The sequence below is a fragment of the Streptomyces lavendofoliae genome (assembly GCF_014649735.1).
Taxonomy (GTDB): Bacteria; Actinomycetota; Actinomycetes; order Streptomycetales; family Streptomycetaceae; genus Streptomyces; species Streptomyces lavendofoliae.
The window spans coordinates 1-57,671 of record NZ_BMTP01000023.1; the positions used below are offsets into that span (position 1 = coordinate 1).

A 57,671-nucleotide genomic window follows, 5' to 3' on the forward strand; every position below is an offset into this window, starting at 1 on the left:
CGAACAATTATTGTGGGGAAGCCCCGCACCTTATGGTGCGGGGCTTTTCTGCGTTTCAGGGTCTGTGCGACCGATCCGGCCTCCGGACCGGCCTGCCCGGCGCACGCGGCCCCCGGTCAGAGGCGGCCCGCTGCCTTCAGGGCCAGATATGCGTCGGCAAGGGCCGGCGCGAGGTTGCCCGGAGTGGCGTCCACGACGGTGACTCCAAGACGTTGGAGTTGTTCCGCGGTACGGCGACGCTGAGCCTGGGCCTGGGTGCCCGCGGCGGCTTCGTAGACGGAATCGACGGTGCCGCGGCCCTTCGTCATCGAATCCGTGTGGGGGTCCGAGACGGAGGCCAGCAGGACCGTATGGCGCTGGGTGAGCTGAGGAAGCACGGGAAGCAGACCGTCTTCGATGGGGGCGGCTTCCAGGGTTGTCAGGAGAACGATCAGGGAACCCCTGGGGGCGTTCGCCAGGGCTGCCGAGCTGAGGCCGCGGGCATCGGTTTCCACCAGCTCGGGTTCGAGCGGAGCCAGGGCGTTCACGACGGCGGGGAGAAGGTCCTTGGCCGAGCGGCCCTGGACCCGGACACGGATGCGTCGGTCGAAGGCCAGGAGGTCCACGCGGTCGCCGGCTCGGGAGGCGAGCGCGGTGAGCAGGAGTGCGGCGTCCATGGAGGCGTCGAGACGGGGCGCGTCGCCGACCCGGCCCGCGGACGTGCGGCCGGTGTCGAGGACTACGAGGATGTGCCGGTCGCGTTCGGGACGCCATGTACGGACGGCGACAGTGGTGTGGCGGGCGGTCGCACGCCAGTCGATGGAGCGGGTGTCGTCGCCGGGGACGTATTCCCGCAGGCTGTCGAACTCCGTGCCCTGACCGCGGATGAGGACACTGGTGCGGCCGTCCAGCTCGCGGAGGCGGGCCAGCTTGGACGGCAGGTGTTTGCGGCTGGTGAAGGGCGGCAACACGCGGACCGTCCAGGGGACCTGGTGGTTGCCCTGGCGGGCGGCCAGGCCGAGTGGGCCGTAGGAACGGACGGTGACCCGCGCGGCGTGCCGGTCACCGCGCCGAGTCGGGCGCAGCACCGTGGTGACGCGTCGTCGCTCACCGGCGGGGACCGTCAGCGCGTGTCGTGACGCGGCCTGCTCAGTGCCGGCCGGCCAGCTGCTGGGCGGCCAGGCGTCACGAAGTCGGGCGCGCAGACGGCGGCGGGACGGATTGGCAACGGTGAGATGGACCTCGACGCCGTCACCCAGTCGAACGCTTGTATCACCACTTCGGGTGAACCGCAGGGTCCGTACTGGCGCGGCGAGTGCGTAGTCGCACAGAATTGCGAGTGAAAGGGGCGCGTTGACGGCGAGCATCCCCGTCCAACTGGGGGCGAAGATGCCGACGGGCAGGGCGCCGATGGCGGCGAGGAGTGCGCTTCGTCCGGTGAGGGCCATGGGTCCGCGGCCTCAGCGGGGGACGGGGACGTGGGCGAGGATCGCGGTGATGACGGAGTCGGGGGTGACTCCTTCCATCTCTGCCTCGGGGCGCAGTTGGACGCGGTGGCGGAGGGTCGGCAGGGCCAGCGCTTTGACGTCGTCGGGGATGACGTAGTCGCGGCCGGTGAGCCAGGCCCAGGCGCGGGCGGTGGAGAGAAGTGCGGTGGCTCCTCGGGGGGAGACGCCGAGGCTGAGTGAGGGGGACTCACGGGTGGCGCGGCAGATATCGACGACGTAGCCGGCGATGTCGGTGGAGACCGCGGTCTTCGCGACGGCGGCGCGGGCGGCTTCGAGATCGGACGGGCCTGCGACGGGGCGTACTCCGGCGGCCTTGAGGTCCCGGGGGTCGAAGCCTTGGGCATGGCGGGTCAGGACGTCGATCTCGTCCTGGCGATTGGGCAGCGGGACCGTCAGCTTGAGCAGGAAGCGGTCCAGTTGGGCCTCGGGCAGCGGATAGGTGCCCTCGTACTCGACGGGGTTCTGAGTGGCGGCGACGAGGAAGGGCTCGGGAAGCGGGCGAGGCGTGCCGTCGACCGTGACCTGGCGCTCTTCCATCGCTTCCAGGAGCGACGACTGGGTCTTGGGGGGTGTGCGGTTGATCTCGTCGGCCAGCAGCAGGTTGGTGAACACGGGGCCGGGCTGGAAGGAGAATTCGGCGGACCGTGCGTCGTAGACCAGGGAACCGGTGATGTCGCCAGGCATGAGGTCGGGGGTGAACTGGACGCGCTTGGTGTCCAGTTCGAGCGAGGCGGCGAGCGCGCGCACGAGCAGGGTTTTGGCGACACCCGGCACGCCCTCGAGGAGGACGTGACCCCGGCAGAGCAGGGCGACGACGAGCCCGGTGACAGCGGGGTCCTGCCCGACCACGGCCTTCGCGATCTCGGTGCGCAGGGCCTCCAGGGAGGAGCGGGCGCTGTCCGAGGTCTCAGCGTGCTGGGGGGTCGGGGCACTCATGAGGTACGTACCTCTCTTTCGAGGGCGTCGAGTTGGTCTGCGAGAAGAGTGAGCGCGGCGTCGTCGGTAGGGGGTCGTCCGAAGAGGAGGTCTTGGAGGTCCCCGTCCCGGGCCGTGATCCGTGCCGAGATCGCGGGGAGCAGGGCGTCTGGGGAGTGGGCTTCCATGGGCGGGACGCCCAGGAGCGGGGCGAGCCGGGTGCGCGTCGCCGTGCGGAGGACGGTGGCAGCGCGGTCGCGGGCGTTCGTCCGGCGGTAGAGGCGGGCGCGGCCCTCGGTGGTTTCGGAGGCACGGATGGTGACGGGGAGCTGTTCGGTGACGAGGGGACCGAGGCGGCGGGCGCGCCAGATGGCGGCCAGCGCTGCGGCGACCGCGAGTTGGAGGGTGCCCCACAGCCAGCCGGCGGGGATCAGTTCGAGGAACCCGCGTTCGCCGGTGTCCTGCCGGTCGTCACCGTCACCGCTGCTGGGTGTGGCGGAGGGATCGTCGAGGGAGGGGAGGTACCAGACGAGATGAGGCCGGGAGCCCAGGAGCTGGAGTGCGAGCGAGGCGTTGCCCCGCTTGTCCAGGCGCTCGTTGTAGAGGATGTCGGGGGAGCCGAGGAGGACGGTGTCGCCTCCGGCGGGGCCGTTGATCCGCAGGAGCGTGGCCCGGCCGTCGCTGGGGTAACAGGCGTCGCTGCCGGGGAGTTCGGTCGTGTAGCGCTCGCCGCCGAGGTCGACGTCTCCGGCCCGGTCGGCGGCGGGCAGGGAGCACCGGGGGGTGCGTGCGGACACGGGGGCGGAGGTCTCTGTGCTCACTCCCGGTGCCAGGGTGCCGGTGGAGGCTTCTCCGGCGGAGAGCAGCACGGTACGACCGCTCGTGGCGGTCATATCGCTGCGGAGGCTCCTCTGCTGGCGGCCCGTCAGAAGATCGGGGGTGGTGACGAGGAGTGTGGTGCCGGGGCCGGACGCCGCGGTGGCCTCGGCGAGGGTGGTGACCACCTGGGTGGTGACACCGCGTTGTTCCAGGAGCTCGGCGACGGCGCGGCTGCCCCGGGGATCGGCGGAGCGGGGGTCGAGGTGTCCGTGGCGGGCGTCGGAGCGCACGAGGGCCATGACGATGCCGGCCGCGACGAGGACGGCCAGAGCGAGCAGCAGGCCCCTCGTCCGGGTCCAGATCTGCCGGCTGGTGGGGGAGGTGGAGGTGGGGGACGCGGTGGAGGTGGTGGTCATCCGGCCGCTCCCCGGGGAGTGTCGGCGAGGTGCGGTTCGGCGCGTTCGAGGGCGGTGTCCACATCCTTGAGGCGCTGGTACGCGCGCTGGTCGGCGGTGCGGCCACCGTATGTGACGTCGTCGAACGCGCGGGCGGCGGAGCGGAGCTCGTCGGCGTGGGCGGGAAGGCGGCCGCCGGCCTCGGCTGCGGCCTCGTCGGCCGTGCGGCCGGGGCGCGGTTCGAGCACGGTGCGTTCCTCCAGGGAGCGCACAAGGGCTCGCATCCGTTCCTGGACGGCCTCATTCCAGCGCCCGGCCGTGGCGTGGTCCTCGGCGGCGGCGCGGTGGTCGGCCGCGCTGCGGACGCGGTCGGTGAAGAGGGAGTCCGAGGTGGCGGGGTTCCGCTGCGGGGTACCGAGACGCCACCACAACGCGCCCACGAGGGCCAGGACGACGAGGGTGATCGCGACGAAGCCGAGAACGCCTCCGGGCGTGGCTGTCGAGGCGGAGTCGAACAGCCTGCCGACCCAGTCCCAGAAGGCGTCGAGCGCGCGCTGGAGCAGGTTCGGGTCGTTCTCGTGGTACGCGGGGTCGGACAGTTCCCGCTCCGCCGCCTCCCGGGCGGGGACGCGGGGAGTGTCCAGCGGTACGTCGTCGCCGGCGCGGACCGTCGGCCGCGCCGTGGTCACGCCCCCCGTGTTCGGCACCGCATCAGCTCCTGGAGGGGGTGTCGCCGGGCGAGGAGGAGCCGTATCCCGGTACGCCGGCGGCGCGGGCCAGCTCGAGGTCGAGGGCCTCACGCCGGATGCGCTGGTCGACGTAGAGGAGGACCGAGACGCCCGAGGAGATCGGATAGGTGATGGAGGCGGCGATGATCGCTCCGATCCCGGTGATGATCAGAAAGGCCCAGCCGAACTCCGGCGCCGTACCGGTGAGCAGGCCGCCGAGCCCGTCGCCGTCCACCGCGAACGCGATGATGGTGAAGGGGATCGCGATGATCATCGAGATGATGAACATCAACAGCATGGTCAGGGTCAGGATGCCGAAGATCCGCCACCAGGCGCCCTGGACCAGCTTGGCGGAGCGCTTCAGGGAGGCGAACACACCCTGCCGTTCCAGCATCAACGCCGAGTAGGAGAGGCTGAACCGGACGAGGAGCCAGACGATCACGACGAGGGCGGCGATGCCGCCGAGTGCGGTCAGCAGTACGTCCGCCGGGGAGTCGTCGAGGAGCAGGCCCGGGAGCAGGCCGATCGCCATGACGGCGGCGCTCAGCGCCGGCAGCAGGAGGGTCAGGCCGAGGAGCTGGGGGAGCCTGGGGCGGGCCTCGCGCCAGGCGTCGGAGAGCGTCACCGGGCGGCCCAGCACGGCGCGGCTGATCACGATGGTCAGCAGGGCGGTCGTGACGAACGTGCCGATGAGGGTGATGAGCGTGGTGGGGCCCAGGGAGATGAGGCTGCTCTTCAGGGACGCCACCGACTGCTGCAGGGCCTCTTCCGGGGTCGGGTCGGCGCTGAGCCGCGGGGGCGCCGGCACGAGGTAGCGCTGGAAGAGGATGTCGCCGATCTGCGTGATGACCGAGACGGTGAGCGTGATGCCCAGGACGGTCCGCCAATGGGCGCGCAAGGTGGAGACCGCGCCGTCGAGGATTTCGCCCACGCCGAGGGGGCGCAGCGGGATGACCCCCGGCTTGGCGACCGGTGGCCGGCCCCAGCCGTCCTGGTACCGGTCGCCGTTCCATCCGGGCGCCGGGCCGGCCGGCGGGACGGGGCCGGGGGCGGTCGGCGGGGACCACTGGGCGGCCGGCGGCTGGTTCGCGGACCACTTGGAGGGCGCGCCGGGGGCGTCGGTGGGCTCGGCGGGCCGTGGGACGTCGGCGCCCTGGCCGTCGGAGGGCGAGGATCCGGGCGAGGCCCAGCCCGGAGTGTCGTTCACGGTCGTCCACCTCGTGCGTTCGTCGCGGTGCCTACCCGTCGAGCCGGCCCGGTCACGGTGCCGGGCCGCTCGGTGGGGCGGCGGGTTGGCAGCCATGGTGCCACGCGCCATCGGTGGCCGGGCCTGGGGCCGGATCTCCTGGGCACCTTCTTTGTCCGTGCTTCAGCGGGCAGACTGGGCGGATGGCTGATCAGTACGCACAAACTCCCGTCGGCTCCGAATCGTCCATGCTGCCCTCTCTTCGCTGGGAGGAGCCGCCGGAAGGGCCCGTGGTGGTGCTCCTCGACCAGACGCGGCTGCCGGCGGAGGAGGTCGAGCTGGTCTGTACGGATGTGCCGGCGCTGGTCCGGGCGATCCAGACGCTCGCCGTGCGCGGGGCGCCGCTGCTGGGCATCGCCGGTGCCTATGGTGTGGCGCTGGCCGCCGTGCGGGGCTACGACGTGGACGAGGCGGCGGGCCTGCTGGCGGGGGCGCGGCCCACCGCGGTGAACCTGGCGTACGGCGTGCGGCGGGCGGCGGGGGCGTACCGCGTGGCCCTGGAGAAGGGTGAGGGCAGGGAAGGGGCGGCCCGGGCGGCGCTGGCGGAGGCCAGGGAGCTGCACCGGGAGGACGCCGACGCCAGTGCGCTGATGGCGGGGCACGGGCTGGGGCTGCTGGACGAGCTGCTGCCCGGCGGTGGCCACCGGATACTGACGCACTGCAACACCGGGGCGCTGGTCTCGGGCGGCGAGGGGACCGCGTTCGCCGTCGCGCTGGAGGCGCACCGGGCGGGCAGGCTCCGCCGGCTCTGGGTGGACGAGACCCGGCCGCTGTTGCAGGGGGCGCGGCTGACGGCGTACGAGGCGGCCCGCAACGGCATGCCGTACACGCTGCTCACCGACAACGCGGCGGGTTCGCTGTTCGCGGCCGGGGAGGTGGACGCCGTCCTGATCGGGGCGGACCGGATCGCCGCCGACGGTTCGGTGGCGAACAAGGTCGGCAGCTATCCGCTCGCGGTGCTGGCCAGGTACCACCATGTGCCGTTCATCGTGGTGGCGCCCACCACGACGATCGATCCGCGGACGCCGGACGGGGCGTCCATCGAGGTGGAGCAGCGTGCCGGGCACGAGGTGACGGAGCTCACGGCGGCGCCTCAGGTGGTGGCCTCGGGGATGGGACCTGGAGTGGGCGGCGGTCTGCCGGTGGCGCCGCTGGGGACCCAGGCGTACAACCCCGCGTTCGATGTCACGCCCCCGGAACTGGTGACGGCGCTCGTCACCGAACTGGGAGTGTTGTCCCCGGTCACCGGGGCAGGAATTGCCGAGCTGTGTGCCAGGTCACGCCAGGTAACGATTAGCTAATGGGATGATGTCGATTATGAAGGGACGCGTCCTAGTCGTCGACGACGACACCGCACTGGCCGAGATGCTCGGGATTGTGCTGCGTGGTGAAGGTTTCGAGCCGTCGTTCGTAGCGGACGGCGACAAGGCGCTTGCCGCTTTCCGGGAGGCCAAGCCGGACCTGGTGCTGCTGGACCTCATGCTGCCCGGCAGGGACGGCATCGAGGTGTGCCGGCTCATCCGGGCCGAGTCCGGTGTGCCGATCGTGATGCTCACGGCCAAGAGCGACACCGTCGATGTGGTGGTCGGGCTGGAGTCCGGCGCCGACGACTACATCGTCAAGCCGTTCAAGCCGAAGGAGCTGGTCGCCCGCATCCGGGCACGGCTCCGCAGGTCGGAGGAGCCCGCGCCGGAGCAGCTGACCATCGGTGACCTGGTCATCGACGTGGCCGGCCACTCGGTGAAGCGGGACGGGCAGTCCATCGCCCTGACCCCGCTGGAGTTCGACCTGCTGGTCGCGCTGGCCCGCAAGCCGTGGCAGGTGTTCACCCGTGAGGTGCTGCTGGAGCAGGTGTGGGGCTACCGCCACGCCGCGGACACGCGGCTGGTGAACGTCCATGTGCAGCGGCTCCGCTCCAAGGTCGAGAAGGACCCGGAGCGGCCGGAGATCGTCGTCACCGTGCGTGGCGTCGGCTACAAGGCCGGACCGAGCTGACATGTCCCGCGGCAGCGCTGCTCCGAAGCCCGGGAACCCGGGAGTCCGTGCGGGGCGGGCTGCCGGGCCGGGCCGTCAGTCCTGGCGGCCGGGCCGTCTCCTCCAGGACGGGGCGCCGGGTGGACCGGTGTTCCGGCTCCTGGCGCGCTGGGTGCGCCGGCCGGTGCTGCCCGCGCTGCGGCTGTGGCGGCGGAACATCCAGCTGCGGGTGGTCGCCGGCACGCTGCTGATGTCCCTCGGAGTGGTGCTGCTGCTCGGGTTCGTCGTGATCGGCCAGATGCGCAACGGTCTGCTGGACGCCAAGGAGCGGGCCGCCCAGAGCCAGGCGTCGGGCGGCTTCTCGGCGGCCCAGGGCCAGGCCGACGAGCAGCCGGGACCGGGCGGGCCGGACGGCGGGACGGCGGGGGCGTCGCTGAACTGGCGGTCCGATCTGGTCGTGCAGCTGGCGAGCGGCGGCCAGGGCGCGTTCAACGTGGTGGCGCTCAGCTCCGACACGGAGGGCACGGCGCCCAGCAGGGGCGCGCGGGCCTCCGGCGGTGTGGAGCCGGCGCGGAGCATCCCGGATCAGCTGCGGGAGTCGGTCGCGCAGGGGCCGGGGGCGTTCCAGACGTACACCCGGATCAACTACTCGGACGGCAAGCCGTCCGAGGCCGGACTGGTGATCGGCAAGCGTCTCAACGACATCGACGGCAACTCCTACGAGCTGTACTACCTCTTCCCGCTGACGCAGGAGGAGGACTCCCTCGCCCTGGTGAAGACGACCCTGGCGACGGCCGGGCTGTTCGTGGTGGTGCTGCTGGGCGCGATCGCCTGGCTGGTGGTGCGGCAGGTCGTCACACCGGTGCGGATGGCCGCCGGGATCGCCGAGCGGCTGTCGGCGGGCCGGCTCCAGGAACGGATGAAGGTCACCGGTGAGGACGACATCGCGCGTCTCGGTGAGGCCTTCAACAAGATGGCGCAGAACCTCCAGCTCAAGATCCAGCAGCTGGAGGAGCTGTCGAGGATGCAGCGGCGGTTCGTGTCGGACGTCTCGCACGAGCTGCGTACGCCGCTGACCACGGTACGGATGGCGGCCGATGTCATATATGAGGCGCGGGAGGACTTCGACCCGGTGACGGCGCGGTCCGCGGAGCTGCTGGGGGACCAGCTGGACCGGTTCGAGTCGCTGCTGGCGGACCTGCTGGAGATCAGCCGTTTCGACGCGGGCGCGGCGGCGCTGGAGGCGGAGCCGATAGACCTGCGGGAGGTCGTGCGCCGGGTGATCGGCGGGGCCGAGCCGCTGGCCGAGCGCAAGGGCGGCCGGATCCTCGTGGTGGGGGACGAGCAGCCGGTGGTCGCGGAGGCGGACGCGCGGCGCGTCGAGCGGGTGCTGCGGAACCTGGTGGTCAACGCGGTGGAGCACGGCGAGGGCCGGGACGTGGTGGTGCGGATGGCCGCCGCGGGCGGTGCGGTGGCCGTCGCGGTGCGCGACTACGGGGTCGGTCTGAAGCCGGGCGAGGCGACGCGGGTGTTCAACCGCTTCTGGCGGGCGGACCCGGCGCGGGCGCGTACCACCGGTGGTACGGGGCTGGGGCTGTCGATCGCCGTGGAGGACGCGCGGCTGCACGGCGGGTGGTTGCAGGCCTGGGGCGAGCCGGGAGGCGGTTCGCAGTTCCGGCTGACGCTCCCGCGTACGGCGGACGAGCCCTTGCGGGGGTCGCCGATACCGCTGGAGCCGGAGGACTCGCGGCGCAACCGGGAGCGCGCGGCCGCCGATGACGCGTCCCAGGGCGCCGGGCGGCTGCCGATGGTGCCCGGCCAGGCGGGCGGCTCGGCGCGCGCGGGGCTGCCCGCGCCGCCGCGTACGGCGCTCCCGCCGCGGCAGGCGGCGCAGGTGGCCGCCGATCCGACGGCGCTGCCGGGCAGCGGTTCGCGGGTGGTGTCGCGCGGGGCCGGGGAGCGGGCGGGCGAGGACGGCTCGCCCGCGACGCAGGACGTGAAGCGGGAGGGGACGAGTCGTGGGCGCTGAGCGTCGTCACGGCCGGGGACGCACGGTGCGGGCAGCGGTGCTGGCCGCGTGCGGGGTGCTGCTGGCCGGTTGCGGTTCGATGCCCGATTCGGGGGACGTCTCCCAGGTGAAGGCGTCCAACCCGGGGGATTCGCAGGTGCGGGTGTATCCGGTGACACCGCGGGAGAACGCGGAGCCGGACGAGATCGTCAACGGGTTCCTGGAGGCGATGACCGGTGACGACCCCGGCTTCGCCACGGCCCGGACGTACCTGACCAAGAGGGCGGCCCGGGAGTGGAAGCCCGAGGAGGGCACCACCGTGCTGATGGCCGCGCCGGTCAGCCGGCCGGAGCGGAGCGGCATCCGGGAGGCGGAGGACCGCCGCGTCTACTCCCTGCACGGCGCCAAGGTGGCGACGGTGGACGGCCGCCACGCCTACCGGCCGGTACGGACGACGACGTACTCCGGGGCGATCCAGCTGGTGCGGGCGCCCGGTCCGGACGGCAAGGGCAAGGAGTGGCGCATCGACAACCTGCCGCCGGGGCTGTTGCTCGGGGAGTCGGACTTCCAGCGCAATTACCGGGCGGTCAACAAGTACTACTTCGCGTCAGGGCGGCACTGGGTGGTGGCCGACCCGGTGTACATCCGGCAGCGGCAGGATCCGGTGACGCGGATGGACCCGGTGGCGCAGACCGTCAAGGCGCTGCTCGAAGGGCCGACGAACTGGCTGGAGCCGGCGGTGGATTCCAGTTTCCCCACCGGCGTGGCCCTGAAGGACGGCGTCACCTCGCTGACGCCGGACGACCAGAACAAGCTGAAGGTGCCCCTGAATGAAAAGGCCGACAACATAGGTTTCGGCACCTGTCGGCGGATGGCCGCCCAATTGCTGTTCACGCTGGGCGATTTGGCCTCCACGAGGGTGGAGCAGGTCGAGTTGCAGCGTGCGGACGGCGGCACGCTGTGCTTGATGGGGGAGAGCCAGAAGGAGAACTACCGGCCCGATCCGTCGGGCGGCATCCGGGCGGCGAACTCGTATTTCATCGCCGCGTCCGGCCGGGTGTCGAAGCTGGAATCCGGGGCGGAGAACGTCGGCAAGCCGTCGCCCGTGCCGGGCCCGTTCGGGAACGGGTCGGTGAGGGCCTCCAAGGTGGCGGTCGACCGGGACGAGCGTCGCGCGGCGGTGGTGTCGGACGACGACCAGCTCCTGCGGGTGGCCTCCGTGGTCTCCGACGGGGCGGGGGAGCTCCCGCCGCCGGTGGTGCGCAGCAAGGGGGCGAATCCCGCCGACCGGCTGTCCGCCCCCAGCTGGGACGGCCGCGGCGGCCTGTGGGTCGCCGACCGCGACCCGGCGAACCCCCGGCTGCTGTTCCTGCCCGACGGGGCCGAGGAGCCCGTGCAGGTGGCGGCTCCCTGGCTCGCCGACGGGATGCGCATCGAGGCGCTGAGGGTGTCCGAGGACGGCGTGCGCATGGCGCTGCTGCTCAAGGAGGGCGACCGGACGACCCTGCACATCGGGCGGGTCGAGCGGCGGGGGACCGGCGCCAAGCAGACGGTGCAGGTCGTGGACCCGCAGGCGATCGCCCCCCGGATGGAGTCCGTGACGTCGGTCTCCTGGGCGGGGCAGAGCCGGCTGGTGGTGCTGGGCAAGCTGGCAGGCGGCGTGCAGCAGGTGCGGTACATCCAGACGGACGGCTCGACCTCGGCCGCCGCGATTCCGGGGCTGAACCAGGTGAAGGTGGTCGCGGCGTCGAACAACGAGCGCGCGCCGCTGGTCGCGGCCTCCGCCGACGACGGCATCGTGCGGCTCTACGCGGGCGCGAACTGGCAGCCCATGGTCGAGAAGGGCACGTTCCCCGTCTACCCCGGCTGACACCGGTCGCAGCGGCCGACGCGACAGGGCCCGGGCGGGGCGGGCGGGGCGGGCGGGGCGGGTTGTCCACAGGGGTGGAGGGCCGGGCGGCGGCTTGGGACAGTGGGCCATGCGCTGGTGGTGGCGGGAGATGACCGGTTTGGTGCTGCCGGTGGCCTGCGGGGGCTGCGGGCGGCCGCGTACGACGTTGTGCGACGCGTGCGGACGGGCGCTGGCCGGGGCCGCCGGCCGGCGGGTGCGGCCGGTGCCCGAGCCGGCGGGGCTGCCGGTGGTGTGTGCCGCGGCGCCGTACGCGGACGCGGTGCGGGCGGTGCTGCTCGGGCACAAGGAGCGCGGGGCGCTGGGGCTCGCCCGGCCCCTGGGGGTCGCGCTTGCCGGGGCCGTGAGGGCCTCTGTGGCGGCCTCTGCCGGCTCGGGCGGCCTGCCGCTGCTCCTGGTGCCCGTCCCCTCCGCGCGGCGCGTGGTGCGGGCACGTGGGCACGACGCCACGCGGCGGGTCGCCCGGGCGGCGGCGGGGGAGCTGCGGCGGCGGGGGACGGCGGCGCGGGCGCTGCCCGTGCTCCGGCAGCGGCGCCCGGTGGCCGACCAGTCCGGGCTGAGCGCGCGGGAACGGCAGGAGAACCTCGCGGGCGCGCTGGAGGTGGTGCCCGGCGGCGCGCGCCTGCTGGCGGGCGGAAGGCCCGTCCTGGTCGACGATCTCATGACGACGGGCGCTTCGCTGGCCGAGGCGGCGAGGGCGCTGCGCGCCGGTTCCGAGCCGCGAATCGGGGGACCCGTACGGGTGAGCGCCGCGGTGGTCGCGGCACCTCCGCTCTCCTTCGAAATAAACCGGAACTGACGGGGAACGCGCAACGTTGAACGTACTGAGGAAGCGAAAACACCTGATCGGAGGTTCGTGCGGACAGCGGGTGCCGACATCCGCTCCAGCGAGCTATGTTCGGGTGTGAGGAATGGCGAAAGCCGCGCTTCACCGAATGCACTGCTGTGTGTTTCCGGCTGGATTCCGGGCACGGTAGGACATCAGGTGGTGGGGTGGGGATCTTGCCGACGGGGGAGGAGGAGGTCGAGTCGCCAAGTCCGAGGCTCCGGTGGTCACCGGGGTCTGGTGCAAAAGGGAGATGCTCGCCGGCCGGTGGGCCGGTGAAGCGATCCGGGAACGGAGTTCTGCGTGGACATCGTCGTCAAAGGCCGCAAAACCGAGGTGCCCGAGCGGTTCCGAAAGCACGTGGCCGAGAAGCTGAAGCTGGAGAAGATCCAGAAGCTCGACGCCAAGGTGATCAGCCTCGACGTCGAGGTGTCCAAGGAACACAACCCGCGGCAGGCGGACCGGTCCGACCGTGTGGAAATCACCCTCCACTCCCGGGGACCGGTGATCCGGGCGGAGGCAGCGGCAGGCGACCCCTACGCAGCCCTTGACCTCGCGACGGGCAAGCTCGAGGCCCGGCTGCGCAAGCAGCACGACAAGCGTCACACCCGCCGTGGCAGCGGCCGACTCTCGGCAGCCGAGGTCGCCGACGCCGTGCCCGGCGTGGCCCACCTGAACGGCAACGGCTCCGTGGCGGTGGAGGAGCGTGAGACCGTCCCCACGACGCGGATGGGCCCGCTCGAAGTACGCGGCGAAGGCCCCCTGGTGGTGCGCGAGAAGACCCACACGGCCGCGCCCATGTCCCTCGACCAGGCTCTCTACGAGATGGAGCTGGTGGGGCACGACTTCTACCTGTTCGTCGACTCCGAGACGAAGCAGCCGAGCGTCGTCTACCGGCGGCACGCCTACGACTACGGCGTCATCCACCTGGAGAGCGACCCGCTCGCCGGGTCCGAGGCAGGCGGCGCGGGGGGCGCGCTCGGTGGTTGACGACCGCTGAAGCACCCCGGGTGGTGCCCCTGGAGCGCTGTGTGCGCCCCCAGGGGCACCACCGTGCGACCAGAGGATCACCTCTTCACCGTCCGGGCATGAAATCATGACGGGGCACGCCAACCGCTGCTCCGAAGGCCGGGGTTGGCGTACCGCTGAGGAACGTCAGGCAGGCCTGCAGGGGGAGGAACGATGGCGGACAGCTTCGGCCCGGTGCACCACCCGGGCGGCTCCGGCGCCCCGGTGGGCGGAGCGGGGTTCGGAAGCGGTGCCGGCAGCGACACCGAGGGCGGCGCGTCCCGCAAGGAGCCCATCAGGGTCCTGGTGGTGGACGACCACGCGCTCTTCCGCAGGGGTCTGGAGATCGTCCTCGCCCAGGAGGAGGACATCCAGGTGGTCGGCGAGGCGGGCGACGGCGCGGAAGCCGTCGACAAGGCCGCCGACCTGCTGCCCGACATCGTGCTGATGGATGTCCGGATGCCCAAACGCGGCGGTATCGAGGCGTGCACCTCCATCAAGGAGGTGGCCCCCAGCGCGAAGATCATCATGCTGACGATCAGCGACGAGGAGGCGGACCTCTACGACGCGATCAAGGCGGGCGCGACCGGCTACCTCCTCAAGGAGATCTCCACCGACGAGGTGGCCACCGCCATCCGGGCCGTCGCCGACGGGCAGTCCCAGATCAGCCCGTCCATGGCGTCGAAGCTGCTCACCGAGTTCAAGTCGATGATCCAGCGCACCGACGAGCGCCGGCTCGTCCCGGCGCCCCGGCTGACCGACCGGGAGCTGGAGGTCCTGAAGCTGGTCGCCACCGGGATGAACAACCGGGACATCGCCAAGGAGCTCTTCATCTCCGAGAACACGGTGAAGAACCACGTCCGCAACATCCTGGAGAAGCTCCAGCTGCACTCCAGGATGGAAGCGGTCGTCTACGCGATGCGGGAGAAGATCCTCGAGATCAGGTGAGGCCCGCCGGCGCGGCTCAGCCGAGACGGGCCAGGGCGGACGACAGCACGGGCCCGAGCTCGGGACGGTCGACGCGCTCGATCCGTACGGCATCGCAGCCCACCCACTCGGCTGCCTCGCGCAGCGCCTGCGCCATGGGGGCGACGGCCTTCGGCGACACCAGCGAGACCTGCTTGGCCACCAGGGTGCTGCCCTCGCGGGCCGGATCCACCCGGCCCATCAGCTTCCCGCCGGCGAGCAGCGGCATGGCGAAGTAGCCGTGTATCCGCTTCTGCTTGGGGACGTATGCCTCCAGGCGGTGCGTGAAGCCGAAGATCCGCTCCGTCCGGGCGCGCTCCCAGATCAACGAGTCGAACGGCGACAGCAGGGTCGTGCGGTGGCGGCCGCGCGCCGCACTCGCCAGGGCCTCCGGATCCGCCCAGGCCGGCTTGTCCCAGCCCTGCACCCGCACCGGCACCAGCCCCGAGTCGGCGACCACGGCGTCGAACTGCTCGCCCTTCAGCCGGTGGTAGTCGGCGATGTCCGCGCGCGTGCCCACCCCCAGCGCCTGCCCCGCCAGCCGGACCAGCCTCCGCAGGCACTCCGTGTCGTCCAGCTCGTCGTGCAGCAGGTCGGCCGGAATGGCGCGCTCGGCCAGGTCGTACACCCGCTTCCAGCCGCGCCGGTCGGTGCACACCACCTCGCCGTACATCAGCGCCCGCTCGACGGCGACCTTCGACTCGGACCAGTCCCACCACTCCCCGCCGTTCTTGGCGCCGCCGAGCTCCGTCGCCGTCAGCGGACCCTCGGCGCGCAGCTGTTTGATCACCGCGTCATAGGCGCCGTCCGGGAGGTCTTGGTACCACTGCGGACGCGAACGGTAGGCGCGGCGGCGGAAGGCGAAGTGCGGCCACTCCTCGACGGGCAGGACGCACGCCGCGTGCGACCAGTACTCGAAGGCGTGGGGTCGTGCGCGAGACGCCTCGCCCGCGGAAGAGGACCCGCCCCCGGACAGGGACCCGCCCGCGGAGGAGGACGCGCCCGCGGCGGCGGTCGTCCAGTACGCGGCCTCCACGGCCGTGCGGCCGACGGCGCCCAGCCGGGCGTACGGGATCAGCTCGTGGGAGCGGGCGAGCACCGAGATCGTGTCCAGCTGGACGGCGCCGAGCCGGCGCAGCACGCCGCGCACCCCCGCGCGGCGGTCGGGCGCGCCGAGGAAGCCCTGGGCGCGCAGGGCGATACGACGGGCCTCGTCGGCGGAGAGTTCGGCGATGGGGGGCGGCAGGGGCGTCGTGATCCGCGCGGTCGTCATGCTCGGCACGATAGACCGCGGCACTGACAGTCAGGCCGGGTCCGGCCGGGCCGGCAGGTAGGGCAGCCGGGACGCCAGTCCCAGGTCGGACGGGAGCAGGGAGCCGACCCAGCAGTCGCGGACGGTCCCCCGGTGCTCCATGCCCGCGCGCAGGACGCCCTCCACGGTGAACCCGGCCTTCTCGGCGACCGCGCGGGAGGCCGGGTTGCCGACCTGGGCGCGCCACTCCAGCCGGGCGCAGCCGAGGTCGGTGAAGGCCCAGCGGGCCAGGGCCACCACCGCCTCGGCGGCGTACCCGTGGCCCCGGTGGTCCGCGACCGTGTAGTAGCCGACCTCCCAGCAGCCGGAGCGCGGGTGGTGGATGCCGATGGAGGCCAGCAGGGGGCCGCCCTCCCTGGGGCGTACGGAGAAGGCGTACTCCGTGTCGTCGCGCCAGCCCCCGGGGACCTGGCGGCCGACGAAATCCTCCGCGTGCTGCCGCTGGTACGGGGTCGGGACCGGTATCCAGCGCTGGATCGCGGGGTCCTGGCAGGCGGCGAGCACCTCGTCGGTGTCGGCGGGCGTGAAGGGGGTCAGACGCAGGCGCTCTGTGGTGAGGGTGACGGGCTCCATGTCCGGATTCTCCTGCGGTGGGCAGGGGCGGGGCGAACACTTTTCGGGTTCAGCGGCACCTTCGGTACGTCCCGCGCGTTCTTCTTGCGGGCGGCATGTCGGCACGGCAGTCGGCCCAGGTGAGCGCGGACCTCCCGGCGCGGTGGCGTCCTCGCTTACGATGGCCGTTGCGGTGGGGCCCACCTGCCGTGCCCGTGCCAGTGTCCATGACAAGACCTAGTGCCAGGCCCGACCGGCAAGGAGACCAACCTCAGTGTCCGTCTTCAACAAGCTCATGCGTGCAGGCGAAGGCAAGATCCTGCGCAAACTGCACCGCATCGCGGACCAGGTCAACTCCATCGAAGAGGACTTCGTCAACCTCTCCGACGCCGAGTTGCGGGCGCTCACCGAGGAGTACAAGCAGCGGTACGCCGACGGTGAGAGCCTCGACGACCTGATGCCCGAAGCGTTCGCGACGGTCCGCGAGGCCGCGAAGCGCGTGCTCGGCCAGCGCCACTACGACGTCCAGCTGATGGGTGGCGCCGCGCTGCACCTCGGTTACGTCGCCGAGATGAAGACCGGTGAGGGCAAGACCCTCGTCGGTACGCTCCCGGCCTACCTCAACGCGCTGTCCGGCAAGGGCGTGCACCTGATCACGGTCAACGACTACCTGGCCGAGCGCGACTCCGAGATGATGGGCCGGGTCCACAAGTTCCTCGGCCTGACGGTCGGCTGCATCCTGGCGAACATGTCGCCCGCGCAGCGCCGCGAGATGTACAACTGCGACATCACGTACGGCACGAACAACGAGTTCGGCTTCGACTACCTGCGCGACAACATGGCGTGGTCCAAGGACGAGCTGGTCCAGCGCGGCCACAACTTCGCCTGTGTCGACGAGGTCGACTCCATCCTGGTCGACGAGGCCCGTACGCCGCTGATCATCTCCGGCCCGGCCGACCAGGCCACCAAGTGGTACGGCGACTTCGCCAAGCTGGTCACCCGCCTCACGAAGGGCGAGCCCGGCAACCCCCTCAAGGGCATCGAGGAGACCGGCGACTACGAGGTCGACGAGAAGAAGCGCACCGTCGCCATCCACGAGTCCGGCGTCGCCAAGGTCGAGGACTGGCTGGGCATCGACAACCTCTACGAGTCGGTGAACACCCCCCTCGTCGGGTACCTGAACAACGCCATCAAGGCCAAGGAACTGTTCAAGAAGGACAAGGACTACGTCGTCATCGACGGCGAAGTCATGATCGTCGACGAGCACACCGGCCGTATCCTCGCCGGCCGCCGCTACAACGAGGGCATGCACCAGGCGATCGAGGCGAAGGAGGGGGTGGACATCAAGGACGAGAACCAGACCCTCGCCACGATCACCCTCCAGAACTTCTTCCGCCTCTACGACAAGCTCTCCGGCATGACCGGTACGGCCATGACCGAGGCCGCCGAGTTCCACCAGATCTACAAGCTGGGCGTCGTCCCGATCCCGACGAACCGGCCGATGGTCCGCAAGGACCAGTCGGACCTGATCTACCGCACCGAGGTCGCGAAGTTCGCCGCGGTCGTCGACGACATCGAGGAGAAGCACAAGAAGGGCCAGCCGATCCTCGTCGGTACGACGTCGGTCGAGAAGTCCGAGTACCTCTCGCAGCAGCTGTCCAAGCGCGGCATCCAGCACGAGGTGCTCAACGCCAAGCAGCACGACCGTGAGGCGTCGATCGTCGCCCAGGCGGGCCGCAAGGGCGCCGTCACCGTCGCCACCAACATGGCCGGCCGCGGTACCGACATCAAGCTCGGCGGCAACCCGGACGACCTCGCCGAGGCCGAGCTGCGCCAGCGGGGCCTCGACCCGGTCGAGCACGCGGAGGAGTGGGTGGCCGCGCTGCCCGCCGCCCTGGAGAAGGCCGAACTCGCCGTCAAGGCCGAGTCCGAGGAGGTCAAGGAGCTCGGCGGACTGTACGTCCTGGGCACCGAGCGGCACGAGTCCCGCCGTATCGACAACCAGCTGCGCGGTCGTTCCGGCCGTCAGGGCGACCCCGGCGAGTCCCGCTTCTACCTGTCGCTGGGCGACGACCTGATGCGGCTGTTCAAGGCGCAGATGGTCGAGCGCGTGATGTCGATGGCCAACGTGCCCGACGACGTACCGATCGAGAACAAGATGGTCACGCGCGCGATCGCGTCCGCGCAGTCGCAGGTCGAGCAGCAGAACTTCGAGACGCGTAAGAACGTCCTGAAGTACGACGAGGTGCTCAACCGGCAGCGCGAGGTCATCTACGGCGAGCGCCGCCGCGTCCTGGAGGGCGAGGACCTGCACGAGCAGATCCGCCACTTCATGGACGACACGATCGACGCCTACATCGAGGCCGAGACCGTCGAGGGCTTCGCCGAGGAGTGGGACCTGGAGCGGCTGTGGGGCGCGTTCAAGCAGCTCTACCCGTGCAAGGTCACCATCGAGGAGCTCGAGGAGGCGGCCGGCGACCGGGCCGGTATCACCGCCGAGTTCATCGCGGAGTCCGTCAAGGAGGACATCCACGAGCAGTACGACGCGCGCGAGAAGCAGCTCGGCTCCGACATCATGCGCGAGCTGGAGCGGCGCGTGGTCCTGTCCGTGCTGGACCGCAAGTGGCGTGAGCACCTCTACGAGATGGACTACCTCCAGGAGGGCATCGGCCTGCGCGCGATGGCGCAGAAGGACCCGCTGGTCGAGTACCAGCGCGAGGGCTTCGACATGTTCACCGCCATGATGGAGGGCATCAAGGAGGAGTCCGTCGGCTACCTGTTCAACCTGGAGGTCCAGGTCGAGCAGCAGGTCGAGGAGGTCCCGGTGCAGGACGCGGCCGCCAGGCCGTCCCTCGCCAAGGAGGACGCCGTTCCGGCACAGGCGGGCGCCGCCCGTCCGGAGATCCGGGCCAAGGGCCTGGACGCGCCGCAGCGGCCGGACCGGCTGCACTTCTCCGCGCCCACCGTGGACGGCGAGGGCGGTGTCATCGAGGGCGACTTCGACAACGGTGACGGGTCGTCCCGGTCCGAGGCGGACGGGATGACGCGGGCGGAGCGCCGCAAGGCCCAGAAGGGCGGGCGTCGCCGCAAGAAGTGACCCCTCGCCGTAGGGCGGGGCGGTACCGGTGCCGGGCCGGGTGCGTGACGCGAGTCGCGCGCCCGGCCTTCGGCGTCCTCAGGTCAGGAGCGCTCCCCACCGAGCTCCACGGCGGCGCAGCGCCATTTGCGGTCGGTGCCCTGTTCCAGGCGGAACGCCATCGCGCGGACCTGCTCGCCCGCCGCGATGCTCGCGAACGCCTCCACCACGCCCGGGCGCAGCGGGAAGCCGCCGCAGCGGCGGATCACGGGACGTGCGCCCCGGGCGCGCAGGGGCGTGGTGGGCGCGAGCCGGATCAGCTGGTCGTACGCCTCGCCGACGGTCTGGCCGAGCATCCAGTGGACGGGACGCTCACCGCTGAGGACGGCGAGCAGCCGTTCGGCGAAGAGGACGTGCGGCGGGAGCGGCCCCCGGGCCGGCGGGCCGGCGGCGGTGCGGCCCGGGGCGGCGCCGGTCGGGGTCGTGCGGGTGGTGGCGGTGGCACGGGCCCGGGTGGTGCCGGCCGGGAAGGCGCGGTCCGGCGGGGCCTCGGCCGGGGCGGCGCCGGCCGGGGGCGTGCGGGTCGTGGCGGTGGTGCGGGCCGCGGTGGGGCTCGCGGCCGGGCGGGGTGAACCGGGCCGGACCGAGCCCGGGCCGCGGCGGCTCCGGCGGCGGGCCGGGCCGGACGTCGTCCTCGTTGCGGTGGTGCTCATGATGATCGCCCCCGTGCCTGGGACCCGGTTGTCTACCGGGCGGTAACTTGCGTTGGTGATCTTCTACGGGGGTCGGGAGAGGGCCCGCAATCAGCGCCCGGGCGGCGGCCGGATTCGTCGGTCGATCACCTATCAGAGTGACGACGGGGGCCTGAGCACCGCGGTCGGAGGGATGACGCGCTGCACCGGGTGGACGGGACGGCCCGCCGCCCACCGGCCCTGAAGGGGGACTCCGCACGTATCCTGAGGGCGTCTCCCGACTACGGAAAGCGGCCTGCCATGCGCGTCTACGTCCCCCTGACCCTCCCCGGTCTCGCACAGGCGCACAAGGCGGGCGAGCTGGGCCCCGGCCCGCTGACCGCGTACGCCGTGACGCCCGGACTGCGCGAGTGGTACGTGTCGGACGACATCGAGGAGCTGGAGTACGCGGCGCTCAGCCGGGCGGCGGCGGCGTCGCTGCGGATGCTGGCCGCCGATCCGTCCGTGGCGCGGCGCCGGGTGGTCGTGGCCGTCGACGTGCCCGACGGGGCCGCGGTCGCCGATCCCGACGGGCCGCTGGACCCCTCGTCGGTGGGCGAGGTGCGGATCGCGCGGGCGGTGGCGCTCACGAAGGCGGCGGCGGTGCACGCGGACGCGGACGACGCCGAGGCCGACGTGTCCGCCGCGGCCGAGGCGCTGGGCGCGGCGGACCACGGGGACGACGACGCGCAGTTCGTGGTGGACGGGGCGGAGGACCACGAACTGCTGTGGTTCGGCGTGCAGGAGATCCCCGCGCTGATCGGCTGATGCGCCGGTCGGCCGGGGCGCCGGTCGGCCGAGGCGCCGGTCGGCTGATCCGGCCGGCTGTGGACGGCGGGGTCCGTTGTCGGAGGCTGCCGGTACCTTCTTGACATGGGGAAGCGCGGCACACACCTGGTGTGGGACTGGAACGGCACACTGCTCGACGACATCGACGCGGTGATCGGGGCGACGAACGCCGCGTTCGAGGAGATAGGACTGGAGCCGATCACGCTCGCGCGGTACAGGGAGCTGTACCGGGTGCCGGTCCCCCTCTTCTACGAGCAGTTGATGGGCCGGTTGCCGACCGAGGCGGAGTGGCTGGTGATGGACGAGGCCTTCCACCGCCACTACTGGGTGCGGGCCGAGGTGTGCGGACTGGCGGAGGGCGCCGCCGAACTGCTGGCGGCGCGCCAGGACGCCGGGCTGACGCAGTCGCTGCTGTCGCTGGCCCCGCACGAGCTGTTGCTGCCGATCGTGCGGCGGCACGGCATAGCGGAGCGGTTCGTCCGGGTGGACGGGCGGACCGGCGCCTCCACGACCGGCAAGGCGGAGCACATGGTCCGGCACCTGGTGGCGCTGGAGGGCGTGCCGCCGGAGCGGATCGTGGTGATCGGGGACGCGGCGGACGACGCGGTGGCGGCGGCGCACGTGGGGGCGAAGGCGGTGCTCTACACCGGTGGGTCGCACAGCCGGGCCAGCCTGGAGGTGGTCGGCGTGCCGGTCGTGGACACGCTGGCGGAGGCGGTGGCGGTCGCGGAGGAGCTGGTGGCGTGACCGGGACCGCCCGGACGGTCCGGGCCGTCGGACGGCACCACGGTCGGCGGGGTGGCCGGGCGGGCGCGCGGGCGTACCGGGCGGGGACGCCCACCCGCACCGGCCGGGCGGGCGGGCGGGTTGATGACGCGGTCGCCGTGCGGGTCGTCCCGGGGGGCCGGCCGCGCGGGCGCGACCGGCCCCGGCGGAGCGCCCCGGGCGGGCGCGGCCGGCCGGGGTCAGCCGGCGGGGGACGTGGCGCGGAGGACCTTGAGGAACTCGCGCATCCAGACCGGGTGGTCGGGCCAGGCGCGGGAGGAGACCAGGGTGCCGTCGACCACGGCCTCGGTGTCCTGGAAGGTGGCGCCCGCGGCCTGCATGTCGAGTTCCAGGGCGGGGTAGGCGGTGACATGGCGGCCGTCCAGGCCGCCGACCGCGGCCGTCAGCAGGGGGCCGTGACAGATCTGGGCCACCGGCTTGTCGGCATCGAAGAAGGACTTCAGGATCTTGCGCAGCTCGGCGTCGTTACGGAGGTACTCGGGAGCCCGGCCGCCCGGGATCACCACGGCGGCGTACCCGCTGGGTTCGACCTCGGAGAAGGCCAGGTCCGCCGGCCAGGTGTAGCCCGGCTTCTCGGTGTACGTGTCGAAGCCCGGCTCGAAGTCGTGGACGACGAAGCGGAGCTGCTTGCGGGCAGGGGCGGCGATGTGGACCTCGTACCCCTCCTCGCGCAGTCGCTGGTACGGGTACAGGACCTCGAGGGATTCCGCCGCGTCGCCGGTGACGATCAGGATCTTCACGGTCATCACTGCCTGCCTCTGCTGGGAGGTGGTGCGAGGGTGTGTGCCCTCAGGAGACGTGTCGCTGTCCAGAGTGTCAAACTTCGGGGCCTGCTTTTGTACACATACGGCTCATGACGGCCCGGGGGGCAGGAGCGATAGCCTGGACCCGTGATCAGCGCGATACGCCATGGGGGCAGCGGAGCCCCCGGCCGGCGCCCGGAGTGCCACCGTGCCCGGGCGACCGCTGACCCGTTCCATCCGGCCCGGTCGCCAAAATTGGCCAATAACGGCCCGGACATCTCTCATCGCGGCATAGCGTCGTCTCCGACCGGATACCCCGCGTCGTGGCGTTGTGTCACTTCTTCCACCTACGTCACGCAACGGCGCGCGACAGGAGCCAGAGGACATGCAGACCAAGCTGGACGAAGCCAAGGCCGAGCTGCTCGAACGGGCCGCCCGGGTAGCTGAGAACAGCCCGGTCGGGGGGCAACTCCAGACTGGGGCCGAGGACGCGGAGCGTCCGGACCAGGACATCGTCCTCGAATACCTCCAGCGCTACTACCTGCACACCGCCCCCGAGGACCTCACGGACCGCGACCCGGTCGATGTCTTCGGCGCGGCCCTCTCGCACTACCGGCTGGCCGAGAACCGCCCCCAGGGCACCGCCAGCGTCCGGGTGCACACGCCCACCGTCGAGGAGAACGGCTGGACGTGCAGCCACTCCGTCGTCGAGGTCGTCACGGACGACATGCCCTTCCTCGTGGACTCGGTGACCAACGAGCTGTCCCGGCAGGGCCGCGGCATCCACGTCGTGATCCACCCGCAGGTCGTCGTCCGCCGCGACGTGACCGGCAGGCTCATCGAGGTGCTGCCCGACGGGGGCGACGAGAAGGCCACGCACGACGCCCTCACCGAGTCGTGGATCCACGTCGAGATCGACCGCGAGACCGACCGCGCCGACCTCAAGCAGATCACCGCCGACCTGCTGCGGGTCCTGTCCGACGTCCGCGAGACGGTCGAGGACTGGGAGAAGATGCGCGACGCCGCGCTGCGCATCGCCGACGACCTCCCGCGTGAGCCGATCGCCGACGACCTGCGCGACTCCGAGGTCGAGGAGGCCCGCGAGCTGCTGCGCTGGCTGGCCGACGACCACTTCACCTTCCTCGGCTACCGCGAGTACGAGCTGACCGGCGACGACGCGCTGGCCGCCGTGCCCGGCACCGGCCTCGGCATCCTCCGCTCCGACCCGCACCACAGCGACGACGAGGCGCACCCCGTCTCGCCCTCCTTCAACCGGCTGCCGCGCGACGCCCGCGCCAAGGCGCGCGAGCACAAGCTGCTCATCCTGACCAAGGCCAACAGCCGCGCCACCGTGCACCGGCCGTCCTACCTCGACTACGTCGGCGTGAAGAAGTTCGACGTGGACGGCAACGTCGTCGGCGAGCGCCGCTTCCTCGGCCTGTTCTCGTCCGCCGCCTACACCGAGTCCGTGCGCCGTGTGCCGGTGATCCGCCGCAAGGTGGCCGAGGTGCTGGAGAAGGCGGGCTTCTCGCCCAACAGCCACGACGGCCGCGACCTGCTCCAGATCCTGGAGACCTACCCGCGCGACGAGCTGTTCCAGACGCCGGTCGACCAGCTCGAGTCGATCGCCACGAGCGTGCTCTACCTCCAGGAGCGCCGCAAGCTGCGGCTCTACCTCCGCCAGGACGAGTACGGGCGCTACTACTCCGCGCTCGTCTACCTGCCGCGGGACCGCTTCAACACCACCGTCCGGCTGCGGATCATCGACATCCTGAAGGAGGAGCTCGGCGGCACCAGCGTCGACTTCACCGCCTGGAACACCGAGTCGATCCTCTCCCGGCTCCACTTCGTGGTCCGCGTGCCGCAGGGCACCGAGCTGACCCCGCTCACCGACGCCGACACCGAGCGCATCGAGGCCCGGCTCGTCGAGGCCGCCCGCTCCTGGGAGGACGGTTTCGCCGAGGCGCTCAACGCCGAGGTGGGCGAGGAGCGCGCCGCCGAGCTGCTGCGCCGGTACGGCAACTCCTTCCCCGAGGGGTACAAGGCCGACCACACCCCGCGCGCCGCCGTGGCCGACCTCGCCCACCTGGAGCAGCTGATCCGGGGCGAGAAGGAGTTCGCGCTCTCCCTGTACGAGCCCGTCGGCGCGGGCCCGGGCGAGCGCCGGTTCAAGATCTACAAGACCGGTGACCAGATCTCCCTCTCCGCCGTCCTGCCCGTCCTCAACCGGCTGGGCGTCGAGGTCGTCGACGAGCGGCCGTACGAGCTGCGCTGCGCGGACCGCGCCCAGGCGTGGGTCTACGACTTCGGCATGCGCATGCCGCACGGCGCGGGCAGCGGCGACTACCTCGCCGACGACGCCCGCGAGCGGTTCCAGGAGGCGTTCGCCGCCACCTGGACCGGCCGCGCGGAGAACGACGGCTTCAACGCGCTGGTGCTGAGCGCGGGCCTGGGCTGGCGGCAGGCGATGGTGCTGCGGGCGTACGCCAAGTACCTGCGCCAGGCCGGTTCCACGTTCAGCCAGGACTACATGGAGGACACCCTCCGCCACAACGTCCACACCACCCGCCTGCTGGTCTCGCTCTTCGAGGCGCGGATGTCGCCGGAGCGGCAGCGGGCCGGCACCGAGCTGACCGACGGGCTGCTGGAGGAGCTGGACGGCGCGCTGGACCAGGTCGCCTCGCTCGACGAGGACCGGATCCTGCGGTCCTTCCTCACCGTCATCAAGGCCACGCTGCGGACCAACTTCTTCCAGAAGAGGGACGACGGCACGCCGCACGACTACGTGTCGATGAAGTTCGACCCGCAGGCCATCCCCGACCTGCCGGCGCCGCGCCCGGCGTTCGAGATCTGGGTGTACTCGCCGCGCGTCGAGGGCGTCCACCTGCGCTTCGGCAAGGTCGCGCGAGGCGGCCTGCGCTGGTCGGACCGGCGCGAGGACTTCCGTACCGAGATCCTCGGCCTGGTCAAGGCGCAGATGGTCAAGAACACCGTCATCGTGCCGGTGGGCGCCAAGGGCGGGTTCGTGGCCAAGCAACTGCCGGACCCGGCCGTCGACCGGGACGCCTGGATGGCGGAGGGCATCGCCAGCTACCGGACCTTCATCTCGGCGCTGCTCGACATCACCGACAACATGGTGGCGGGCGAGGTCGTCCCGCCGGCCGACGTCGTCCGGCACGACGAGGACGACACGTACCTCGTCGTCGCCGCCGACAAGGGCACGGCGACGTTCTCCGACATCGCCAACGAGGTCGCGGTCGCCTACGGCTTCTGGCTCGGCGACGCGTTCGCGTCCGGCGGCTCGGCCGGGTACGACCACAAGGGCATGGGCATCACCGCCCGCGGCGCCTGGGAGTCGGTCAAGCGGCACTTCCGGGAGCTGGGCCACGACACGCAGACCGAGGACTTCACGGTCGTCGGCGTCGGCGACATGTCGGGAGACGTGTTCGGCAACGGCATGCTGCTGAGCGAGCACATCCGGCTGATCGCGGCCTTCGACCACCGGCACATCTTCATCGACCCGAACCCGGACGCGGCCGTCTCGTACGCCGAGCGGCGCCGCCTGTTCGAGCTGCCGCGCAGCTCCTGGGCCGACTACGACAAGCAGCTGCTGTCCGCGGGCGGCGGCATCCACCCGCGTACGGCCAAGTCGATCCCGGTCAACGGGCACATGCGGGCGGCCCTCGGAATCGAGGGGGCGGTCACCAAGCTGACCCCCGCCGAACTGATGCAGGCCATCCTCAAGGCGCCGGTGGACCTGCTGTGGAACGGCGGCATCGGTACGTACGTCAAGGCGGCCACCGAGTCGCACGGCGACGTCGGCGACAAGGCCAACGACGCCATCCGGGTCAACGGCGAGGACCTGCGGGTCAAGGTCGTCGGCGAGGGCGGCAACCTGGGCCTGACCCAGCTCGGCCGGATCGAGTTCGCCTCGAAGGGTGGTCCCGGCGGCGAGGGCGGCAAGGTCAACACCGACGCCATCGACAACAGCGCGGGCGTGGACACCTCCGACCACGAGGTGAACATCAAGATCCTGCTCAACGGCCTGGTCGCCGACGGCGACATGACCGTCAAGCAGCGCAACAGGATCCTCGCCGAGATGACCGACGAGGTGGGCTCCCTCGTCCTGCGCAACAACTACGCGCAGAACGTGGCGCTCGCCAACGCCGTCAAGCAGTCGGCGTCGCTCCTCCACGCCCACCAGCGCTTCATGCGCCGTCTGGGCCGCGAGGGCCGGCTCGACCGGGCGCTGGAGTTCCTGCCCAACGACCGCCAGATCCGCGAGCTGCTCAACGCGGGCAGGGGGCTGAGCCAGCCCGAGCTGGCCGTCCTCCTCGCGTACACCAAGATCACGGTGGCGGACGAGCTGATCCACACGGACCTGCCCGACGACCCGTACCTGCGCGAGCTGCTGCACGCGTACTTCCCGTCGAAGCTGCGCGAGGAGTTCGCCGACCAGATCGACGCCCACGCGCTGCGCCGCGAGATCATCACGACGGTGCTGGTCAACGACACCGTCAACGCGGGTGGCTCGACCTTCCTGCACCGGCTGCGGGAGGAGACCGGAGCCTCGATCGAGGAGATCGTCCGGGCGCAGACCGCCGCCCGTGCGATCTTCGGCCTCAGCGAGGTGTGGGACGCCGTCGAGGCGCTGGACAACAAGGTGGACGCCGAGGTCCAGACCCGGATCCGGCTGCACTCCCGGCGCCTGGTCGAGCGCGGTACGCGCTGGCTGCTGGGCAACCGGCCGCAGCCGGTCCAGCTCGCCGAGACCGTCGAGTTCTTCGCCGAGCGCGTGGAGCAGGTCTGGGCGAAGCTGCCGCAGATGCTGCGCGGCGCCGACCTGGAGTGGTACGAGTCGATCGTCGCCGAGCTGACGTCGGCGGGCGTCCCGGAGGAGCTGGCGCTGCGGGTGGCCGGCTTCTCGTCCGCGTTCCCGACGCTCGACATCGTCGCGATCGCGGACCGGACGGGCAAGGACCCGATGGCGGTCGCCGAGGTCTACTACGACCTGGCGGACCGGCTCTCCATCACCCAGCTGATGGACCGGATCATCGAGCTGCCGCGCGCCGACCGCTGGCAGTCGATGGCCCGTGCCTCCATCCGCGAGGACCTGTACGCGGCCCACGCGGCGCTCACCGCCGATGTGCTGTCCGCCGGGAACGGCACCTCCTCGCCCGAGGAGCGGTTCACCGCCTGGGAGCAGCGCAACGCCGCGATCCTCGGCCGGGCGCGCACGACGCTGGAGGAGATCCAGGGATCGGACGCGTTCGACCTGGCGAACCTGTCGGTCGCGATGCGGACGATGCGGACGCTGCTGCGGACGCACGGCTGACCGCCCCCGGTACGTGACGAAGGGGCGCCCCGCTGGTCACCGGCGGGGCGCCCCTCGCGCGTGTCACAGCCCCTTGAGCGACGGCGGCCCCGGCACGGTGTCCGCCCACAGCCGCCGGCACGACAGCAGCGCGGCGGCCACCAGCAGCGCGTTGCGCAGCGCCACCACCAGGCAGCCGAGCGGGGTCACGGCGATGACGTCGTCGTACAGGACGGGGTACGCCAGCGCGCTGAGCGCCGCCGCGGGCAGCATCAGCAGCGCGACCGCCCGCTGGCTGGTGTCCCGGCAGGTCAGGCACACCGCCCCGAGGCCCAGCAGCCACACCATGTACTGGGGGCTGATCACCCGGCTGGTCACCGTGAACAGCAGGACCGCGGCGAACGCGGCGTCCACCGGGGTCGCCGCGCTCCACTGCCACGACCGCACCCGCCACAGCAGCAGCCAGCAGAACGCCATCGCGGTGAGCAGCAGCGCGAAGTGGGCCACGCTGGAGGCGTACGGCCCGGCCAGCTCGAAGGCCCCGTACCGGTAGCGGACCTCGCCCGGCCACCACCCGGCCAGCCGCGCCAGCGACAGGGCGGTGCCGCCGACCGACTCGATCTGCACGCCCCGGCTGCCCTGCTGGCGCGTGAAGTCCAGGGTGTGCGTGAACCCGAGCGCGAGGACCGCGCCCAGCACGCCCGCGGCCACCAGCGCCGAGCTCCACGCCCGGCGCGTGAGGTGGCCCCGGGGCGTGCCCAGCAGGGTCAGCAGCGGCCACACCTTGACCATGGCGCCCAGCCCGGCCAGCGCGCCGCCGAGCCGGGCGTGCCCGCCCCGCAGCGCCAGCAGCCCGAGCACCGCGACGGCGGTGACCTGGACGTCGTACCGCGCCAGGGGCAGGTGCAGGAGCAGCGGCAGGCCGGCGACCCACAGCCAGGCCCCGCTGGTGCCGGCCCGCGCGAGGGCGAGGGCGACCACGGCGTCGGCGAGCAGCGTGAGGGCGACGAACGCCTGGTAGTACGTCAGCTCCGGGATCTGGCCCGGGGCCAGGAACACCAGTCCCGCGCCGGGCGGGTACTGCCAGGTGACGTCGTCGGGCGGGAACGTGCCCTGCGAGAGCTGCTGGTACCAGTGCCGGTACAGCAGGTAGACCTCGCGGCCGATCCCGCCGATGCCGAGGGTGTCCTGCCACAGGAGCAGGAGCATCCCGGCGCGCGTGAAGGCCCACACGGCGGTCAGCGGCAGAGCTGAGGACCGGTCCGTGAAGATGGGCGTGCGGCGTGCGCTGATCCTGGTGATGGTCATCGCAGGGAACTTTAGCCCGCTATGACCTATTTCTTCCTGGTGTGTGCCTCATATGCGTCAACGACCTCCCCCGCCGGGCCGTCCTTCAGCAGCCGTCCGGCCTCCAGCCAGATCGCCCGGTCGCACGTCTGGCGGATGGTGGAGTTGCTGTGGCTGACGAGGAAGACGGTCCCGGCCTCCTCGCGCAGCTCGCTGATGCGCTCCCGGCTGCGGCGCTGGAACGACGCGTCACCGGTGGCCAGGGCCTCGTCGATGAGCAGGACCTCGTGGGACTTGGCGGCGGCGATGGAGAACCGCAGCCGGGCGCCCATGCCGGAGGAGTAGGTCCGCATCGGCAGGGAGATGAAGTCGCCCTTCTCGTTGATGCCCGAGAAGTCGACGATCTCCTGGTACCGCTCTTTCACCTCCTCGCGTGACATGCCCATCGCGAGGCCGCCGAGGATGACGTTGCGTTCCCCGGTCAGGTCGCCCATCAGGGCGGCGTTCACCCCCAGGAGTGACGGCTGGCCCCGGGTGTAGATCCGGCCCTCGTTGGTGGGGAGCAGGCCGGCGATGGCCTTGAGCAGGGTGGACTTGCCCGAGCCGTTGGAGCCGATCAGCCCGATCGCCTCGCCCTTGTGGGCGGCGAAGCTGACGCCCTTGACGGCGTGCACCGTCCGGGTGCCGGGCGCCGTGCGGTCGCGGGAGAGGATCCGGCCGAGCGCGGCGGTCGCGCCGCCCCGGCCCGCGCGGCCTGCGCCCTGGACGGTGTAGGTGATGTGCACCCCGTCGGCGACGACGGTCGGCACCCGCTCTTCGGTCTGCGCGTCAGCCACGGCCGTACGTCTCCTCCGCCTGCCAGAAGTACACGAACCCGCCCACCGCGGCGACCAGCGCCCAACCGGTCGCCACCGCCCACACGTGCGGCGGCAACTGGGCGGCGGTGAAGCTGTCGATGAGGGCGAAGCGCACCAGGTCGATGTAGACGGCGGCCGGGTTGCACTCCAGCACCAGCAGCACCGCGTGCGGCAGGTGGTTGTTCGCCAGGACGTGCTCGACGCTCCACATCACGCCGGATACGTACATCCAGGTGCGCAGCAGGAACGGCATCAGCTGGGCGATGTCCGGCGTACGCGCCGCGAGCCGTGCCAGCACCAGCGACACGCCCGTGTTGAACAGGGACTGGAGGAACAGGGCCGGGACGGCCAGCAGCCAGGACCAGCCGGGTGTGACACCGAAGCAGAACAGGATGAGCACCAGCGCGCACAGCGAGAAGACCAGTTGCTGGAGCTGCTGGAGCGCGAGCGAGACGGGGAGGCTGGCGCGCGGGAAGTGCAGGGCCCGTACGAGCCCCAGGTTGCCGCTGATCGCGCGCGTCCCCGCCGTGATCGAACTGGACGTGAAGGTCCAGATGAACACGCCCGTGACCAGGAACGGCACGAAGTCGGGGACACCGGCCCTGGTGTTCATCAGGACGCCGAAGATGAGGTAGTACACGGCCGCGTTGAGCAGCGGGGTCATCACCTGCCACACCTGCCCCAGCCGGGCCTGGCTGTACTGGGCGGTGAGCCGGGCGGTCGCGAAGGCGGTGATGAAGTGCCGCCTCGACCACAGCTGCCGGGTGTACTCGGGCAGTGGGGGGCGCGCGCCGCTGACGGAGAGTCCGTGGCGCAGGGCGAGCGCGCGGAGGTCCTCCCCGTGGTCGCCTCCCGGGCCGTCCTCCTCGCGGTGGCGCACCGGCGGGGGTGCGAGTGTCGGCGTACTCACCAGGCGGTCTCCCTCGGTGTGCGGGCGGGTGCGACGGAACGGGACCGTTTCGTCGCTACGTGGAGCCTAGGCCGACCCGACGACGGAACGCAACCGTCCCGTCGTCACGTGGGGGTGGCGCTATGATCCCGGGCATGAGCACACCGCCGCCCCGCCGGCAGCCCGCCGGAGCCGCCGTACTCCGGGAGGACGTCACCGAGGCCATCCGTGCCGCCGTCTTCGAGGAACTGGCGGCGGTCGGCTTCGCCCGCATGTCCATCGAGGGGATCGCCCGGAGGGCGGGCGTCGGCAAGACCGCCGTCTACCGGCGCTGGAAGTCCAAGCTGTCGCTCGTCCTCGACCTGCTGACCGCCTTCGCCGCCCAGGGCCTCCCCGCCCCCGCCACCGGCTCGCTGTACGGGGACGTCCGCGCCCTGCTGGAGGTCGCCGCGCACGCGCTGCGCCACCCGGTCGCCTCCCAGGTCATCCCGGACCTCCTGGTCGAGGCGGCCCGCCACCCCGAGATCGCCGACACCATCAAGGCGGCCCTGCTGGACGGCCAGCAGGGCGTCGCCGCGCTCGTCGTCCGCGACGCCGTCGCCCGCGGGGAACTGCCCCCGGGCGCCGACCCGGACCGCGCCCTGGACCTGATCGTCGGGCCGCTCTACTGGCGCCTGGTGGTGGTCCGCACGCCGCTGCCCGAGGGGTACCTCGACGACCTGGCGGCCTCGGCGGTCGCGGCGCTGCGCGCCTGACGCCGCCGCTCCCCGGGGGCCCGGCCCCACCCCGCTCCACGGCCGTCACCCGGTCGGCGGCACCGCGGTGACGCCCGGCGCCCACCGGGGTTGAGCCTGCCGACACGAAAGGACGGTGGGCGAGCGTGCGCGAGATGAGCATCGAAGGCGCCTGGGTGAGGGAGCCGCGGATCTTCCGGGACGACCGCGGCAGCTTCCACGAGTGGTTCAGGGCGCCCGAACTCCACGAGGCGGCCGGGTACGGGCTCGGGCTCGCCCAGGCGAACTGCTCGGTCTCCACCCGGGGCACCCTGCGGGGTGTGCACTTCGCCGACGTACCGCCGGGCCAGGCCAAATACGTGACGTGCGTGCGCGGCGCCGTGCTGGACGTGGTCGTCGACCTCCGCACCGGCTCGCCGACCTACCGGGCCTGGGAGGCGGTGCGGCTGGACGACCGCGAGCACCGGGCGGTCCTCCTCGCCGAAGGGCTCGGGCACGCGTTCATGGCGCTCACCGACGACGCCACCGTCGTGTACCTCTGCTCCCAGGGCTACGCCCCCGCCCGCGAGCACGGCGTCCATCCGCTCGACCCCGGCCTCGGCATCGGCTGGCCGGCCGGGCTCACCCCCGTGCTGTCGGCGAAGGACGCCGCCGCGCCCTCGCTCGCCGAGGCCGAGCGGACGGGTCTGCTGCCGGCGTACGACGCCTGCTCGCGCTGGTACGCGGGGCTGCGCGCCGACGCGGCGGGCGCCGCCGACGCACCGCCGCGCGTCCCCGCGACACGCCACTGACCGGGCCGCCCCGCCGGCGGACCCGGAACCCGCATCCGCAGGGCGGGTCCGGAACGCGCGGATGCCCGGGTGCCACCTCGACCGAGGTGGCACCCGGGCATCCGGGTGACGGGGCGTCAGCGCCCGTACGGACTGCGAACTACCAGCGGTACCAGCGACCGCGTGCGCCGCCGTGACCGGCCGGGCGGACCAGGAAGCCGACCAGCCAGACGACCAGCACGATGGCCGCCACCCACCAGAGGACCTTCACGGCGAAACCCGCACCGAAAAGGAGCAGGGCGAGAAGAAGAACGAGAAGAAGCGGGACCATGATTATCAACCTCCGAGGCAGCTTGTGCCCGGCATAAAGAAGATCACACAGCAGGAATCCGATTTTTCCCCGGGGGTTTGTTCCGGCGGATTTCCGGCAACACGACACAGCAATCCCGTAGTCGATTGTGTGGGAGTGTGATTCCGATGGCAGCGGACGAGAAGGCACAGGCCCGGACCGAAAAGGCCAAGGGGAAGGTCAAGGAGACGCTCGGGCGCGCCACGGGCAACGAGCGCATGGAAGCCGAAGGGCGCGCCGAACAGTCCAAGGGTGATCTGCGGCAGGCGAAGGAAAACACCAAGGACGCGTTCCGGCACTGAATCACCGGTCCGTCACGGGTACGGCCCGCCCCCTTCCGGGGCGGGCCGTACCCGCGTTCTCATGAGGCGACCGCCGGGATGAAACAGGCGGTGATGGTCTTTCCGTGCTGCTGGGCGTGGGTGTGCCAGTGGTCCGACAGCGCGTCGACGAGCGCGAGGCCCCGGCCCCCCGGCGAGGTGGTGTCGGGGCTGCGCGGGGCCGGCACCCCGCCGCCGTCGTCGTGCACGCTGACGTGCAGGCACCGGCTGTCCCAGGTCAGTACCAGCTGCGCGGAACTGCGCGCGTGGACATGGGCGTTGGTGATCAGCTCCGACACCGTGAGCAGGACGTCGTCCACCGTCTCGGGGTCCTCCTGGGTCCACCCCAGCGACTCCAGGTGCTCGCGGGCCCAGCTCCGCCCGGCCCGTACACCGCCCGACACGGGAAAGCACCGGGCCCAGCCCACGGCCCTCATCGACGAGTCGGTCATCGTGTCTCCTTTTCGTCCGGAACCGTCCACCCCCGTGTACCCCCGATCGGGAAGGCAACAGCCCCGGCCGCGGGTTGTCATGGCCGGTCGTTTCCCGGGCACACGGGTCGAAGTCAAAAAGCGCCGGACACCAGGGAGTCGGGGTGAGACGTCTCCACGCACGGCTCGGGCTCGTCGGGTGGGCGTCGCCCGAACGGCGGAGGCACCGGTGGCCGCCGGCCACGCCGTGTCCTCGCGGCAAGAGCAAGAGCAAGGGCATGGGCAGGAGCGCGGGCGCGTGGGGCGTCGGCGGAGCGTCAGGGACCGGGGAGGATCGTGTGATGCGCGGAAACCGGAAGAAGTCGAACGCCGTGCTGGCCGCCCTCGTGTGCGCGGGCGTCACCGGACTCGCCGGCTGCGGCGAGAGCGCGCCCGAGCAGCCCTTCGGGGGGCGAAGCGCCGACGAGATAGCGGCCCGGGCGATCGAGGCGACCAAGGACGCCGAGTCGGTCCGGCTGGCGGGCACGGCCCACCAGCGGGGAAGCAGCGTCGCGGTCGACTTCCGGGTCGACGAGCAGGACAACTGCGTCGGCACGATGTCCGGGCAGGGCGCCGCCGCCGAGGTCCGGCAGACCGGGCGGACGGTGTACCTCAAGGGCAACGAGATGTTCTGGAGGAGCGCCCTCCAGGGGCGGCCGGGCACCGACAAGACGATCGCGCAGCTCCAGGGCAAGTGGGTGAAGAGCGCACCGGGCCAGGCCGCCGGTACGCAGGGGATGTGCGACAAGCAGGCCGCGCTCGCCGCGATGGACGGCGACAAGTCCGAGCGCAAGGGGATGCGGAAGGGCGCCACCACCACCGTCGAGGGCAAGGAGGCGCTCGCCCTCCACAAGCGGCAGCCGGGCGGCGAGAAGCTCACCCTGTACGTGGCGACCCAGGGCGAGCCCTACGTCCTCAAGGCGACGACCCAGGGCGGGAAGACGCCCGGCGAGCTGCTCTTCACCGACTACAACGAGAAGGTCGACGTCGCCGAGCCGCCCGCCGGACAGGTGGTCGACCCCGCGACCGTCGCCATGAACCGCTGAGTCCCGTGGCGCGGCCGGTGAAGGCGCTGGACGCGGACCCCGGCCGGCCGTCCGGTGCTTCGCCGGGGCCGGGCCGGTCCTGAGTCCGCTGCTGACCGCCCTGTGGCTGTTCCGCTCCGCGCGGCGGTCCTGAGACACCGGCGGGCCGGCGATGCGGGAGGCCGCCCCGACGCCTCACCTCAGCCCGGTGTGGCCGCCCGGAGGGCCGGGAACGCCCGTCGCAGCGCTTCCCGCCAGTCGCGCAGCGCCGGCAGGTCCGCCTCGCGCCAACGCGCGTGCCCGAGCACGCTGTACGAGGGGCGGGGCGCCGGGCGCGGGAACGCCGCGCTCGCGACCGGGCGGACGCGCGCCGGGTCGGCGCCCAGGAGGCGGAAGGTCTCTCGGGCCAGGTCGTACCAGGTGCCCTCCCCGCCGTTGGTGGCGTGGTACACGCCGGGGGGCGCGCCCACGAGCCGGACCAGCCGGGCGGCCACGTCGGCGCTCCAGGTCGGCTGGCCGCGCTGGTCGTCGACCACGTCGACCGTCTCGCGGGCCGCCGCCAGCCGGATCATCGTCCGGACGAAGTTGCCGCCGCCCGCCCCGTACAGCCACGCCGTCCGCACCACGTACCCGCGCTCGGGCAGGACCTCCAGGACCGCCCGCTCGCCCGCCAGTTTGGTGCGACCGTACGCCGTGCGGGGGCCGGGCACCGCGTCCTCGGCGTAGGGCACGCGCGCGTGGCCGTCGAAGACGTAGTCGGTGGAGACGTGCACCAGGGCGCTGCCGGTGAGCGCGCACGCCTCGGCGAGGTGCCGCACCCCCGTCCCGTTGACCGCCAGGGCGTCCGGCTCGCGCGACTCGGCGTCGTCCACCGCCGTCCACGCGGCGCAGTTGACGACGACGGAGGGGCGCAGCCCCCGCAGCGCGGCCAGGACCGCGTCCCGGTCGGTGACGTCCAGATCGCGCCGGGTCAGGCCCCTCGCGCCGTCCCCGAGGCACGTCAGCACGTCCCGCCCCAGCATCCCGCCGGCGCCCGTGACAACCCAGGTCACAGCGCCGCCCGGTCCAGCAGGGGCTGCCACCAGGAGGGGTTGTCCCGGTACCAGGCGACCGTCTCGGCCAGACCGGTCGCGAAGTCCTTGCCGGGCCGGTACCCCAGCTCGTCACGGATCTTCGTCCAGTCCACCGAGTAGCGCCGGTCGTGTCCCTTGCGGTCCTCGACGTGGTCCACCCGCGACCGGTCCGCGCCGCACGCCTCCAGCAGCAGGTCCGTCAGCTCCCGGTTGGACAGCTCCGTACCGCCGCCGACGTGGTAGACCTCCCCCGCCCGGCCCCGGGTGCGGACGAGTTCCAGCGCCCGTACGTGGTCGTCGACGTGCAGCCAGTCCCGTACGTGCGAGCCGTCCCCGTACAGCGGCACCCGGCCGCCCCGGAGGAGCCGGGTGATGAACAGGGGGACGACCTTCTCGGGGAACTGGTATGGCCCGTAGTTGTTGGAGCAGCGGGTCACGCGCACGTCCAGGCCGTGGGTGCGGTGGTGGGACAGGGCGATCAGGTCGGCCGACGCCTTGCTGGCGGCGTAGGGGGAGTTGGGCCCCAGTGGCTGGGCCTCGGTCCACGAGCCGGTGTCGACCGAGCCGTACACCTCGTCGGTGGAGACCTGCACGACCGTGGAGATACGGTTCCGCACGGCCGCGTCCAGCAGCGTCTGGGTGCCGAGCACATTGGTGCGCACGAACGCCTCGGCGCCGGCGATCGAGCGGTCGACGTGCGACTCGGCGGCGAAGTGGACGATCTGGTCGTGCTCGGAGACCAGCTTGTCGACCAGGACCGGGTCGCAGACGTCGCCGTGGACGAAGCCGAAGCCGGGGTGGTCGCGCACCGGGTCGAGGTTGGCGGGATTGCCCGCGTAGGTGAGCTTGTCGAGGACGGTGACCTGCGTGCCACCGGGGCCGGAGGGCCCGAGCAGCGTACGGACGTAGTGCGAGCCGATGAAGCCGGCGCCGCCGGTCACCAGGACACGGGTGGCGGTGTTCATGCCGAGATCTGCACCTTGCTGTGATCGCCGAGCACCAGACGGTGGGCGGCCGGGATGGGCGGGGCGGGGGTGATTTCGACGTTACGTCCGATGAGGGAGGCCTCGACGCGCCCCACGCCGTGCAGGGAGGAGCCGCTGAGCACGATGGAGTACTCGATCTCGCTGTCCGTGACGCGGCAGTTCTCCGCGATGGACGTGGAGGGGCCGATGTACGAGTTCTCCACGACCGTGCCCGCGCCGATGATGACCGGGCCGACGATCCGCGAGCCCCGCACGGTCGCGCCGCCGCCGATGCGCACCCGGCCGATGATCTCGGTGGCGGTGTCGACGGTCCCCTCGTTGCACGGGCTGAGGAGTTCCAGGACGGACCGGTTCACCTCCAGCATGTCCGCCACGTTGCCGGTGTCCTTCCAGTAGCCGGAGACGACGGTCGAGGTGACGGTGCGGTGCTCGTCGATGAGCCACTGGAGGGCGTCGGTGATCTCCAGCTCGCCGCGCGCCGACGGTTCGATGGAGCGCACCGCCTGGTGCACGGCGGGGGTGAAGAGGTACACCCCGACCAGCGCCAGGTCGCTGCGGGGGTTCGCCGGCTTCTCCTCCAGACGGGCCACCCGGCCGTCGACGTCGAGCTCCGCGACACCGAAGGCGCGCGGGTCGGGCACTTTCGTCAGCAGGATGCGCGCGGCGGGGCGGGTGGCGCGGAACTCCTCGACCAGGTCGGTGATCCCGCCGACGATGAAGTTGTCCCCGAGGTACATCACGAAGTCGTCGTCGCCCAGGAACTCGCGCGCGATCAGCACGGCGTGGGCGAGGCCCAGCGGGGCGTGCTGGGGGATGTACGTGACGACGAGGCCGAAGCGCGAGCCGTCGCCGACGGCCGCCCGGATCTCCTCGGCGGTGTCGGGGGCGACGATGATGCCTACCTCGCGGATGCCGGCGGCGGCGATGGATTCGAGCCCGTAGAAGAGCACCGGCTTGTTGGCCACCGGAACGAGCTGCTTGGCGGACGTGTGCGTGATGGGGCGCAGCCTGGTGCCGGCGCCTCCGGAGAGTACGAGTGCTTTCACTTCACTGGCCTGCCTGTCTGCCTCGGCTGACGGGGACAAGGTGCAGGATGTGAACGAGAGTTGAGCGCCACGAATTACGTCGATTCCTGGGCCATACGTGTGATTCGGCGATTCCGTCCCGGTGCGCGAACACCCACTCAACGCCCATTCCGCACCCATCCGGTGAACTGCTCCGCACCTTAAGTGTGTTAATAGGTGCTTCGCTACGTGTGGTGGGTATTGCTACGTTCGACAACCATGAACGTCCGAATGTCGTCTCTGTCCCGGGACGTACGGAAAGCCCGGATCGTCGTCATCGCCGTCGCGGTGGTCGCGTTCGTGTCGAAAATGGCACTCGCGGCGCACACGCGCGGGCCCGCCGACGTGCGGTTCTTCTGGGGATTCGCACGGGCCATCGCCCGGACGGACCCGGTACGCGTCTACGCCGAGCAGATGCCGTGGCTGCCGGTCTACAACCACCCGCCGCTGGCCGGCTGGATGCTGCTGGGGCTGGAGTGGCTCGCCCAGCAGGGGGTGCCCTGGCGGCCCCTGATCCGCTTCCCGGCGTGTCTCGCCGACCTCGTCACCGTCCTGCTGGTGTTCGCGATCGTGCGGCGGCGGGCCGCCCGGCTGCGCACGGCCGTGTGCTGCGCGGTCGGCGCGGCGCTGTGCCCGGTGCTCGTCGCCACCTCGGGCTACCACGGCAACACCGACTCGGTCGCCGTCATGTTCGCGTTCGCCGCCGCCTACCTGCTCGTCGACCGAGGCAGGCCGGTCGCGGCCGGGCTCGCGGCGGCGCTGTGCATCAGCGTCAAGCTCATCCCCGTCGTCGCCGTACCGCTGCTCTTCGCCACCGCGCTGCGCGCCGGGGGCCGCCCCGTCCTGCTGCGCTTCACCGCCGGGTTCGCCGCGCTGTTCCTCACCGTGTGGGGGCCGGTCATCGCCCTCGTGCCGGCCGGGCTCAAGGCGAACGTCCTGGAGTACGCGGGCGGCAACTTCAGCTTCTGGGGCCTCGTCCGCTTCGCCCGCTGGGCGGGCGTGCCCGAGCCGTACGTCCAGTTGCTGCGCGGCGACGGCCACTTCCTGATCGTCGCGGCGATCATGGCCGTCGGCGTCTGGCTGGCCTGGCGGCGCCCGGCCGACGCGCCGCTCGCCGTCGCCGTCACGCTCGGGCTGCTGCTGTTGCTGAGCACCGCGTCGGGCGTCCAGTACCTGGCCTGGCCGGCGGCCGGGCTGTTCGTCGTCGGCCTGTGGCAGGGCATGGCGTACGGGATCGTCGTCGGCTCCGTCGCCGCGTCGGTCTACTCCGGGCAGCGCCCGGTGCACTGGACGGACACCGAGATGGCCTTCGGCGCCCTGGGCTGGGCGGTCCTCGCCGTCTGCGTCGCCTCGGCGGTCCGGGCCGCCCTGACCGCCGGGCGCCCGCCCGCTGCCTCTGCGGTGCTCCCCCCGGCCCGGCTCGCGCCCACGACCGCCCCGGCCGCCGCCGGGGCGGGACCGGACGCACGGGACGCGGCGGGAACCGCTCCCGCGCCCGCTCCCCACGCCGACTGACCCGCCCCGATCCCCCCGCGAGAGTGGAGAAGCCCGTGACGGATGGCCTCAGCAGCCCCAGCAGCAGCCCCAGGATCGGCATCCTGGTGGTGGCGTACAACGCGGAGGCGACGCTGGAGAAGACCCTCGACCGGATCCCCGCCGACTTCCGGCCGAGGATCGCCGAGATCCTGATCCTCGACGACGCCAGCCACGACGCGACGTTCACCGCCGGCTGCCGCTGGTCCCAGCTCGACGGGATGCCGCCGACCGTCGTCATGCGGCACACCAAGAACCTCGGGTACGGCGGCAACCAGAAGGCCGGGTACGCGCTCGCCGCCGAACGCGGGCTGGACATCGTCGTCCTGCTGCACGGCGACGGCCAGTACGCCCCGGAGCTGCTGCCCCAGATGGTCGAACCGCTGGTGCGCGGCGAGTGCGAAGCCGTGTTCGGGTCGCGGATGATGCGGCCCCGCGACGCCCTGCGCGGCGGCATGCCGCTCTACAAGTGGCTCGGCAACCGGATCCTCACCCGGCTGGAGAACGCCCTGCTCGGATCGGAGCTGACCGAGTTCCACTCCGGCTACCGGGCCTACAAGGTCGACGCCCTGCGGCGGCTGCCCATCGAGCGCAACACCGACGCCTTCGACTTCGACACCCAGATCATCGTGCAGATGGCCGACGCCGGGATGCGCATCGCCGAGATCCCGATCCCCACCTACTACGGCGACGAGATCTGCTACGTCAACGGCCTGCGGTACGCGAAGGACGTGGTCAAGGACGTCCTCGAGTACCGGCTCGCCAAGAAGGGGTTCGGCACGTGCGGCTGGATCCCCAAGCCCGTCGAGTACGCCTTCAAGGAGGGTGACGGCTCCTCGCACGCCGTCATCCTGGACCGGATGCGCGGCCTGCCGCCCGGCCGGGTCCTGGACGTCGGATGCTCCGGCGGCGCGTTCGCCGAACGCCTGGAGGCCCTCGGCCACACGGTCACCGGCGTCGACTGCGTCGAGGTCGAGGGCGTACGGGACAGGTGCTCGGGCGGCTTCCACCTCGCCGACCTGGAGGAAGGGCTTCCCGACGACATCGGCGAGGGGTACGACTACGTCGTCGCCGGCGACGTCATCGAGCACCTCTCCCGCCCCGAACGCCTCCTCGACGAGCTGCGCGGCGTCCTGCGCCCCGACGGGCACGTGCTGCTGTCCGTACCGAACTTCGGCCACTGGTACTCACGGCTGCGCGTCGCCCTCGGCATCTTCGACTACGACCGGCGCGGCATCCTCGACGAGACCCACCTGCGGTTCTTCAGCCGTGCCAGCCTCCGCCGCACGGTGCGGGCCGCCGGGTACGACGTGCTGTCCATCAGCGCCACCGGCGCGCCCTTCTGGTCCGTGCTCGGCGGCGGACCGCCGGCCACGGTCCTCGGCGGGGTGTCGAAGCTGCTGACCCGTCTCCGCCCGACCCTCTTCGGCTACCAGTACGTCGCACTGCTCACCCCGCATGCGGCGCGGACGATCATCGCTGGGGAGCACATCGATGTCCAGGACATCCTCAACCGCCAGTTCGTCCCGGTGGACACCGCCACCCACCGCGTCGGCGTCTGAGGGGCGGACCTTGACCCTGCCCAGCCTGGTACTGCTGCTGTTCGCGGTCTTCTCCTCGGCAGCCGGACAGATCATGCTCAAACACGGCATGCAGGCCGCCGCCACCGGCGCCGCCAAGGCCGGCGGCTCACTGGCGGTCCGCGCCGCGACCAGCCCCTGGGTGGTGGTGGGCCTCGCCGTGTTCGCGATCTCCGCCGTCGCCTGGATGTCCACCCTCGCCCGGGTCCCGCTGTCCATCGCGTACCCCTTCAACGCCCTCGGCTATCTGCTGATCGTGCTGGCCGGCTCCACGCTGCTGCACGAGCGGACCTCGGTGTGGACCTGGGCCGGCTCGCTGCTGGTGGTCATCGGCCTCCTGACGGTCTTCCTCGGCCAACGGAACTGACCCACTTCGGAAGGACCGAACGCCCATGCCCGCACTCAGCGTCATCGTGTCCGGCCAGGCCCCCCTCAGCCGGCTCCGCACCTGCCTGGACAGCGTCACCGCGCAGACCCCGCCCGACCTGGACATCGTCGTCACCGTCGCCGACACCGACCGGCCCGCCCGGGCCCTCGCCGCCGGCCACGAGCTGCGCGACCCGCGCGTCACCGTGGTCCCCGTCGCCCCGGACGCCCCGACCGCCACCGCCCGGGCCGCCGCCGCCCGCGCCGCGACCGGGGCGTACCTGCAGTTCCTGCACCCGGCCACCGACCGGCTGCCCGAAGGCGCCGCCGCCGCCCTCACCGCCAGGCTCGACGCCCTCCGGGACGCACCGGACGTCGTCCTCCTCGACCACCACCACGCCCACTGGTGGGACGACGCCGTGCCCAGCGACTCCACCGCCCTCCTCGCCGAGACCGGCGCCCACGGCCCCACCACCCTCGCCGACCACCCCGCCCTCCTGGACCTCGCGCCGCTCCTCGGCAACCGTCTGGTCGGCGCCCGGCTCCTGGCCGAGCACCCCGAGCTCGTCGGCACCGAGGGACACGACGAGCTCTACCTCGCGTACGCCGTCCTCCTCCTCGCCCGGCGGATCACCGCCTGCACCACCGTCGGCCTCGTCCGCCACAAGGACCGCCCCAGCCAGCGGCGCGCCACCGGCCCCGAACACCACTTCGCCGCCTTCGGCCAGTACGAACGCCTCCACCAGCTCGCCCACGCCGCCGACGCGCCGCCCGCGCTGCGCACCCGGCTCTACGACCGGATGGTCGGCGACTACCTGGCCACCCTGGCCCGGCGCGACGAACTGCCGCCCGCCCTGCTCACCGAGTACTTCCGGCGCGCCGCCCGCCACACGGCCCGCTTCCGCCCCGAGGGCCACCACCGGCCCGGCGGCCTCGACGGCGTGCGCCACGTCCTCCTCGGCCGGGGCGCCCACCTCGGCTATCGCCTGCTGCGCATCGCCAACGACAAACGCCGCGCCGTCCAGGCCGTCACCGTCGCCCGCGCCGAGCAGGTCACCGCCCTGCGCACCCGCCACCGCTACCGGGCCCGGCTGCGCCGGAGCATCGACCAGGACCTCGCCGTCTTCTCCGCGTACTGGGGGCGCGGCGTCCACTGCAACCCCGCCGCCATCGCCGCCGAGCTGGCCGAACTCGCGCCCGACATCCACCAGGTGTGGATCGCCGAGCCCGACCGCGTCCCCCTCCTCCCGCCCGGCACCGACCACGTCGTCCCCGGCACGCCCCGCTACTGGGACGTCCTCGCCCGGGCCAAGTACCTGGTCAACAACGTCAACTTCCCCCAGGACGTCGTCAAACGCCCCGGCAGCGTCCACCTCCAGACGCACCACGGCACCCCCCTCAAACGGATGGGCGTCGACCAGCGCGACCACCCGGCCGCCACCCAGGGGCTCAACCTCGAAGCCCTGCTGGAGCGCGTCGACCGCTGGGACTACAGCCTGTCCGCCAACAGCCACTCCACCGAGACCTGGCAGCGCGCCTACCCCGCCGGCTACCGGTCCCTCGACTACGGCTATCCGCGCAACGACATCCACTACCGCGCCACCGCCGCCGACGTCCGCGCCGCCCGCGCACGCCTCGGCATCGAACCCGGCCGCCGCGCCCTGCTGTACGCCCCCACCCACCGCGACCACCAGCCCCGCACCCGCTGGACGCCCCGCCTGGACCTGCCCCGGCTCGCGGACGCCCTCGGCGACGACACCGTCCTGCTCGTGCGCGGCCACTACTTCCACGAGCGGCTGCCCGGCCACCGCCACGACCGCGTCCTCGACGTCACCGGCTACGAACCGGTCGAGGAACTCGCCCTCGCGGCCGACGCGCTCATCACCGACTACTCGTCGATCATGTTCGACTACGCCAACCTCGACCGCCCCATCGTCCTGCACACCGACGACTGGGAGACCTACACCGCCACCCGAGGCGTCTACTTCGACATCACCGCCGAACCGCCCGGCCACGTCACCCGCGGCCAGGACGAACTCACCGAGATCCTGCGCGACGGCACCTGGTGCGACGAGGCGGCGGCCAAACAGCGCCACGACTTCCGCCTGCGGTTCTGCGAGTACGACGACGGGCGCGCCGCCGAGCGGGTCGTCCGCCGCGTCTTCCTCGGCGAGGGCGAGGAGAGCCTGCCGCCCGTCCTGCCGCTGGAGCGGCGCACCCCCGCCCCCACGCCGGAGGAGGCCACCCGCCGATGACCGCCCAGCCCGACGTGACCGTCGTCGTCATCGTCCACGACGACGCCGAACGACTGCCGCGCGCCGTCGCCTCCGTACGCGCCCAGACCCACCGCGACATCGAGATCGTCATCAGCGACGACCACTCCACCGACGCCACCCCCCGGGTCGCCGCCGAACTCGCCGCCCAGGACGACCGCGTCCGGGTACTGCGGCTGGAGCGCAACAGCGGCGGCTGCGGCGCGCCCCGCAACCGCGCCCTGGAGACCGCCCGCGCCCCGTTCCTCATGTTCCTCGACAGCGACGACGAACTCCCGCCGCGCGCCTGCGAACTGCTGCTCGCCGCCCACGCCGGGGCGGACCTCGACTTCGCGATGGGAGCGGTCGAGCGGGTGCGCACCGACACCGGCGACGTCTCCCCGTGGATGGCGCACCTGTTCACCCGGCGGCGCACGGTGCGGGGCCTGCGGGACGAGCCCCGGCTGCTGTTCGAGCCGCTGTCCACCAACAAGATGTACCGCAAGGAGTTCCTGGACCGGCACGGCCTGCGGTTCCCCGAGGGACTCCACTACGAGGACCAGCTGTTCACCGCGCAGGCGTACACCCTCGCCCGCGCCTTCACCGTCCTCACCGAGCCGGTCTACCGCTGGTACATCGCGCCCCACGCGGCGGCGGACGCCGCGACCATCTCCAACCGGCGCCACCTGATCTCCAACGTCCGCGACCGGATCACCGTCGCGCGGCTGATCGACGAGTTCCTGGCCGCCCAGGAGGTGCCGGACGCGGTACGCGAGGAGAAGGACCACAAGTTCCTCTCCCACGACCTGCGGCTGTACGCCGGTGACCTGCCCTACCGGGAACCGGCCTGGGTCGAGGAGTTCGCGGCCGAGGTCCTGCCGTACCTGGAGGGCCTGTCCGACGCCGCCTTCGGGCGGATGCGGCGCGACGAGCGGGTCGTGGTCGGGCTGCTGCGCGAGGGCCGGTACGAGGAGGCCCGGCTCGCCGCCCGGGGCTTGGGCAAGGGCGTCGGCCCGCGCCGGACGGTCACGGACGCGCGGGGGCGTACGTACTGGGGCGCCGAGCCGCCCCGCACCGAGGCCGGGCGGGCCGACCTGGACCTGACGGAACTGGACCTGGCGGGCTGCCCGTTCGCGTTCGCCCGCTTCCGGCACGAGATCACCCGGGTGGCGCACGGCGAGGACGGCACCGTGGAGCTGGCCGTGCGCACCTACGACCCGGCTCGGCGGCTCCCCCTGGCCCCGGTGCCGGCCCGCCTGCACGTCTCGCCCGCCGGGCGGCGGCTGACCGTGCCGCTGCGGCTGGACCCGGCGGGGCGGGGCGTCTTCGAGGGCGCCGTACGGCTCCGCCCGGCCGACGCGACGCTGCCGCCGCACGGCTTCCGGGGCGTGCGGCACCCGGTGCTGGAGGTCACCGACGGGCGTCCGGGCGGGGGAGCGGGGAACACCGGCGTGCTGCTCGCGCCGCTGGACTTCACGCCGTTCGAGGTCGCCGGGGCCGGGCGCCACCGCGTCCTGGTCGAGCCGGAGGGGCGGGAGACCGGACGGCTCCAGCTGTGCTGGCGGCCCGGGGGCGTGGTGGGCCGGCTCCTGGGCCCGGTGGTGCGCAAGGGCCCGGTGCGGCGGGCGGCCAGGGCACTGGCCGGCACCCGCTAGCGCCGCCGGTGCGACGGGCGGCCGAGGTGCCGGCCGTCACCCGCTAGCGCGGCGCCGGGAACAGCGCCGCGCCGGCCCCGCCCAGCGACGGGGCCGGGCAGCGGTCCTCCGCCGGAACCACGGGCGGCAGGGCCGCCGGGTCCTCGCCCAGGAACAGGTGCCGCACCACCCGCTCGGCGGCGTGCCCGTCGTCGTACGGACAGAAACGCGCCCGGAACGCGGCGCGCAGCTGAGCGGAGCGGGAGCCCCGCCAGTGGCCGGTGACGAAGATGTCGATCAGCTCGTCCTCGGTGCGGGCGACCGCTCCCGGCGGGAACGCCCGCAGGTCGAAGTAGGTGCCCCGGGTGGCGTCGTACGCCGTCCAGTCCTCGGTGTGCACGACGATCGGCCGGTCGAGGCCCGCGTAGTCGAACATCAGGGACGAGTAGTCCGTCAGCAGCACGTCCGACGCCAGGCACAGCTCCTGCACCGAAGGGTGCCCCGACACGTCGATGATCCGGGGGTTGCCGTACGCGGTGGCGGGCGCGCCGTGCGTGGGGTGCGGGCGGGCCAGGACCACGAAGCGCGGCCCGAGGGCCAGCGCCAGCCGCTCCAGGTCGAGCAGGTGCGGCTGGGGGTGCGCGTAGTCGCGGTGCGTGGGGGCGTACAGGATCGCGGTGTGCCCCTCGGGGACGCCCAGCGACTCGCGCAGCAGGGCCACGTCGGAGGCGGTCGCGCGCTGGAAGACGTCGTTGCGCGGCGAGCCGAACTCCAGGGTGCGGTAGGCGGCCGGGTAGACCCGCTCCCAGACCAGGCTGGAGTGCCGGTTGGCGGACACCAGGGCGTCCCACTTGTCGATGTTGCGCAGCAGCTGCGCGAAGTTCATGCCCCGTCCCGCCGCCGGCCGGAACTGGAGGTCCAGCCCCATGTGTTTCAGCGGTGTGCCGTGCTGTGTCTGGATCAGCAGCTGACCGCGCCGCTTGACCAGCCGCCGGTCGAAGTTGACGTTGTTGACCAGGTACTTGGAGCGGGCCAGCGCCGTCCAGTACGCCGCCGACCCCGGGCGCAGCCTGCGCGTCGCGGGCGGCACCGTGTGGGCGTGCTCGGGCGCGCAGATCCAGGCCGTCCGCACGTGCGGGGCCAGCTCCCGCACCCGCTCCTCGATCGCGGCCGGGCTGCACGCGTAACCGCCGTTCCAGTAGGCGGCGAACACCGCCCGGTCCGCGCGCACCGGCAGGCACAGCTGGACCCGGTAGTGCAGCTGGAGCAGCGCGCCGCGCACCGCCCGCGCGGTCCACGACGCGTACCGCCCGGCCCGCTTGCGGAACACGCGGGCCGCCATGACCGCGCGGTACGTACGGTGGCAGCCCAGCCGGACCAGCGCGTGCCGCAGCCGGGTGGTGAACTTCGGCGTGGCGCCCGGTGTCCGGAAGCGGCGGTAGTGGCGGCGGGCGCGGCGGAAGAAGTCGGCGCGGGTGCCGCGCGGGAGGCGACCGGGGGCGGAGAACACGGACGTGAAGTGGTCGGCCATGCGACGGAACAGCACCGGCCGCCAGCGCGCCAGCTCGGGACGGGCGTCGATGAACGCGAAGACCCGCTCGTACTGCTCGAACAGGTCGAAGTGCCGTGGGCTGGTGGTGCGCAGGATGGAGCCGGTGCGGCGCTGGCGGTAGTGGACGCAGACCCGGTCCAGGGTGGCGATCGACCCGGCCGCCATCAGCGCCGGGTACGTCCACGGGGTGTCCTCGTAGAAGCCCGGAGCGAAGGTGAACCCCTCGCGCTCCAGGAACTCCCGCTTGTACGCCTTGTTCCACACCACCATCAGGACCTTCAGCAGCCCCGGCCGCTCGGTCAGCGGGAACGGCGCCGGGCCGGCCTGCGTGAGGTGGCTGCGGAACTCGTGGCGCACCGCCTGGCCCGACCAGTACACGCGCGCGTAGTCGTACACCAGCAGCTCGGGCGAGCCGGTCTCCTTGAGGCGGTCCGCCACGGCCTGAAGGGCACCCGGTACGAAGGTGTCGTCACCGTCCAGGAAGAGGACGTAGTCGCCGGTCGCGCGGGCGAGCCCGGCGTTGCGGGCCGGTCCCAGGCCGGCGTTCTCGGGCAGGTGGACGGCGACGACCCGGCGGTCGCGGGCGGCGAACTCGTCGATCACCGCCCCGCAGCCGTCGGGCGAGCAGTCGTCCACGGCGATCAGTTCCAGGTCCTCGAAGGACTGGGTGAGCACCGACTCCAGGCACTCGTGCAGATACGCCTGGACCTTGTACGCGGGGACGATGACGCTGAACCGGGGCATGGCCCGGGAACGTCGGATGAACCGACCGGGTTACGCCCGCCGTGGCATACGGGGGACCCGGTAGCTCACCTGTACCTCACTCACCCGACGCGGCCCGACGCGCCCCGGCGGCGCCCCGGCGGCGCGTCGGATGACCGTCATTTGACCGCGCCGGCCATCACGCCGGAGACGAACTGCCGCTGGAAGGCGAAGAACACGGCGAGCGGTATCACCATCGACACGAACGCGCCGGGCGCCAGAATGTCGATGTTGTTGCCGAACTGCCGCACCTGCTGCTGGAGCGCGACCGTGATCGGCGGCGACTCGGAGTCCGCGAAGATCAGCGCGACCAGCATGTCGTTCCACACCCACAGGAACTGGAAGATGCCCAGCGAGGCGATGGCCGGTCCGCCGAGCGGCATGACCACCCGGGTGAACAGCCGGATCTCGCCCGCCCCGTCCAGCCGGGCGGCCTCCAGCAGCTCGCGCGGGATCTCCGCGAAGAAGTTCCGCAACAGGAAGATCGCGAACGGCAGGCCGAACGCCACGTGGAACAGGACGACCCCGAGCGTCGTCTCGAAGATGCCGACCGCCCCGAACAGCTCCGAGACGGGGACGAGTGCCACCTGCACCGGCACCACCAGCAGCCCCACGACCACCAGGAACCACCAGTCCCGGCCGGGGAACTCCAGCCACGCGAACGCGTACCCGGCCAGCGACCCGATCACCACGACCAGGACGGTCGCGGGCACGGTGATCAGGACCGTGGACAGCAGGGAGCCGGTGATCGTGTCGTTCTCGAGGATGCGGGCGTAGTTGGTGGTGGTCAGCTGCGCCGGCGCCGTGAACACCTTCCACCAGCCGCTCGCGTTCATGTCGGCGGGATCGCGTAGCGAGGACAGCAGCAGCCCCACCGTCGGCATCAGCCAGAACAGCGCGACCAGGACGAGGAAGACCCGCATCGCCCCGCCCCCGGCCCGGGCGGCGAGACGGGTGGCGAGACGGCCTGCGGGGCGTCCGGCGGGGCTTGTGGCGGGACTGCCGGCGGCCCGGCCGGCGGGACGTGCGGCGGGGCTCCGCCGGGCGCTGCCGCTCATCGCCGGGTCTCCTTCCGTATGCGGCGGATGTTGAAGAACATCACCGGGATCACCAGCAGCAGGAGCAGTACGGAGATGGCGCTGCCCACACCCAGGTGGGCGTCCGTGCCGAACGACGAGCGGTAGAGCTGGAGCGCGAGCACGTTCGCGTCGTCCTGCACCGAACCGGGCGCGATGATGAACACCAGGTCGAAGATCTTCAGGACATTGATCATCAACGTGACCAGGACGACCGCGAGGACCGGCGCCAGCAGCGGGACCGTCACCCGGCGGAAGACCTGCCATTCGTTGGCGCCGTCCACCCGGGCCGCCTCCAGCAGCTCGCGCGGCAGGCCCGCCAGCCCGGCGGCGATCAGCACCATCGCGAAGCCCGCCCACATCCAGACGTAACTGCCGATGATCGCCGGGGTGACCAGCGACGGACCGAGCCAGTCCACCCCGTTGTACCGCTCCCGGAAGTTGCTCTCCGGCAGCCGCAGGAGGGCCCCGTCCGCCTCCTTCGGCAGGGTGAAGGTGCCGTCGGCGGACGCCGACGCCGTGGCCACGACCCTGCCGTCCTTCACCGCCTCCACCTTCAGCCCCTTCAGGCCCAGTTCCTCGGCGTCGACGGAGTTGGGCCTCCCGCCGCCACCCCGGGTGAAGTCCAGCCAGGCGGTCCCCGTCACCCCGCCCCCGCCCGCCGGCGGTGCCTTCGCCGGCTCCGCGTCCTCGGGCATGTCCCGCGGGGCCACCCCGATCAGCGGCAGCAGAGCGGGCGTACCCGCCCTGACGGGCTCCTTGGTGACGAACGCGCCGCCGCCCGCCGCCTCCAGCGGGTGCACGGGCAGCGGCCGGGCCTTCGGGTAGCCCGCCGACTCGGCGAACGTGTCGTGCACGCCCACCCAGACCGCGTTGGCGACACCTCGGTCCGGGTCCTGCTCGTACACCAGCCGGAAGATGATCCCGGCGGCCAGCATCGAGATGGCCATCGGCATGAAGACGATCAGCTTGAAGGCCGTTCCCCACCGCACCCGTTCGGTCAGGACCGCGAAGATCAGCCCGAGGGCGGTGGCCACGGTCGGCGCGACCACCACCCAGACGGCGTTGTTCCTCACGGCCGTGAGGATCGTGTCGTCGGTGAAGATCTCGACGTAGTTGTCCAGGCCGGCGAAGCCGCTGCCCGCCTGGTCCAGGAAGGACCGGTAGACCGAGTACCCGATCGGGTAGACCACGAGCGCGCCCAGCAGCACCAGCGCGGGCAGCAGGAAGCCGGCCGCGACGAGCACACGGGTGCCGGTGACGCTCTTGCGAGGACCCGGGGGCGCCGGCCGCACGGCCGCCGCGCCCCCCGTTGCCGGCGCCGTCATGGCGTCAGCTCTTGCCCTTGTAGGCCTTGACCGCGTCGGCCTCCAGCCTGGCCTGCGTCCCCGCGACGTCCTTCGGGTTCTTCAGGAAGTCCTGGAGCGCCTTCCACTCGCCCTTGCCTGGCGTGCCGCCGAAGGACTGCGGCATCTGGTCCGACATGTCGAAGCGGAAGTCGTCACCGGCCGCGATGAGCGCCTCGCCGATGTCGCGCTGGACGTCGTTCGGGTACGCCGCCGGGTCCATCGCCTTGTTGGGCGAGATGAAGCCGCCCTCGCCCGCCCAGATCCGCGCGGCGTCCGGCGAGGCGAGGAACGTCAGTAGCGCCTGGGTGGCGGGCTTGTCGGTCAGCGCGACCGCCACGTCCCCGCCGGTGACCACCGGCGCCTCGGCGCCCACCGCCGGGAACGGGAACGCCTTGGCGTCCGTACCGACCTTCGCCTCGGTCTGCGCGATGTTGATCGAGACGAAGTCGCCCTCGAAGACCATCCCGGCCTTCGGCGCGTCCCCGCCGGTGAACGTCTGCGTCACGGACGCCGGGAACTCCGTCTGCAGCGCGCCCGCCGCACCGCCCGCGATCAGGTTCGGCTTGCCGAACACCTCCGCGAGGGTGGTGAGCGCCTGCTTGACGGACGGGTCGGTCCACGGGATCTCGTGGGCGGCCAGCCGGTCGTACTTCTGCGGACCCGCCTGCGAGAGGTAGACGTTCTCGAACCAGTCCGTGAGGGTCCAGCCGTCCGCGCCCCCGACCGAGAAGGGCGTCACCCCGGAGGCGGAGACCGTCTCCGCGGTGGACAGCAGCTCCTTCCACGTCTTCGGCTCGCTCACCCCCGCGTTCTCGAAGACCGCGGTGTTGTACCAGATCAGCGACTTGTTCGCGGCCTTGAAGTACACGCCGTACTGCGTGCCGTCGACCGCCCCGAGGTCCTGCCAGCCCTTGGAGTAGTTCTTGGCCAGCTGCGCCTTGGCCTCCGGACCGGCCGGCTTGGCCCACTTGCGCTCCACGGCCTGCTTCAGCGCGCCCACCTGCTGGAGCATGGCCACGTCCGGCGGGGCACCGCCCGCGATCTTCGTACCGATGTAGTTGAGCATCGCGTCCTGCGTCGGTACGTAGGCGACCTCCGCCCCGGTGCGCTTCTCGAACTCGTCGAGGACCTTTGTGAACGCCTGCTGCTCCGGGCCCGTCCACACCGCCACGACCTGGACCTTCTGGCCGTCCAGCTTGGGCAGCCGGACACTCGCCGCGCCGGTTCCGGTGCTCTTGTCCGGCTCGGGGCCGCCCCCGCCGCCGTCGCCGTCACCGCAGCCGGCGAGGACGAGGGCGCAGAGGGCCGCCATCGCCACGGAGGCCCGGCGTGCCGTGCGTGCCTCGCGTGACGTACGAGCCGTGGCCGGCGTGGCCGCCGTACGGGCGTCGCCCGCCTCGCCCGTCCCTGCCGTCCCGCGGCTCCCGCGTGCCCTGAGTGCCCTGAGTGCCCTGCGTGTCCGAAGAGTTGTGCGCATCACTGCCCCGTTCTCTTCCGTGCGCGTACGCGTACCGTCCGTCAGGTCTACGCCCGGCGTACGGGGGCCGCAATACCGCCTTCCGTGTCAAGTCGGGTTTCGTGATCCGGTCGTGACGTGCCGTCGGCCGTCGTCACGCCCGGCCGCCGGGGGCGGCCGTCACGTCCGCGCGGCCGGTACGAGCGGCGGCACCGGTGTCGCCCCGACCGAGCGGGCCGCCCGGTCCAGCGCGCTGGCCAGCAGCGCGAGGTCCGTCGGGCCGTTGCCCAGCTCCCGCACCGGGCGCCGGGTGGGCGGATCGCCCATGCGCTCCCACTCCAGCGGCACCACGGTGGGCCGCTGCGTGGCCGTCCGGGGGATGCGCCCGGTGACCCGGCCCGCCTGGAACGGCGTCACCCGGCCGTCCGGGTGCCCCAGCCGGCCGCGCCCCGGAGCCGGGACGTCCGGTCCTGGGGAGGCCGGCGGGGCGTCCAGCACCACCCGCAGCCGGGCCTGGCGGGCCAGCTCCGTGTCGACCGTGCGGTCCGGCCGGGCGGACGTCACCACCAGGTGCACGCCCAGCCGGTGGCCGTCGCGGGCCACGGCCTCCAGGGCCCGCACCACGGACCCGGCGGCGGGGCGCCCGGGGCTGCCGAGCGCGGGCGCCACCAGCGCGTCGTAGTCGTCGACCAGGACGACCAGGCGCGGCAGCGGGGGCGGCGCCTCCTCCCGCGCCGTACGGGCGGCGGGGCGCAGCCGCAGGGTGCCGGTGGACGCCGCGTCGGGGCCGTCCGGCTCGCCGGGGCCGGCGGACCGGCCCGCAGGCGGGTCCACGGGGCGGTGCGGGCCCGTGTCCAGAGGGCGGCGAGGCCCGACCATGCGGTCCGCGACCTCCCGCTGGGTGTGCCACTCGGTGAACTCCTGGCGGCCGAGCAGCTCCGCCCGGCGCTTCAGCTCCGCCCCGAGGGCCTGCGCGAACGCGCGCATCCGCACCGGGTCGGAGGCCACCAGGTGCTCGGTCGCGTGCGGCAGCTCGGTGCAGGGCGCGAGACCCTCGCCGCGCTCGCCGCCCGCGCCGTCGACCAGGAGCAGGCCCAGCCGGTCCGGGCGGGACGCGGCGGCCAGGGAGGCGGCGACGGAACGCAGCAGCTCCGTGCGGCCGCTGCCCGCGGGCCCCTCGATCAGCAGGTGCGGGCCCTCCGTGATGAGGTCCACCGACACGGGGCCGCGCGGGCCGGTGCCCAGCACGGCGGTGCCGTCCGGGGCGGACGCCCAGCGGGCCATCAGGGACGCGGGCGTCGCGCGGGCCAGCCCCAGCTCGTCCAGGAGCCGCGAGGCCGGCGGCAGGGGTACGGCGGTCCGGCCCCGGGGGACGGTGCCGGCGGCCCAGGTGCTCCCGGCGTGCTCGTCGCGCTCCGCCCGCAGCGGGGCGAGCGCCCGGGCGAACCGCTCGGCCCAGGCGGCGGACACCGCGTCGACGGTGCCGACCGTGCCGTGGCCGGCGGGCCGCCCGCCCGCCGTACGCATCAGCCGCAGCGCCGTCGCCACGTCGCCGGACAGCAGCGCTGCCGCCCCGCACTCGCGGAACGCGAGCGACGCGGCGCACGCCGTCTCGTACGTCTCCGTGACCGGTGACAGCGGCGAGGCGGCCGGTGTCTCGGCCAGGCACACCAGGTGGATGCCGGCCGCCGCGCCCGCCCCGGCGAGCCGTGCCGTCGTCTCGCGCAGCGCGGCCGAACCGGGGTCGCCGTCCACGACGACCACCGTGTAGGTCCCGTCCGCCGTGGCGTGCCGCGCGGCGGCCTCCGCGACGGCGTTGCGGTCGGCGCCGGCCCAGCCGGGCCCGAGCGGTCCGTCGTCCAGCCGGCGGGTGAGCTCGGCGGTGCGGGCCGCCGCCTGCTCCGGGTCGTACGCCAGCAGCAGCCGGCAGTCCTGGCCGTGGGCGGGGCGCGTGTGGGGCAGCCAGCCGAGCCAGCTCCAGTCGCGCGTGCGGCCCGCGCTGCTGATCAGCACGATCTCCAGGTCGGTGGGCGCGTGGAGCGCGACGAGCTGCGCCACCACGGAGCGGGTCAGGCCGAGGAGCCGGGCGCGGGGCCCGGCGAGCCCGAGCGACCCCGCTTCGCGCAGCCCCACGGTGACCGGTACGGCGGGCAGGTCGGCCCGCTCGGTGGTGCCGAGCCGCACGGCGAGGGCCTCCGGGTGACCGGCGTCCCGCTCCCACAGGCGCGGGCCGGGGCCGAGCGCGGTGAGCAGCACGGTGGCGGGGTCGGGCCAGGTCTCGTGGACGGCGCCGCCCCCCGGGGCGGCGGGACCGGGCCCCGCCGGCGGCTCGGCGGACCCGTCGGGCCGCCCGCCCGCGAGCCGCCGCGCCCAGGCCCCTATGCCCCGCTTGCGGGCGGGCGCGGCGGTCCCGGGGACGGCGGTGCCGGGGACATCGGTGACGGGAGCGCCGGCGCCGGGCGTGGCGCCCTGGCCGGGCGCACCCGCGCGTGCCGGGCCGGTCCCCGCCGGGGCGTCGCCGGTGACGCTCAGGGTGCCGCCGCCCACGGGCGTGCCGCGGGCCGGGGTGGTCTGCCCCGAGCCGCCCGCCGCCGAGGGGTCGCCCCCGGGCACGGCGCCGTACGCCCCGGGCCCGCCGTACGCCCCGGGCCCGCCGTCCGGCCGGCCGGCCCCGTCCACGGGGCGGGCCGTCCGCCGCGGCACGCGCGGGTCACCCGCGGCGCCCGCCGGGGCGTCCTCCGTCCGGGTGGGCGCCGCGCCCGCGCGGGACACCCGGAGGTGCCCCTCGCCGTCGGGCGCGGTGGCCAGCGGCGCGCTGTCGGCCGGGTGCGCGCCCGTCGTCAGCCGCAGCGACGACTCGCCCAGCCGCAGCAGCGCCCCGGGCGTGAGGCGGACCGGGCGGGTGCCGACCTCGGAGCCGTCCAGGGTGGTGCCGTTCGTGGAGCCCAGGTCCGCGACCGTGACCCGCCCGTCGTCCGTGACGGTCACGGCGCAGTGCAGCCGGGACACGTCCGGGTCGTCGAGCGGCACGTCGGCGTCGGCGGAGCGGCCGATGCGGATGCGGCCCGGGTGCAGCAGGTGGACCCCTCCGGCGTCCGGCCCGGCCACCACGTGCAGCCGCGCCGCCGCGCCGTCCAGGGGCGCGTGGTCCTCGCCGGGCACCTGGAGCGAGAGCACCGCGCCGTCCACCAGCGGCGGCTCGCCCAGCACGCGGCGCTGCGGATCCAGCCGCTCACCGCCCGCGTGGAGAACGACGGCCCCCGAGGGGTCGGCGCCCGACACGGCGGCGGCCAGCCCGGAGGCGACGGCGGCCAGCGCGGTCCCGGCCGGGGCGGTGACAAGCACGTCACAGGCGCGTCCCGCGGCCTGGCCGCCGGTCGGCGCCGCGAGGACGGTCAGCCGGATCTGCATCGCCGTCAGCGGTCCCTTCTGCGCGGCGCGCCCGGCAGGGGAGGGAATGGCCCGTCTCGATCTCCCCCCACCCGCCACGGACGCGTCGTCCGGTCAGGTCGGCACGGACCACGGGGCTCCCGACCCCGCGATGCGCCGTGCTGGGGGCATCCTCCCACCTGGGACTGACAACTCGTCCCCGGCCCACCAAGAAATGATCTTGATCGATCGAAGGTGGTCCGGAAAACGCCTGCTCGGTCACGTCTTGCGATCATGTGCGCCGGCGAGAGTCGTGTCACCCTGGCAACCGAGTCCCTTTCGCCCGCGTCTTGCAGGGTCGGACGGGGCGGTGGACGACCCGCCGGTGTGCCGCTGTCCGGCACTACAGTGGGGCGGACACCGGGCGGACCCGAAAGGGGCCCCGGACAGGCAAGGACCACGATCGCAGGGAGCGCATGACGTGCGGCCGGTAGGCAGCAAGTACCTGCTCGAGGAGCCGCTCGGGCGCGGCGCCACGGGCACCGTCTGGCGAGCCCGCCAGCGGGAGACCGCGGGCGCCGAGGCGGCCGTGCCCGGCCAGCCCGGCGAGACCGTCGCGATCAAGGTCCTCAAGGAGGAGCTGGCGAACGACGCGGACGTGGTGATGCGCTTCCTCCGGGAACGCTCCGTCCTGCTCCGCCTCACCCACCCGAACATCGTGCGCACCCGCGACCTCGTCGTCGAGGGCGACCTCCTCGCCCTCGTCATGGACCTGGTCGACGGACCCGACCTGCACCGTTACATCCGGGAGAACGGCCCGCTCAGTCCGGTCGCCGCCGCCCTGCTCACGGCGCAGATCGCCGACGCGCTCGCCGCCAGCCACGCCGACGGCGTGGTCCACCGCGACCTGAAGCCCGCCAACGTGCTGCTCGCCGAGCGCGACGGCCAGATGCACCCGATGCTCACCGACTTCGGCATCGCGCGCCTCGCGGACAGCCCCGGCCTCACCCGTACGCACGAATTCGTCGGCACGCCCGCGTACGTGGCGCCCGAGTCGGCCGAAGGCCGCCCGCAGACCTCCGCCGTGGACATCTACGGCGCCGGCATCCTGCTCTACGAGCTGGTCACCGGCCGCCCGCCGTTCGCCGGCGGCACGGCGCTGGAGGTGCTGCACCGCCACCTCAGCGAGGAGCCCCGCCGCCCCTCCACGGTCCCGGGCCCCCTGTGGACCGTCATCGAGCGCTGCCTCAGCAAGGACCCGGAGCGCCGTCCCGCCGCCGAGAACCTGGCCCGGGGCCTGCGCACCGTCGCCTCCGGCATCGGCGTGCACGCCACGCCGGCCCAGATCGAGGCGGCCGAGGGCGTGGGCGCGCTCCTCGCCCCCGATCCGGCACCGGCGCAGGTCCCGCAGACCCCCGGGGCGGCGGACCCCACGCAGGTGCTGCCGGGCAACGCCGGCCAGTACGACCCGGCCGCCCCCACCAGCGTGCTGCCCACCAGCGGCGCCGGCGGCCAGGGCGGCGGCCACGGCGACGCCGCCCCGACCACGGTCATGCCACCCGTCCCCCCGCGCCCGGACGGACAGCCGCAGCCGGAGGAGCCGCACCCCTGGCAGAGCCAGCTGCGCGCCGCCCGTGACCGCAACGAGCAGACCCAGGTGCAGTACCTGGACCCCAGCCAGGACCCCCTGCGCCGCCGCCCGCAGCGCCAGGCGCCCCAGCAGCCGCCGCAGCCGCCCCGGCACCAGCAGTCCCCGCCGCAGGCGCCGTACCCGCCGCAGCACCAGCGCCGGCAGCAGGCTCCGCCGGAGCGCCGGCAGTACGCACCGCCGCCGCCCCCGCAGCAGCAGTACGCGCCGCCTCCGCAGCAGTACGCGCCGCAGCACCACCAGCCGCAGCAGCCCCAGCAGCCGGCCCCGCGCCCGCCGCGCGAGCCCAGGCCGCCCCGGCAGCGCAGCGCCAACCCGATGCGCATCCCGGGCCTGGGCTGCCTCAAGGGCTGCCTGTTCACGATCGTGCTGTTCGTCGTGGCGGGCTGGCTCATCTGGGAGCTGACCCCGCTCCAGGACTGGGTGGCCGAGGGCAAGAGCTACTGGCAGGCCATCAGCGACGGGGTGTCGACCGTGTCCGACTGGATCTCCGACCTCGGCAACAGCTCCGGCTCCACCGGCAACACGCCCGCGGGACAGTGACCGGGCACGGTAATCCTGTCGCTTTGTCGACTTCCGAGGGGTGATTTCCCCCCGGTGGTGAATACCGGCGCCCGAGCCCGCGTAACTTTGTCGGGAACGCCAGCCGCTGAGGGAGCAGTCTTGGCACGGAAGATCGGCAGCCGGTACACCGCCCACCAGATCCTGGGACGGGGCAGTGCCGGAACGGTGTGGCTCGGCGAGGGCCCGGAGGGCCCCGTCGCCATCAAGCTGTTGCGCGAGGACCTGGCCTCCGACCAGGAGCTCGTCGGACGCTTCGTCCAGGAGCGCACCGCCCTGCTCGGGCTGGACCACGCGCGCGTGGTCGCCGTCCGCGACCTGGTCGTCGACGGCGACGACCTCGCCCTCGTCATGGACCTGGTGCGTGGCACGGACCTGCGCACCCGGCTGGACCGCGAGCGCCGGCTCGCCCCGGCCGCGGCCGTCTCGATCGTGGCGGACGTCGCCGACGCCCTGGCCGCCGCGCACGCGGCCGGGATCGTCCACCGCGACGTCAAGCCGGAGAACATCCTGCTCGACATGGAGGGCCCGCTCGGACCCGGCGGCGCCCACCCCGCCCTCCTCACCGACTTCGGCGTCGCCAAGCTGATCGACACCCCCGGCCGCACCAAGTCCACCCGCGTCATCGGCACCCCCGACTACGTGGCCCCGGAGATCGTCGAGGGACTCCCGCCGCGCGCGGCCGTGGACATCTACGCCCTGGCGACGGTGCTGTACGAGCTGCTCGCCGGCTTCACCCCGTTCGGCGGCGGCCACCCCGGCGCCGTGCTGCGCCGCCACGTGACCGAGACGGTCGTCCCGCTCCCCGGCATCCCGGACGAGCTGTGGCAGCTGATCGTCCAGTGCCTCGCCAAGGCCCCCGCGTCCCGGCTGCGCGCCTCCGAGCTCGCCGCCCGCCTGCACGACCTGCTGCCGCTCGTCGCCGGCATGCCGCCGCTCGACGTGGACGAGCCGGACGCCGAGCCCGCCGCGGAGGCGTACGAGGACGACCCGTACCCGACGCTCCCGAACGCCCCGCGCCGGACGGCCGTGCCGCTGGTGCCGGGCTCCTCCACCGACTCCAACCGGGACACCCACACCTCCATGCGCGTCCCGGCCCCCGACGAGCTGTCCGGCGGCCCGCGC

Annotated in this window: 44 protein-coding genes (1 of these 44 running past the window's edge); 22 read left to right on the forward strand and 22 right to left on the reverse strand. The window is 72.9% G+C overall.

Translation table 11 applies throughout. The features are described from left to right. Nucleotides 1-116 precede the first annotated feature (116 nt). Genes IE109_RS30135 through IE109_RS30155 form a run of 5 tightly spaced genes read right to left on the reverse strand, consistent with a single transcriptional unit; the run spans nt 117 to nt 5,551 of the window. Nucleotides 117-1,427, reverse strand: coding sequence for a DUF58 domain-containing protein (locus tag IE109_RS30135; RefSeq protein WP_189554536.1), 1,311 nt, complete (start codon nt 1,425-1,427; stop codon nt 117-119). Between the two features lie 12 nt (nt 1,428-1,439). Next, on the reverse strand, nt 1,440-2,423 hold the full coding sequence (locus tag IE109_RS30140) for an AAA family ATPase (RefSeq protein WP_189554537.1): 984 nt from the start codon (nt 2,421-2,423) through the stop codon (nt 1,440-1,442). Further along, the gene (locus IE109_RS30145) at nt 2,420-3,637 is read right to left on the reverse strand and encodes a DUF4350 domain-containing protein (protein ID WP_189554538.1); all 1,218 of its coding nucleotides are present in this window, start codon (nt 3,635-3,637) and stop codon (nt 2,420-2,422) included. The genes IE109_RS30140 and IE109_RS30145 overlap by 4 nt, the downstream gene beginning before the upstream one ends. Further along, nucleotides 3,634-4,323 (reverse strand): DUF4129 domain-containing protein, encoded by a 690-nt coding sequence (locus IE109_RS30150; protein ID WP_189554539.1) that lies wholly within the window; start codon nt 4,321-4,323, stop codon nt 3,634-3,636. The genes IE109_RS30145 and IE109_RS30150 overlap by 4 nt, the downstream gene beginning before the upstream one ends. Before the next feature lie 4 nt (nt 4,324-4,327). Continuing rightward, on the reverse strand, nt 4,328-5,551 hold the full coding sequence (locus IE109_RS30155) for a DUF7847 domain-containing protein (protein ID WP_189554540.1): 1,224 nt from the start codon (nt 5,549-5,551) through the stop codon (nt 4,328-4,330). A 182-nt stretch (nt 5,552-5,733) separates the two neighbouring features. On the opposite strand from IE109_RS30155, the gene mtnA reads away from it, so the two are divergent. From mtnA to IE109_RS30190, 7 genes are all read left to right on the forward strand, one after another. After that, nucleotides 5,734-6,891, forward strand: a complete 1,158-nt coding sequence (gene mtnA / locus IE109_RS30160; protein ID WP_189554541.1) for an S-methyl-5-thioribose-1-phosphate isomerase — start codon at nt 5,734-5,736, stop codon at nt 6,889-6,891. A gap of 4 nt (nt 6,892-6,895) precedes the next feature. After that, nucleotides 6,896-7,585, forward strand: coding sequence for a two-component system response regulator MtrA (gene mtrA / locus IE109_RS30165; RefSeq protein WP_187740742.1), 690 nt, complete (start codon nt 6,896-6,898; stop codon nt 7,583-7,585). Between the two features lies 1 nt (nt 7,586). Further along, entirely contained in the window at nt 7,587-9,593 is a 2,007-nt protein-coding gene (gene mtrB, locus IE109_RS30170; RefSeq protein ID WP_189554542.1) for an MtrAB system histidine kinase MtrB, read from the forward strand. Further along, entirely contained in the window at nt 9,583-11,442 is a 1,860-nt protein-coding gene (locus IE109_RS30175) for an LpqB family beta-propeller domain-containing protein (RefSeq protein WP_229891729.1), read from the forward strand. The genes mtrB and IE109_RS30175 overlap by 11 nt, the downstream gene beginning before the upstream one ends. A gap of 109 nt (nt 11,443-11,551) precedes the next feature. Then, nucleotides 11,552-12,280: a ComF family protein gene (locus tag IE109_RS30180; RefSeq protein WP_189554574.1), complete on the forward strand. Its 729-nt coding sequence runs from the start codon at nt 11,552-11,554 to the stop codon at nt 12,278-12,280. A gap of 330 nt (nt 12,281-12,610) precedes the next feature. Next, entirely contained in the window at nt 12,611-13,297 is a 687-nt protein-coding gene (hpf, locus tag IE109_RS30185; RefSeq protein ID WP_189554543.1) for a ribosome hibernation-promoting factor, HPF/YfiA family, read from the forward strand. A gap of 192 nt (nt 13,298-13,489) precedes the next feature. Beyond that, entirely contained in the window at nt 13,490-14,263 is a 774-nt protein-coding gene (locus tag IE109_RS30190; RefSeq protein WP_189554544.1) for a response regulator, read from the forward strand. A gap of 16 nt (nt 14,264-14,279) precedes the next feature. Here the strand turns inward: IE109_RS30190 and IE109_RS30195 are convergent, their stop codons facing one another. Together IE109_RS30195 and IE109_RS30200 are read right to left on the reverse strand one after the other, a co-directional pair. Continuing rightward, nucleotides 14,280-15,554 (reverse strand): winged helix-turn-helix domain-containing protein, encoded by a 1,275-nt coding sequence (locus IE109_RS30195; RefSeq protein ID WP_189554545.1) that lies wholly within the window; start codon nt 15,552-15,554, stop codon nt 14,280-14,282. A gap of 30 nt (nt 15,555-15,584) precedes the next feature. Continuing rightward, entirely contained in the window at nt 15,585-16,166 is a 582-nt protein-coding gene (locus IE109_RS30200; protein WP_189554546.1) for a GNAT family N-acetyltransferase, read from the reverse strand. A 253-nt stretch (nt 16,167-16,419) separates the two neighbouring features. On the opposite strand from IE109_RS30200, the gene secA reads away from it, so the two are divergent. Then, on the forward strand, nt 16,420-19,242 hold the full coding sequence (secA, locus tag IE109_RS30205; protein WP_189554547.1) for a preprotein translocase subunit SecA: 2,823 nt from the start codon (nt 16,420-16,422) through the stop codon (nt 19,240-19,242). Between the two features lie 83 nt (nt 19,243-19,325). On the opposite strand, the gene IE109_RS33470 is transcribed toward secA, so the two are convergent. Next, complete coding sequence (locus IE109_RS33470; RefSeq protein ID WP_229891732.1) at nt 19,326-19,934, reverse strand: Rv3235 family protein; 609 nt, start codon at nt 19,932-19,934, stop codon at nt 19,326-19,328. Nucleotides 19,935-20,213: 279 nt separating this feature from the next. On the opposite strand from IE109_RS33470, the gene IE109_RS30215 reads away from it, so the two are divergent. Both IE109_RS30215 and IE109_RS30220 read left to right on the forward strand, forming a co-directional pair. Continuing rightward, a complete protein-coding gene (locus IE109_RS30215) occupies nt 20,214-20,720 on the forward strand; it encodes a DUF6912 family protein (protein WP_189554548.1) in 507 nt (168 codons plus the stop codon). 105 nt (nt 20,721-20,825) lie between these two features. Continuing rightward, on the forward strand, nt 20,826-21,488 hold the full coding sequence (locus tag IE109_RS30220) for an HAD family hydrolase (protein WP_189554549.1): 663 nt from the start codon (nt 20,826-20,828) through the stop codon (nt 21,486-21,488). A 218-nt stretch (nt 21,489-21,706) separates the two neighbouring features. Here IE109_RS30220 and IE109_RS30225 read toward each other — a convergent pair whose 3' ends face one another. Then, nucleotides 21,707-22,273: a DJ-1/PfpI family protein gene (locus IE109_RS30225; RefSeq protein WP_189554550.1), complete on the reverse strand. Its 567-nt coding sequence runs from the start codon at nt 22,271-22,273 to the stop codon at nt 21,707-21,709. A gap of 382 nt (nt 22,274-22,655) precedes the next feature. Here IE109_RS30225 and IE109_RS30230 point away from each other — a divergent pair, with 382 nt between their 5' ends. Continuing rightward, complete coding sequence (locus IE109_RS30230; protein ID WP_189554551.1) at nt 22,656-27,605, forward strand: NAD-glutamate dehydrogenase; 4,950 nt, start codon at nt 22,656-22,658, stop codon at nt 27,603-27,605. 63 nt (nt 27,606-27,668) lie between these two features. Here the strand turns inward: IE109_RS30230 and IE109_RS30235 are convergent, their stop codons facing one another. Genes IE109_RS30235 through IE109_RS30245 form a run of 3 tightly spaced genes read right to left on the reverse strand, consistent with a single transcriptional unit; the run spans nt 27,669 to nt 30,608 of the window. Then, nucleotides 27,669-28,892, reverse strand: a complete 1,224-nt coding sequence (locus IE109_RS30235; protein ID WP_229891734.1) for a glycosyltransferase 87 family protein — start codon at nt 28,890-28,892, stop codon at nt 27,669-27,671. Nucleotides 28,893-28,918: 26 nt separating this feature from the next. Continuing rightward, a complete protein-coding gene (locus IE109_RS30240; RefSeq protein WP_189554552.1) occupies nt 28,919-29,707 on the reverse strand; it encodes an ABC transporter ATP-binding protein in 789 nt (262 codons plus the stop codon). Continuing rightward, entirely contained in the window at nt 29,700-30,608 is a 909-nt protein-coding gene (locus tag IE109_RS30245) for an ABC transporter permease (RefSeq protein ID WP_189554577.1), read from the reverse strand. Before IE109_RS30245 ends, IE109_RS30240 begins: the two co-directional genes overlap by 8 nt. 164 nt (nt 30,609-30,772) lie before the next feature. On the opposite strand from IE109_RS30245, the gene IE109_RS30250 reads away from it, so the two are divergent. After that, nucleotides 30,773-31,372 carry a TetR/AcrR family transcriptional regulator gene (locus tag IE109_RS30250; RefSeq protein ID WP_229891736.1) on the forward strand — a complete coding sequence of 200 codons (600 nt, stop codon included), beginning with the start codon at nt 30,773-30,775 and terminating at the stop codon, nt 31,370-31,372. Nucleotides 31,373-31,497: 125 nt separating this feature from the next. After that, a complete protein-coding gene (locus IE109_RS30255; RefSeq protein ID WP_189554554.1) occupies nt 31,498-32,142 on the forward strand; it encodes a dTDP-4-dehydrorhamnose 3,5-epimerase family protein in 645 nt (214 codons plus the stop codon). Nucleotides 32,143-32,281: 139 nt separating this feature from the next. Here IE109_RS30255 and IE109_RS30260 read toward each other — a convergent pair whose 3' ends face one another. Further along, nucleotides 32,282-32,452 carry a hydrophobic protein gene (locus tag IE109_RS30260; protein WP_189554555.1) on the reverse strand — a complete coding sequence of 57 codons (171 nt, stop codon included), beginning with the start codon at nt 32,450-32,452 and terminating at the stop codon, nt 32,282-32,284. A gap of 146 nt (nt 32,453-32,598) precedes the next feature. Between IE109_RS30260 and IE109_RS30265 the strand changes: the two genes are divergently transcribed. Next, nucleotides 32,599-32,772 carry a CsbD family protein gene (locus tag IE109_RS30265; protein ID WP_189554556.1) on the forward strand — a complete coding sequence of 58 codons (174 nt, stop codon included), beginning with the start codon at nt 32,599-32,601 and terminating at the stop codon, nt 32,770-32,772. A 59-nt stretch (nt 32,773-32,831) separates the two neighbouring features. Here IE109_RS30265 and IE109_RS30270 read toward each other — a convergent pair whose 3' ends face one another. After that, on the reverse strand, nt 32,832-33,242 hold the full coding sequence (locus tag IE109_RS30270; protein ID WP_189554557.1) for an ATP-binding protein: 411 nt from the start codon (nt 33,240-33,242) through the stop codon (nt 32,832-32,834). 320 nt (nt 33,243-33,562) lie between these two features. On the opposite strand from IE109_RS30270, the gene IE109_RS30275 reads away from it, so the two are divergent. Further along, complete coding sequence (locus tag IE109_RS30275) at nt 33,563-34,306, forward strand: hypothetical protein (RefSeq protein ID WP_189554558.1); 744 nt, start codon at nt 33,563-33,565, stop codon at nt 34,304-34,306. A 179-nt stretch (nt 34,307-34,485) separates the two neighbouring features. On the opposite strand, the gene rfbD is transcribed toward IE109_RS30275, so the two are convergent. From rfbD to IE109_RS30290, 3 genes are read right to left on the reverse strand one after another with little or no spacing between them, the layout of a single operon-like run. Continuing rightward, on the reverse strand, nt 34,486-35,337 hold the full coding sequence (gene rfbD / locus IE109_RS30280) for a dTDP-4-dehydrorhamnose reductase (protein WP_189554559.1): 852 nt from the start codon (nt 35,335-35,337) through the stop codon (nt 34,486-34,488). Further along, nucleotides 35,334-36,323: a dTDP-glucose 4,6-dehydratase gene (rfbB, locus tag IE109_RS30285; protein WP_189554560.1), complete on the reverse strand. Its 990-nt coding sequence runs from the start codon at nt 36,321-36,323 to the stop codon at nt 35,334-35,336. Before rfbB ends, rfbD begins: the two co-directional genes overlap by 4 nt. Further along, entirely contained in the window at nt 36,320-37,390 is a 1,071-nt protein-coding gene (locus IE109_RS30290; protein WP_189554561.1) for a glucose-1-phosphate thymidylyltransferase, read from the reverse strand. Before IE109_RS30290 ends, rfbB begins: the two co-directional genes overlap by 4 nt. Before the next feature lie 249 nt (nt 37,391-37,639). Between IE109_RS30290 and IE109_RS30295 the strand changes: the two genes are divergently transcribed. Genes IE109_RS30295 through IE109_RS30315 form a run of 5 tightly spaced genes read left to right on the forward strand, consistent with a single transcriptional unit; the run spans nt 37,640 to nt 44,794 of the window. Continuing rightward, entirely contained in the window at nt 37,640-38,923 is a 1,284-nt protein-coding gene (locus IE109_RS30295) for a glycosyltransferase 87 family protein (protein WP_189554562.1), read from the forward strand. A 35-nt stretch (nt 38,924-38,958) separates the two neighbouring features. Next, nucleotides 38,959-40,503, forward strand: coding sequence for a bifunctional glycosyltransferase/class I SAM-dependent methyltransferase (locus IE109_RS30300; protein ID WP_189554563.1), 1,545 nt, complete (start codon nt 38,959-38,961; stop codon nt 40,501-40,503). Nucleotides 40,504-40,513: 10 nt separating this feature from the next. Continuing rightward, a complete protein-coding gene (locus IE109_RS30305; RefSeq protein ID WP_229891738.1) occupies nt 40,514-40,888 on the forward strand; it encodes a DMT family transporter in 375 nt (124 codons plus the stop codon). A 25-nt stretch (nt 40,889-40,913) separates the two neighbouring features. Beyond that, entirely contained in the window at nt 40,914-43,142 is a 2,229-nt protein-coding gene (locus tag IE109_RS30310) for a CDP-glycerol glycerophosphotransferase family protein (protein WP_189554564.1), read from the forward strand. Then, nucleotides 43,139-44,794 carry a glycosyltransferase family 2 protein gene (locus IE109_RS30315; RefSeq protein ID WP_189554565.1) on the forward strand — a complete coding sequence of 552 codons (1,656 nt, stop codon included), beginning with the start codon at nt 43,139-43,141 and terminating at the stop codon, nt 44,792-44,794. The genes IE109_RS30310 and IE109_RS30315 overlap by 4 nt, the downstream gene beginning before the upstream one ends. A 43-nt stretch (nt 44,795-44,837) precedes the next feature. Here the strand turns inward: IE109_RS30315 and IE109_RS30320 are convergent, their stop codons facing one another. The 5 genes from IE109_RS30320 to IE109_RS30340 all read right to left on the reverse strand — a co-directional run bounded on the left by IE109_RS30320 (nt 44,838) and on the right by IE109_RS30340 (nt 54,379). Then, the gene (locus IE109_RS30320) at nt 44,838-47,069 is read right to left on the reverse strand and encodes a bifunctional glycosyltransferase/CDP-glycerol:glycerophosphate glycerophosphotransferase (RefSeq protein WP_189554566.1); all 2,232 of its coding nucleotides are present in this window, start codon (nt 47,067-47,069) and stop codon (nt 44,838-44,840) included. Nucleotides 47,070-47,206: 137 nt separating this feature from the next. After that, the gene (locus IE109_RS30325; RefSeq protein WP_189554567.1) at nt 47,207-48,145 is read right to left on the reverse strand and encodes a carbohydrate ABC transporter permease; all 939 of its coding nucleotides are present in this window, start codon (nt 48,143-48,145) and stop codon (nt 47,207-47,209) included. Next, nucleotides 48,142-49,491: a carbohydrate ABC transporter permease gene (locus IE109_RS30330; protein WP_189554568.1), complete on the reverse strand. Its 1,350-nt coding sequence runs from the start codon at nt 49,489-49,491 to the stop codon at nt 48,142-48,144. The genes IE109_RS30325 and IE109_RS30330 overlap by 4 nt, the downstream gene beginning before the upstream one ends. Nucleotides 49,492-49,495: 4 nt before the next feature. After that, nucleotides 49,496-50,824: an ABC transporter substrate-binding protein gene (locus IE109_RS30335; protein WP_189554579.1), complete on the reverse strand. Its 1,329-nt coding sequence runs from the start codon at nt 50,822-50,824 to the stop codon at nt 49,496-49,498. Nucleotides 50,825-51,148: 324 nt separating this feature from the next. Next, nucleotides 51,149-54,379 carry an FHA domain-containing protein gene (locus IE109_RS30340; RefSeq protein ID WP_189554569.1) on the reverse strand — a complete coding sequence of 1,077 codons (3,231 nt, stop codon included), beginning with the start codon at nt 54,377-54,379 and terminating at the stop codon, nt 51,149-51,151. Nucleotides 54,380-54,818: 439 nt separating this feature from the next. On the opposite strand from IE109_RS30340, the gene IE109_RS30345 reads away from it, so the two are divergent. Together IE109_RS30345 and IE109_RS30350 are read left to right on the forward strand one after the other, a co-directional pair. After that, on the forward strand, nt 54,819-56,528 hold the full coding sequence (locus IE109_RS30345; protein ID WP_189554570.1) for a serine/threonine-protein kinase: 1,710 nt from the start codon (nt 54,819-54,821) through the stop codon (nt 56,526-56,528). 120 nt (nt 56,529-56,648) lie between these two features. After that, a protein-coding gene (locus tag IE109_RS30350) for a serine/threonine-protein kinase (protein WP_189554571.1) crosses the window boundary here: on the forward strand, nt 56,649-57,671 show its 5' portion. It continues 216 nt past the right edge of the window; only the first 1,023 of its 1,239 coding nucleotides appear in the window; its start codon is at nt 56,649-56,651; its stop codon lies beyond the right edge, outside the window.

Bases quoted from the DNA above. Each gene is read 5' to 3' on its own strand.
- IE109_RS30135 (WP_189554536.1), bottom strand. From the start codon at position 1,427: ATGGCCCTCACCGGACGAAGCGCACTCCTCGCCGCCATCGGCGCCCTG.
- IE109_RS30140 (WP_189554537.1), bottom strand. From the start codon at position 2,423: ATGAGTGCCCCGACCCCCCAGCACGCTGAGACCTCGGACAGCGCCCGC.
- IE109_RS30145 (WP_189554538.1), bottom strand. From the start codon at position 3,637: ATGACCACCACCTCCACCGCGTCCCCCACCTCCACCTCCCCCACCAGC.
- mtnA (WP_189554541.1), top strand. From the start codon at position 5,734: ATGGCTGATCAGTACGCACAAACTCCCGTCGGCTCCGAATCGTCCATG.
- mtrA (WP_187740742.1), top strand. From the start codon at position 6,896: ATGATGTCGATTATGAAGGGACGCGTCCTAGTCGTCGACGACGACACC.
- mtrB (WP_189554542.1), top strand. From the start codon at position 7,587: ATGTCCCGCGGCAGCGCTGCTCCGAAGCCCGGGAACCCGGGAGTCCGT.
- IE109_RS30180 (WP_189554574.1), top strand. From the start codon at position 11,552: ATGCGCTGGTGGTGGCGGGAGATGACCGGTTTGGTGCTGCCGGTGGCC.
- IE109_RS30190 (WP_189554544.1), top strand. From the start codon at position 13,490: ATGGCGGACAGCTTCGGCCCGGTGCACCACCCGGGCGGCTCCGGCGCC.
- IE109_RS30195 (WP_189554545.1), bottom strand. From the start codon at position 15,554: ATGACGACCGCGCGGATCACGACGCCCCTGCCGCCCCCCATCGCCGAA.
- IE109_RS30200 (WP_189554546.1), bottom strand. From the start codon at position 16,166: ATGGAGCCCGTCACCCTCACCACAGAGCGCCTGCGTCTGACCCCCTTC.
- IE109_RS33470 (WP_229891732.1), bottom strand. From the start codon at position 19,934: ATGAGCACCACCGCAACGAGGACGACGTCCGGCCCGGCCCGCCGCCGG.
- IE109_RS30215 (WP_189554548.1), top strand. From the start codon at position 20,214: ATGCGCGTCTACGTCCCCCTGACCCTCCCCGGTCTCGCACAGGCGCAC.
- IE109_RS30220 (WP_189554549.1), top strand. From the start codon at position 20,826: ATGGGGAAGCGCGGCACACACCTGGTGTGGGACTGGAACGGCACACTG.
- IE109_RS30225 (WP_189554550.1), bottom strand. From the start codon at position 22,273: ATGACCGTGAAGATCCTGATCGTCACCGGCGACGCGGCGGAATCCCTC.
- IE109_RS30230 (WP_189554551.1), top strand. From the start codon at position 22,656: ATGCAGACCAAGCTGGACGAAGCCAAGGCCGAGCTGCTCGAACGGGCC.
- IE109_RS30235 (WP_229891734.1), bottom strand. From the start codon at position 28,892: ATGACCATCACCAGGATCAGCGCACGCCGCACGCCCATCTTCACGGAC.
- IE109_RS30250 (WP_229891736.1), top strand. From the start codon at position 30,773: ATGAGCACACCGCCGCCCCGCCGGCAGCCCGCCGGAGCCGCCGTACTC.
- IE109_RS30260 (WP_189554555.1), bottom strand. From the start codon at position 32,452: ATGGTCCCGCTTCTTCTCGTTCTTCTTCTCGCCCTGCTCCTTTTCGGT.
- IE109_RS30265 (WP_189554556.1), top strand. From the start codon at position 32,599: ATGGCAGCGGACGAGAAGGCACAGGCCCGGACCGAAAAGGCCAAGGGG.
- IE109_RS30270 (WP_189554557.1), bottom strand. From the start codon at position 33,242: ATGACCGACTCGTCGATGAGGGCCGTGGGCTGGGCCCGGTGCTTTCCC.
- IE109_RS30275 (WP_189554558.1), top strand. From the start codon at position 33,563: ATGCGCGGAAACCGGAAGAAGTCGAACGCCGTGCTGGCCGCCCTCGTG.
- rfbB (WP_189554560.1), bottom strand. From the start codon at position 36,323: ATGAACACCGCCACCCGTGTCCTGGTGACCGGCGGCGCCGGCTTCATC.
- IE109_RS30295 (WP_189554562.1), top strand. From the start codon at position 37,640: ATGTCGTCTCTGTCCCGGGACGTACGGAAAGCCCGGATCGTCGTCATC.
- IE109_RS30310 (WP_189554564.1), top strand. From the start codon at position 40,914: ATGCCCGCACTCAGCGTCATCGTGTCCGGCCAGGCCCCCCTCAGCCGG.
- IE109_RS30315 (WP_189554565.1), top strand. From the start codon at position 43,139: ATGACCGCCCAGCCCGACGTGACCGTCGTCGTCATCGTCCACGACGAC.
- IE109_RS30320 (WP_189554566.1), bottom strand. From the start codon at position 47,069: ATGCCCCGGTTCAGCGTCATCGTCCCCGCGTACAAGGTCCAGGCGTAT.
- IE109_RS30325 (WP_189554567.1), bottom strand. From the start codon at position 48,145: ATGAGCGGCAGCGCCCGGCGGAGCCCCGCCGCACGTCCCGCCGGCCGG.
- IE109_RS30330 (WP_189554568.1), bottom strand. From the start codon at position 49,491: ATGACGGCGCCGGCAACGGGGGGCGCGGCGGCCGTGCGGCCGGCGCCC.
- IE109_RS30335 (WP_189554579.1), bottom strand. From the start codon at position 50,824: ATGGCGGCCCTCTGCGCCCTCGTCCTCGCCGGCTGCGGTGACGGCGAC.
- IE109_RS30340 (WP_189554569.1), bottom strand. From the start codon at position 54,379: ATGCAGATCCGGCTGACCGTCCTCGCGGCGCCGACCGGCGGCCAGGCC.